Genomic DNA, 49920 nt, shown 5'->3' on the forward strand with positions numbered 1-49920 from the left:
GCCAGGATCAAACTCTCCATAATAGAAAAGCTTAATTGTACTCATTGACTTGCTAGCGAGATTTTGCAATCTCATTTATAGTCGATTGCTCGACTTTGCTTACTCACTCGTTGTTCAGTTTTCAAAGATCAATTTCTTTCGTTCACCGCCGCGTTACCGAAGCAGCGAAAAGTAATATACCATGTCGAAATTTGATTTGCAAGCATTTTTTAAAATTTCTTTTTTATGAATGTTTCATGCTGCAATTACCTGCGTTTGATCGACAGATTAGCAATATACCATGGTTCCAATAGGATTACAACCTCTAAAAAAAGAACAATGCTGTATTTCTACAGCGTTGTTCTTTTCCTTCAATAAAGCTCTATTCGTCTAGTGTTCGATAGTTCAATACCAGCTTGTAAAAACGGAAGAAGTCCCATAAGCTAACGGAATCGCGGCTCCGATCATCAGAATAGGTCCCCACCAGGTGAAGAAAGAGATACCCATAAATAGGCTTATTAAGATCAGCGCAGGCAGCACTAGAATAGGCGTTGTTAATTGGAGAGCTTGATGTTTCACTGTATCCTGGATAGGAAATAGGGTCAGAAAAGGTGCCGTTAATTCATCTTTGCAAAAGGATTTTCTCCAAAATGCCAACAGGCAAGCTGCAAGTATCCAGATCGTGATTTTAAGAACTCCCGGCAATATAAACATAGTCGCACTAATCAGAGCGGCAAATTGTATCGTTTGCTTCCATTGGGTGCCATTCCTAAAAAAGGATTTTACCAATAAATCAGCGATTCCGTTGCCAGCGCCTTTTCCCTTAAACAAGCGTTGTGAATTCTTGAATAAAAGAGGACGCTTCCGTTTCGGTTTTCTTTTCCGCTCCATCACACGAATTAACATTAAAGAGACTATCCGCATCCGCGAATCTCTTTCTCTGGCGACATCCGCCAAGAATGCCCCTTTCTCTTGCAACCGAATTTTGCTTAAGAACACAGCCAGTGCTAGAAGAAGAATCAGAATTGCCCAAATAAAGCTCGCGTTATGACTTACCGCCGCAACTAGCTTTTGATACGTGTAGAACAGCCCAACAAAAACCGCTATTCGCAACAGCCAAAGCAGTATTCCCTGTATACGTAGTGCAAGCAGTTGGCGAAGCAAGCCTAAATTTATTTTCAACAGATAGGTAAGCAACCAGAAGCAAATAATCTGAGGCATACCAAAAGAATACGTCTGAACCAGCAAAGGAAGAAACACAAGCGTCAATAGTAGCGTAGTGATCCCCTGCAGAACAAGAGAGTATCTGTAACCGAGAAACATGAGATGCTGAAACCAACGCTGGTTCTGCCTGAGAAAAAGCTGGTCCCCTTCCTCAACAAAATATCGAATAGTTCCAAGCCAAGTGAAAAGATAGAAGACCGTCCCAACCATAAACATCGATATCCAACTAAACCAAGAAGGCTGAGCCGCCCACCAAGAATAGTATTGATAGCCAGCCACAATCATCAGCGGAATAACAAAGTAGATGGCAATAACCCAATCCACCGCCATTCGTAACGCTTTATACTGAAAAAACCAATCCGATCGAACCCTTCGTGCAAAAAGCCGGAAGCTGCTTTTCAAGATGAGGTCCCCCCTCTCATAGTAAAGAATGGAAGCAGTCGAATAATGGCGCATCCGGCATGCCGCATTGCTGCCTAATGTCCTGCAGGGAGCCGTTTGCCACCAATCTGCCTCCTGAGAGAAGTACAAACGAACTGCAAATCCTCTCTGCTGTGTCTAAAACGTGTGTACTCATCAAAATGCCCGCGCCTCGCTTACGTTCCTCATCCAACATCCCCAAGAAATCTTTGATCGCCTTCGGGTCCAACCCAATGAAAGGCTCATCGACAATGTACACATCCGGTTTATTCAAAAAGCCCAGAATCAGCATGATTTTCTGCTGCATCCCTTTGGAAAACTTCCCTGGCAATTGATGCTTCTCATCCAGCAGCCGGAACCGGTGCAAGAGATCATCCGCACGCTCCAGAAATACGGTTCGATCAAGTTCATAAACGGAAGCGGCAAACTCCATATGCTCCCACAATGTCAGCTCATCATATAGAATCGGATGCTCCGGAATGTAGGCGTAGCTTTTGCGCTCCCCCATAAAAGAGATTTTTCCCTTGAACTCCTTCAGCAAGCCTAGGATGCTTTTCATCGTCGTGCTTTTGCCAGCCCCATTCGGACCTAACAGACCTACCAGTTCACCTTGCCGTACCTCAAAATGAATGTTTTTTATAATATCCGGAACCTCATCGTAACCAGCCTGATCAATATGTACTTCTAATACAGCTAATCGTTCTTCTGACATTTGCGGTCACTTTCCCTTCTAACCTCATCCTATAGTGCATCTTCACATTTCTACCGCCTTTTATCAAGTTCTGCTTCCCCATGTATATAAATCGACGATTTGGTCAAATCTAGTATCTATTACTCTATCAACACATCTATCAACAAAAGGAGGTTCTGCAAATGAAGGCTGACATGAAAAAAAATGTACTGCTTAATCGATACCATTTTCTGATGTGGGCAAAAACTGGCGACATTTTGTATCTTAAATTAATAGGAAATATGATTTCACAATAATTGAACTCATACATAACTGCCAAAGCCGTAAGGGATCCTGTCCCTTCGGCTTTTTGTATTGTCTGGTCTTAACCAGCTCCCGCCGTCATAAGATGTTAAGTGAACCACTGAACCATCCTTACGCGAGGGGGGGTACATCATGTCTGGTCAGAACGAGCATGGAGCGGCTTATTTTGAAAAAATGCTGAATATCATTGATGTAGGTGTTCATCTCATTGACCGTGAGGGAATTACCATTTTCTATAATGATAAGATGGCCGAAACCGATGGTTTGAAAAGGGAGCAGGTGGTTGGGAAGAATTTTTTTGAGCTTTTCCCCTCCTTAACCAATGAAACGAGCACTTTCATGAAGGTGCTGCAATCCGGCACAGAAATCCGCGAAAAAATCCAAACCTATGTCAGCGTGACAGGCAAAAGAATCACAACCATTAACAGCACGTACCCTATTCTTGAGCACGGTGAAATTATCGGCGCCTTAGAGGTGGCCAAAGATATTACAAGCATCGTTCATCTCCACGATCAAATTCTGGATCTTCGGCATCAAATCTATGAGTCCCCTGCCAAAGAAAAAAAAAGTGCAAGCTCCGCCCGCTACCATTTCAGTGATTTAATCGGCAAAAATGAAGCTTTCCTGCAAACGATCTCTTTTGCCAAAAAAGCATCGCGTACAAGCTCGCCCGTTCTGATCTGCGGTCCGACCGGCACGGGGAAGGAATTGGTTGCCCAAAGCATCCATAATGCAGGAGCTCGTAGAAATCGACTTTTTATCGCGCAAAATTGTGCGGCTGTCCCCAATGAACTGATGGAAGGCATCATGTTCGGAACGGCACGGGGAGCATTTACCGGTGCCATCGACCGAGCAGGCTTATTCGAACAAGCCAACGGCGGAACGCTTTTTCTCGATGAATTGAACAGCTTGGATTTATTTTTGCAGGCGAAATTATTGCGTGTGCTGCAGGACGGTCTTGTTCGCCGGGTTGGTGGCACGAATGAGCAGCAGGTGGATGTCCGCATCATTACTGCTATGAATATAGACCCTAAGGATGCCTTAGATAAGGGTATGCTGCGCAGCGATCTATTTTACAGATTGAATGTTGTAAATCTTACACTCCCTCCGCTCGCCGGGCGTAAAGAGGATATTCCGATTTTGACGAATCATTTTATAGATAAATTTAATGACCTGTTTGGTATGAAAATTACGAGCATAGCGCCATCCGCCATGCAGCGTTTGCTCGACTATCATTGGCCGGGAAATATTCGCGAGCTTAGCCATGCGATTGAATCGACCTATAATATGATGGAGCTGGAGTGCGAAATCATTGAAGAAACGCATCTTCCCGCTTCGATCACGGGGAATAATGCCCTCCGGTTTGAGCAGCGGCCTGAGTCGGCGAACCCAACCGGATTAACCGATAAGGTGAAACAGCTGGAAAGGGAAGCGATTGTGAGCGCGCTCGCCCATCATCAATACAATGTTACTCTGACCGCTCAAGCGCTCGGCATCAAGCGCCAAGCCCTGCAATATAAACTTCATCGCTACGGCATCGTGAGAAAACCTTAATCTGTCCACCGACTCCGCAAGGAGTCTTTTTCGTGTTATCCGATGCAGTGAGGAAATGTTGGCATGCTTTTTGCATCTTCTATTACTGAGCAATCATCATTACTGGAGGTGCCAATATGGAACGACGTCACTGGAAACAGGTTGCACTATGGAAAAACGTCACAGATGAGCAATGGAATGATTGGCTTTGGCAGCTGACACACACCATTCGTTCCTTGGATGATCTGAAGAAAGTCGTAAATTTGACCCCCGAGGAAGAAGAGGGCGTTCGCATCTCGACGCAAACGATCCCATTGAATATTACCCCTTACTACGCATCTTTGATGAATCCCGATGATCCGCGATGCCCGATTCGCATGCAGTCTGTCCCTGTTTCTGCCGAATTGTTGAAAACGAAATATGATCTGGAGGACCCTCTGCATGAGGATGAGGACTCCCCAACGCCAGGCTTAACGCACCGTTACCCGGACAGGGTGCTTTTCCTGGTTACTAATCAGTGTTCGATGTACTGCCGGTACTGCACGCGCCGCCGCTTCTCAGGTCAAGTGGGGATGGGCGTTCCCAAAAAACAATTGGATGACGCCATTGCGTATATTCGAAATACGCCTGAGGTGCGCGACGTTTTGCTTTCCGGTGGGGATGGGCTGCTGATTAACGACAACATTTTGGAGTATATATTGAAAAATTTGCGGGCGATTCCCCACGTCGAAATCATCCGGATCGGCACGCGGGCGCCGGTTGTTTTCCCGCAGCGAATTACAGAGCATTTGTGCTCCATCATTAAAAAATATCATCCGGTCTGGCTCAACACGCATTTCAACCACCCTTTGGAAATGACGGAAGAAGCAAAAAAATCATGCGCCATGCTCGCCGATGCAGGTGTTCCTCTGGGCAATCAGTCTGTCATACTGGCAGGCATCAACGACAGCACCTACATTATGAAAAAGCTCATGCATGACCTTGTAAAAATGCGCGTACGCCCTTATTACATTTACCAATGCGATTTGTCCGAGGGAATCGGCCATTTCAGGGCCCCCGTATCCAAAGGCCTCGAAATTATCGAGTCGCTGCGCGGCCACACGTCCGGGTATGCGGTCCCGACTTTCGTTGTGGATGCACCCGGCGGAGGAGGCAAAATTGCGCTTCAGCCAAACTATTTGATCTCGCAGAGCCAAGATAAAGTGATTTTGCGCAACTACGAGGGTGTCATCGTCGGGTACCCAGAGCCCAAAAACTATGTGCCAGGCCGGGCGGATGAGTATTTCAACGAATTCTACGGGGTTGAAAAGCAGCCTGAAAGCACGGGCATCATTGCGCTGATGAAAGATGAAAAATTCAACTTAGTGCCAGAAAATTTGCGCCGGATCGGCAGAAGGAAAGCATACTCGGATTCGCCGGAGCACGCCTCTTTGAAGGATCGCCGGACAAAGCGGGATGAAATGAAAGATAAGCTGATGAAGGCGCAGCAAAAAGAGAGCAAGGCGGCCGCTGCGGAAGGCGCCCCGTCCACGGGGGCGCCTAGTGAGGGCGAAGAGCCAAGCGCGGAAAGCTGAGCGGACTGGCCGAATGAGCGGCTAGTGCGGGGCGACCCTGCGAGGGTGCGGGCGAGTTTGCGCAGGGCGGACGGGCGAGGTGCGGAGTGAGTTAGCGCTGAGCGGACGAACGAGGTGCGGAGCGAGCTTGCGTGGAGCGTCAGTGCGGGGCGCGGACCGAGTTTGCGCGGGGCAGGCGCGTAGCGAGTTTACGCTGAGCGGCGGGCGGCGGTTAGCGTACAAGGGGCGCTAGAGGGAACAATGGTCCGCTATTTTGCAAAAGAGCGTCACTTTCCTTCGCCAAAGGAAACTACGATCCGCTATTTTGCCAATGTGGGCCCAATTGCAAGGATTCAGGGTAAATAAGGCCCTGTAGTTCCATTGGGACTCTCAATTCAGCGCATTTCGCTCAATATAGAGGACTGTAGTTCCTATACACACAAGAGTTGACGTGATGCCACCTATAAACATTAAAGGGGTATCCCTTAAGTAGACATTCTACCTAAGGGATACCCCTTCAATTTTCCTAGAAACGCACAGGCAGAGCAGGCCAGGAGCGCTACTTTTTAAAGCATATCAGCTTCAGCTCGGTCAGCTCCTCCACAGCGTATTTCACGCCTTCCCGTCCTGTTCCGCTTTCCTTAACGCCGCCATACGGCATTTGGTCGACGCGAAAGGTGGGGATATCATTAATCATGACGCCCCCCACCTCTAATGTTTCAGCAGCGGCGAATGCGGTCCGAATATTTTGCGTATATATCCCCGCTTGCAGGCCATACCTGGAATCGTTGACCAGGCGGATGCCTTCCTCAACGCTGGCGATTTTATTGATCATCACGATGGGAGCAAAAGCTTCCCGGCAGGAGACGCTGCTCGCGGCATCAACATGCAGCAGAACTGTCGGATGAACGACATTCCCCTCTTTCCTGTTGCCGGTTGCGACAACGGCGCCGGATTTCTCCGCATCCGCTATCCACTCCATAGCGCGCTTGGCATCGCGCGCACTGATAACAGCCGATAAATCCGTCTGGAGATCAAGCGGATCCCCTAATCGAAGCATCTCAGTCTGCTTGACGAACTTTCCGACAAATTCATCAAACAGCTGCTCATGCACGTAAATTCGTTGAATGGAAATACACACCTGGCCTGCATAGGAAAAAGCTCCCGTAACCGCTCGCGCAATCATGCCATCCACATCCGTCCCTTGATCGACAATGAGCGCAGAATTAGAGCCTAATTCTAAAACCACTTTTTTGAGGCCGGCCTTGCTGCGTATGGCTATCCCGACTTCCGGACTTCCAGTGAAGGTCACCGCTTTCACGCGTTCATCGGTCACCAGCAAGTCCCCAATGGCGCTCCCGCTGCCGGTTACAACGTTCAGCGCCCCTGCGGGAAGCCCCGCCTGCTGCAAAAGCTCTGCCAATAACAACGCAGACAGCGGCGTTTGGCCAGCAGGCTTCAAGACGAGCGTGTTGCCCGCAGCAAGCGCGGGACCCACCTTATGCGCAACCAAATTCATCGGAAAGTTAAACGGTGTTATCGCTGCTATGACGCCCAAAGGCTGGCGAATCGTGTATGCCACACGATCCTCTCCGCCCGGTGCTGCGTCCATCGGAATCGTTTCGCCGTGAATCCGCTTCGCCTCTTCAGCAGCAAACTTGTACGTTGCGATGGTTCGCTCCACCTCAAGCCTTGCCGTTTTTAGCGGCTTCGCTGCTTCAAGCGCAATAATTCCTGCGCATTCCTCCGCCCTTTCGCGGATTAGAGCCGCCAGCCTTTCTAAGATCGCAGCCCGTTCATGTGCCGGCATCCGCGCCATCAAGGGTCTGGCTCTTTCAGCCGCCACCAGTGCGCGCTGCACTTCGGCCGCTCCTGCGTAGGCAATCTCGGCAATCTGTTCACCGCTGTAGGGTGAGAATAAGGGCCGGTATTCGCCAGCCTCTACCCATTTCCCCTCTATGAATAAGTGCTTTCTCATGCTGTTTCCCCTTTCCTAGCTGCTGCAAGCCCTTAGCGCCGCCTCCAGCACATCCAAGCCCTCAGCAAGCTGCTCATCTGTAATCACTAGCGGGCTCAGAATACGAATCACATTCCCGTAAATGCCTGCGCTCATCACGATAACGCCGTGCTGATGCGCTTCCTGCAAAATCCGAGCCGTCAGCTCCTTATCCGGTGTCCGGCTCACAGGATCTTTCACGAACTCAATGGCGCTCATCGCGCCCAGTGTGCGCACGTCTCCGATACAGCTAAACTCCTGCTGCAGCCGCCCAAACCTTTCAGTGACGGCTGCCCCGATCCGGGCAGCCCGTTCGGAGAGCCGCTCCTCCTCCAGCATGGCAATGACTTGCAGCGCAGCAGCGCAGCCAAGCGGACTGCCGCCATATGTGCCCCCGATTTCCCCTATACCCGGGGCATCCATGATGTCCGCTCTGCCGGTCACCGCGCTGATAGGGAGACCGGCCGCAATCGATTTGGACATCGTCATGAGATCAGGCACAACGCCGTGGTGCTCCATGGCAAACATTTTACCCGTCCGCCCGAATCCTGTCTGAACTTCATCGGCGATCAGCAGAATACCATATTTCTCGCAGATCGCTTTGACCCCTTGAATGAACCGTGTGGAAGGGATGACAAAGCCCCCTTCGCCTTGAACTGGCTCAAGGATCACGGCAGCTACATCTTCGCCAGGGACCTCCGCCAAGAAAAAATCATCAAACTTCTGCAAGATGTGCTCATCCAGCTCATTCGCAGACATGCCGACGGGAGGACGGTAGTAGTACGGATAGGGCATTTTATACGTATCGGGTGCAAAAGGCCCGAACCCATTTTTATATGGCTTCACTTTACTTGTGAGCGACATGGCCATGTAGGTTCTACCATGAAAGCCTCGCTCGAAGGAAATGACGGCTTTGCGGCCCGTAAACTTGCGTGCGATTTTCACTGCATTCTCAACAGCCTCCGCCCCGCTGTTCAAAAAGAACGTTTTTTTCGGATGATCGCCCGGAGTCAATTCGTTTAATTTCTCAGCAAGAGCCACATACGGCTCATACATCATCACGTGAAAGCAGGGATGCAGATAACGCTCCAGCTGCGCTTTCAGCGCTTCCACCACTCTGGGCGGACAATGGCCGACATTCAAGGAGCCGATTGCACCCGCGAAATCGATAAAGGTGTTCCCGTCGACATCGGTGAGCAGCGCTCCCTCCCCTTTTGCCGCAAAAGTAGGTACGGTGTTGAATGGTCCCCGCGGAATGCTCGCCATACGGCGCTCCAGCAGCTTCTGAGCTTCCGGCCCCGGCAGAGAGGTCTTCATCTCAATGTAAGTCGCCTTGTTCTCCTTCACATCCATCCCCTATGCCTCCATTCTGTCAAAACCGCACCAATGAATCAAGGTCAGCGCGATGATCTCCGCAGCCACGAACACATCCTCCAGCACAATGTGCTCATTCGGATAATGCGCCACTTGCGTAATGCCGGGCCCAAAGACAAGGCAAGGCGTCTCCCCCAGCTGCGTCAGCAGACCGCCATCCGTGCCCCAAGGCGATGCTTCAACGACCGGCTCTTCTTGCTTAACCTTGCGATACTGCTGCATGAGCACCTCCATCAGAGGATGCCCCGGATTGACGCTGCCCGGAACCCATTGCGCCCCGAACCACGCCAGATCAGGCGGATGCTTTGCAAACCATGGATCAGCTTCCTTCAACCGATCCATCCACCTGAGCATTTCCTCTCTGGCCTCTTCCAGCTTCTCCTCAGGGGCGACGCCCATCCGACCCTCCAACTTTACCGTATCCGGAACAGACGAAGGCCAATTCCCGCCCTGAATGACACCTAGATTAATGGGAATCGGAATCGGATTGTTCGCGTACAACGGATCCTTAATCCGGGCATTCCTCCCCTTTTCAAGCTCCTGGATATGCTGAATGACAACCAGGCTTTTCTCAATCGCGCTAACGCCTTCATACCTTGTTCCACCATGAGCCGAGCGGCCTTTAACTTCAATTCGGAACCACATCGAGCCTTGCTGCTTGGGGAAAATGCGCAAATTCGTAGGCTCCGGAATCAAAGCTGCATCAGCCCTGTATCCTCTCAAGATGGCCGCCAGCGTCCCGGCCCCGCCGCTTTCTTCTTCAACAACGCTTTGAAAAATAACGTCGCCCTTCAGCTTCAGCCCTAACCCTTGAATAACCCCAAGAGCAAGCAGCAGAGCTGTATTGCCGCCCTTCATATCCGTCGATCCTCGTCCGTACAACTTGCCATTAACGACTTCGCCGCTGTAGGGATCATGCTCCCATTGATTGCGCTGGCCTTCCGGCACAACGTCCACATGGCCATTCAGCAGGATGGAACGCCCCCCTCCAGCCCCCTTCAAAACACCCACAACATTAGGACTGCCTGCAAAAAAACTTCGAGGTGAACAAAAATACGGATGATCCGCAAGGTGCTCTCCATCCGGCTCCCATATATCCACGGTCAATCCCAATTTAGATAGCTGATCGGCAACAAGGAGCTGAACTTCTTTCTCGTTGCCTTGCGTGCTTGGTATCCTGACCATTTGCTGCAGCAAGGCGGTCCCTGCGTCACGATGAAGCGTTATCCACTCACGAATTCTCCCTGACAGCTCGGGCAGCTCAGCCATCCCGGGCTGGTCAGCCTTATGATTCGGCAAAGGAATCCCTCCTTTTGGTTGGCTACATTATGGAATGTATGAAATATGTTCCGGAATGATCAAGGCTGCCTCCGTATGACGCACAACGTCATCAACCGTATAAGGCAGCATGATTTCTTTCAAAAGCAGCCCATGCTCCGTCACTTCCATCACTGCCATTTCCGTTATAATCAGCTTCACGCAAGCCCGTGCGGTCAACGGCAAGTCACATTGCTTCTTCACCTTGGATTCGCCCTGCCGGTTGACATGGTTCATGAGCACGATCACTTTCTTCGCTTTTTGGGCGAGCTCCATCGCGCCGCCTATACCGGCCACCCGCTTGCCAGGCACGATCCAATTCGCCAAATCGCCGCGTTCGCTGACCTCCAGCGCCCCAAGGATTGTAATATCAATGCAGCCTCTGCGAATCATGGCAAAAGCAATGGAGCTGTCGCAATAGGATGCTCCTTCTACAATCGTGACCGGATAGCCGCCCGCGTTGCAGAGGAACGCATCTTCCTCCCCCGGGTTCGGTGCTCCGCCTGCGTACAAGATGCCGTTTTCCGCGTGAAAAACAATCTGAACGCCCTCCGGCACATAGTCCGCAACTTGGGTTGGGATGCCGATTCCCAAATTAACGGCCATGCCGTTTTTCAATTCCTGAGCGGCCCGCATCGCTATTCGGTCACGGTTTTCTTTTCCCATACCCATTGCCAATTCACTCCTTTGCTGAGGATGACCATATCGACGAAAATGCCCGGCGTGACAATACTTTCGGGGTCCAGCGCGCCAAGCGGCACAATCTCATCGACTTCGGCAATCGTACATGTACCGGCCATCGCAACGAGCGGATTGTAATTTCTACCGCTTTTATCATAAACAAGATTGCCGTAGGGATCGGCTTTCAACGCATGAACGATCGCTACATCAGCCGTCAAAGCCGGCTCCACCAAATACGTTCGCTCGTCAATCGATACCGTCTCCCTGCCTTCTCCCATCATCGTTCCGACGCCGACGTCCACCAAAATGCCTCCGAGGCCGACGCCGCCTGCACGGATTTTTTCCGCCAGCGTCCCTTGTGGGTAAAAGACGACCTCCATGGAGCCATCCTCCATCATTTGGCCAGCGTTAGGATTGGAGCCGATATGGGAGGCAACCACCTTTTTCACCCGTCCGGCGGTCACTAAACGGCCAATCCCGATATGTGGAAAACCGGTATCGTTACCGATAATCGTTAAGTCTTTGACCCCTTTGTGCAAAATACCATCGATCAGCGTCGGAGGTGTGCCTATACCACCAAACCCGCCGTACATTAGTGTGCAACCGTCGTTAATAGCATGAAGCGCCTCTTCCAAGCTCTTCACTTTGCTCAGCTCAGATCTCGCCATCCTTGTCACCTCCTGCCGACTCCCTAGTCAATTCATCCGCGACTTCCCGAATCGCTTCCTCCAAAAGCTGTACAAGCTGATCGACTTCCGCTTCAGTAATGACCAGAGGCGGCGCCACAATAATGGCATCCCCAGCCCCATCCACGGCGCCCGATGCAGGATAAACGAGCAAGCCTTTATGAAAGGCTTTATCAATGATTCGGACAGTGATGCCTTCCCCAGGCGGAAACATCGCTTTATCATCCCGATTCCGAACGAACTCGATGGCCAGAAGCAGGCCTTTGCCCCTGACATCGCCAATGATTTCGATGCCCTCTGCCATTTCGCGCAGCTTAGTTAGCAAATAAGCTCCCATGCTTTGAGCAGCCTCAGCAAGTTGATGCCTCTCGACGTAGCCCAGAACCGCCAGCGAAACAGCCGCCGACTGCGGATTGGCGCTGTAGGTGTGGCCGGCCATGATGCTTTTGGAGCCTTGCAGAATAGGCGCCATCACATTGTCCTTGACCAGTGTGGCGGCCATCGGCGTGTAGCCGGCGCTCAAGCCTTTGCCCAGCGCCATCAGATCAGGTTCTACGCCATCATGCTGCATGCCAAACATTGTCCCCGTTCGGGCAATGCCGGTCATCACTTCGTCGGCGATAAATAAGATCTCATAGCGATATAAGATCTCTTTGATCTTCTTGTAGTAGCCTTCAGGCGGAACAATCGCCCCTCCGGCAGCTCCTACAATAGGCTCCGCTATGAATGCGGCGATATGCTCAGCACCGATTCGTTTGATTGCTGTTTCCAAGTCGTCTGCACACGCCAGCTTGCAAGAGGGAGCAGTCATCTGAAGCGGACAGCGGTAGCAGTAAGGGGGAGCGACGACCGGATAATCTTCTAATAGCGGTATGAACCGCCTTCTCCTTAGAACATGACCGGACATCGAAAGAGCGCCCATGGTGATGCCGTGATAACTCATTCTGCGCGATATGACCATGTTCTTCCCAAAACGGCCTTTCTCTTGCCAGTGCTGAATGGCAATCTTCATCGCCGTTTCCGTCGCTTCTGAGCCGCTGTTCACGAAGAAGGCCCAGTAGTCGCCGCCAGGCGCCATATCGCTCAGCTTCTTCGCCAGCTTCTCTGCCGGTTCGCTCGTAAATTGAGACCTGTATACAAAAGAAACCTTGCCCGCCTGCTCCATCATCGCATCGATGATTTCTTGCACGCCGTGTCCAATGCCGGCGGTCACAGCCCCTGAGGATGCGTCCAAATACGCTTTTCCTTGCTCATCGTAAAGGAACACCCCTTTTCCATATTGAACCGTGGGATAAGAATGGTCCAAAACCGGCTTGATTAAATGCTCCCGCTCCATAAGGCACCCCCGCTGATCAGCCATTACTATGGTTTATTTCAGAAACATATTCTTGACCCGAGGCGCTTTCATCAGCTCTTCATAGCGGAAAGAGCTCCCCAGCGCTGAGACGTCATGCCAATACAGCATCTCTTCGATCTGCTGTGCGGTACCTTCCAGCACATACGTACGGCAGTTGGCGCACTCGATCGCGGGAACGTCCAGAATCTGAACCGCCATCCTTCCGTCCGGCATGATCCAGTAGCAATCTTTGACACCTTCACGGACATCTTCCGTCTCACACCACATACACTGCATAAGCTTTCTGCCTCCTTCATGACCACCGGATATGTTTTGCGCAGCAGCTGCATCTGCCTAATAAAGAAGCAAAATGCATGCCAACTTTTGACGGGCACAGCAAAGTATTGCAAGGCTAATATTGCGAATCTAAGCATATAACCATGTTAAGAAGAAGGGGGAATGCGAAATGCCAAATGATCTGCCGGCATATAGCAATGAGGTTGAACACGGCAGCGATTATACGGTAAGCTTTTGCCTCGATTTCATGAACAAAAGGCTGCGGGTAGACGACTACCAAGGCAATGTCGATGCCATTTACAAGCGAATAACCGAAAGAGCCAAGACGCATGCGCTGACCAAAGTTTTTATCAAATCGCGGGAACAGGATTGGCAGACCTTTTTGGGAAAAGGCTGCATGCTGGAAGGCGTTTATAAAGGATATTTTCACGGCAAGGACGCCTACTGCATGGCTTTTTATTACGATCTGGAGCGGCGGAGCAGCGATTATTGGATGGAGGAGGATCACATCTTGCAGCAGGTGCTGGCACTTCCCCGCAAACCCGACCGGCCTGCCGTACCAGAGCCATTCACCCTGCGTATCGCCCGGGCCCAGGATTCGGGGCAGCTGTCGCATTTGTACAGCCGGATTTTTCAAACCTACCCCACACCGATGAACGATCCGCTTTATGTTGCAAAAACGATGCAGGAGGGAACGATTTATTATCTCGTCGAATCGCAAAGTGAGCTCGTTAGCGCCGCTTCCGCAGAAATCAATGCGCTGTATGCCAATGCGGAAATGACCGATTGCGCCACACTTCCCGCCTTCCGCAACCAAGGACTCATGAGACTCTTGATGCATGCTTTGGAGGATGAATTGATCGCTCGCCAAATTACTTGCGCTTACTCGCTATCCAGAGCTCTTTCCTTCGGCATGAATGCCGTTTTCTATCAGATGGGTTATGGGTATTACGGCAGGCTGACGAAAAACTGCGATATCTACGATAAATATGAGGATATGAATTTATGGGCCAAAGCCTTAAGCGTGCCATGACCCTTTATGGTAACTATATGCGTTTCCTTCTCTGGGAAGAAGAAATGCCCAGCTCTTCCCGATATTTCGTCACGGTGCGGCGCGAGATCTGAATGCCCTCCTGCATCAGCAGATCAGCGAGCTTTTGATCCGAATAAGGTTTGGCCTGGTTCTCGCTGCGAATCCATTCTTTCAATCTGGTTTTGACACGCTCGGAAGACGCCGCTTCTCCACATTGGTTTGGCAGGCCAGACGGGAAAAAATGCTTGAGCTCGAAGATACCCCACGGCGTTTGGGCATATTTGCCGGCCGTTGCGCGGCTGATTGTCGATTCATGCATGCCGAGCTTATCGGCAATATGCTTCAATGTCATCGGTTTGAGATAGGCCGTCCCCTTCCAAAAAAACTCGCTCTGCTCGTCTGCAATCGCTTGCGCCACACGAAAGATGGTCTTTCGCCGCTGCTCCAGGCACCGTAAGAAGAACATCGCCGATTGGAATTTGCCGGTTAGGAATCGGGCGGCTTCATTCTTCACTCTTTCCTCCTTCACCAGCCGCTCATAATAGCCATTCATCGATAAGCGAGGCAGCGCTGCCTGATGTGTGAACACTGCGAGCTGTTCGCCTGATTTTTCAATAACCACTTCCGGAATGATATAGTGAACGGCTTCTGTATGAAAAGCAGCCCCGGGTCTTGGATTTAGCCCCTTAATGACTTCCATGGCGGCCTGAATTTCTTGCGGCGATGCCTGCAGACGCTGTGATAATTTATGAACGTGATACTCGGCAACATCTTTCAGATGATGGCGAATGAGAACGGCGACCAGCGGAAAGCTTTCGGCCAAAGAATGGACTTGCAGAAGCAAGCATTCTTGCAAATTTCTCGCTCCCACACCGACAGGCTCAAAGCTTTGCAAAATCCGAAGCGCCTGCTCCACTAGCTCACGCTCCACCTTCAACACATCCGAGATTTCACTTAACGAAGGTCCAAGATAGCCATTGCTGTCCAAATTCCCGATCATAAAAATGACGATTCGGCGTAGTAGTTGCGGTACCTTTTGCATGAACATGAACTGCTCCTTCAAGTGCCTTTCCAAGGATACTTCGTTCGACGCGGCATGGTGAAGCGGATCATAGGAAGAATCGGTGACCCCCTTGCGGTTAGGACGAGACAGGATAGGATAATCCGCAGTCCGATCGTTAACGGAAGCAAATTCCAAGACCGGATTCTCATTCATCTCCTGCTGAACAACCTCCAGTAATTCCGGTATCGAGAGCTGCAGAATCGATATGGCTTTGCGCAGCTGCGGGGTCAACCGCATTTTCGCCGATTGTTGTTGGAACATTCCGTAGCCTTGGCGCATGAACATCATTCCTTTAGGTTGTTGCTATAGTGTATTCACGCAAGGACGATCGCTTGCCACTCCATTTGCAAACAACAAAAAAGCCTGCAAAAGGAGCCTTTTACGGGCTTAAATCTAGTAAATTTTCATAGATTATGTTTAGAAAAATAGAAATTGGACGAGTCTAGTAGCTGTAACTCTATTATTTTTCTTTGAGGAGGAGCTATGATGTTTCTAAGAATCTTGTTTACGACTCTGACAATTCCTTTATTGGTTAGTTTATGGCTAGCAGATAGAGCCTATTCCTATCCAAGCAGCGACGAGTACACGGACCTTCCGCAATCTTACAGTCTAGCAGTAAATGCTACAGCAGCTGAACCTGAAACAACCACTGCTCAGGCAGTCGTGCCGCCTACAACACAATATCAGATAAACCGTGGAGACACCCTGTTCCAAATCGCCCGTGATTTTGAAATCGATGTGAATGATCTGATGGCTGCCAACGATATTCAAGATCCACGCGGGCTCACGGTTGGACAAACCTTAAAGATTCCCTCCGCCGGTGCGGGGGCAGGAGCTTCAAAAACTCAGCCAAAAATCATAAAAAAAGTCATTAATACCACACTAACGGCCTATACGGCGGGCTTCGAATCTACTGGCAAAAAGGCCTCCCATCCGATGTACGGCATTACCTTCAGCGGGTTAAAGGCCAAAGAAGGACGGACGATCGCCGTCGATCCAAACGTCATTCCGCTGGGCTCAACCGTATTTATCGAGGGCATCGGCATTCGCAAAGCCGAAGATATCGGCTCGGCGATTCGCGGTTCGAGAATCGATGTGTTCATGAACGATTTGGGCCAAGCCAAGGAATTCGGCGTGAAGAAGAATGTGAAAGTCTATTTGCTGAATCGAGAGAATATTTAATATGGAGCGTCCTAGTGGCGCTAACTAAAATGGGCAGCGTAAACTTCATTGATTTTGGAGGCGTCAGCTATTAAGTTCATTTCCCTTAGGGCAGTGACGACAAGACTGATGGCTGTCTGGTTCAACTGCGTCCGGTCGCCAACCGCCTTCAGATCCCCTTCGTATTTCAGTCCGGCTTTACTGTCGATATCCACCTTCATCTCATTCTTCGTGAAAGTAGGGTTGGAGAGGATATGCAAGATTTTCGCGGTCTTCCCGCTCTCTTCCATCTTCGCTTTGTAGCCTGCCGCTTCTGATGTGCTTTTGGTGATGAACGTATGCCCCTTGCTCCATTTGTTATAGGTAGCGTTGGCTTCGGGATCGTCCCTGCCATGAGTGGAGACGCCCGATCCTTTCCCGCCTTTATTCGCTCTAATTCCACCTTCGGCAATAGCTTCCACGTTTTCCGTAAACGTCACGTGATAAAAAATGCACACATCGAGAACCTTTTTGATAGCTTGTTCAATCGTCCCATTCGGGTTTGCAATAGCATCTTCGCTTTGGGCTAATCTCGGCGTTAGAAACATTGCCTTAAACGGCTCTGTATTAATAATTTCCTCAGCCAGCGCACGCTCCGTAAGTTCCCGATCGACATACTGCGCCATATCGTCCCGCACTGTGCCATAGGACGGAAGATTATCCTTTCCTTCACTTCGGTTGCGCATCTTTACCCACAAAGCAGAGAGATCGCTGTCTTTCCATTTTTTCTTTGCGCTGTCGTCTAACGATCGCTGAATTACAGGGATAGATGCTGTCTGCTGGACAGCCATACGCTGAACCATCTGGGACACGGCTCGATTTCCTGCGGTGCGCTGCAGCATCATGATGTGGGAGAGGGACGAAACCGGACCCGCTTCTTTTCGTTCAGAAGGTTTCTCCGGATAGGAAGTTTGCTGCTGGGCTTGCAACTGATTGTTTCCGTTGCGGTTTGGTACGACTGCTTTACTCATAGTAGGAGCTCCTATTCGAGGTTTTAGGTAGAATCCGCTCATCGTTCTTGCTTCATTTTACCCTATTTTTATCGGTTGACACGGGAGAAATGTGAAGTCTAATGCGGCTTGAACCCTCGTTGGATCAGAGCGCTTCTCATCAAAAAGTCAGCATGGAGATTAGTGCGGGTGGCAACCTTTGCGGCAAAATAGCGCCCTGTTGTTCCCCTACAAACATAGAATTTCCTATATGTAAAAAAGGAGCCAACCGGCTCCTTTTTTTCGTTTCGTCTATGTGAGAGGGACAGTGCTTCTTACATCCGTGGGGCATGGGAAGTAAGTGCTTTCACGAACATTCAACCATAGATTATAATGAAGTCAAAATGGAGAATGTCGAGGTGTCGTCGATGCTGCAGACCGTAACCGGACTTATCAATGAAAAAGAAGCTGGAACCCTACTTGTCCACGAGCATATCCTCGTTGGATTTATCGAAGATGGAAAGTTATCTCCGAAGGATTATGACCGAGACGAGGTTGTGGCGATGATCTTGCCGCTCCTGCTGCAGCTGAAGGAGGCAGGCTGCTCCACGTTTGTTGATTGCGCGCCGGAATACTTGGGGCGTGACCCCTACCTGTTGAAGGAGCTGGCTGCAAAATCCGGCCTGCACCTCGTGACGAATACAGGATTCTATAAAGCTCCTTATTTGCCGCCCTTCGTCTATCAAGCCACAGAACAGGATCTTGCCGACCTATGGATTCGTGAGGCAAGGAATGGCATCGGAGATAGCGGCGTATTTCCTGGCTATATCAAAATTGCGTTGAACGACGGAACATCGATCAATGAGACACAGCAAAAAATTTTGCGGGCGGCTATCCGCACCTCGCTTGAAACCGGACTGCCGATTCAATGCCACACCATCGGTGGGGACACCGCTCTGCATGCTGGCGAAATCATGAAACAAGCCGGTTTTGACCGGGAGCGGTTTATCTGGGTGCATGCCCAAACCGGCAAGGATTTGGCTGTCCATCAGCAGCTTGCGGCTGACGGCATGTGGATTTCGATTGATTCTATCCTGCCAGGCACATATGACAAGCATGTGGATTTGCTGCAGCAATTACTGGCTCATGGCGTTAGCGGCGATCGCATCCTGCTTTCTCAGGATACGGGGTGGTACACGGTCGGTGAAGAAAGAGGCGGCAACCTCCGCCCCTACCACCACCTGCTGACCGATTTTCTCCCTTATGCGGCTGAGAAAGGATTGGATGAGCACTGGCTGCAGCAGTGCGTTACCCGCAACCCTTATCAGGCAATGCGTATACGGAGTTAAAACGGCGAAAAACCAGCAGCTCTCGGGCATCTCCCTATCGGCCACGGGGAGCTTGAAGGGAACTTGAGTCCGCTATTTGGGCAGCATCAGCCCGAATCTTTATTTAAGCGGAACTACTGGGGCACAAGAACCCAAAGATTCAAGGATTCAAATACCAAACATCCAAGCTCGCAAGATGAGCTTCGCCCTTCTTGGCAAAAAGCTTGATACCCAAGCTGTCCGCCGCAGGGTAAATACGGTTCGTGACGGTCTTCATGCCGTCATTCGCGAAGAGTTCAACCGAAGAGCGGTCGAGAAAGATGTGCAGCTTCACGAGACCATCCTCCAACGGCGCCAGCTGCACTTCGCTCACGCCCGCTTCACCTGCGCCGGAGTGCGTACGATCGACGCTGAGCTTACGGTCAGCTGCCGAATAGCTCACTTGCGTATATTCGGCGCCATCTTCCGAGCAGCGAAGCAGCAAGCCGAAATCCACGTCCCCAGCGGATTTGCCCGTATCAAAAACGGCGATGAGCTCAAGCGTATCGCCATTCACACCCGGCAGCGTCAACTCCGCATCCGCGCTAATGGAAAGATCGCTCACGCGGTGATGCGCCCCGCGCAATGCTTTCAGCTCAGCGACAGGCCCCATCCGCAGCGTACCGTCTGTATGGAGCTTCAGCTCTCGCGGCAGGGTAAACGCCCCCATCCAGCCTCGATCCTGCTCTGGCATTTGTGCGCCCCAAATGTTCATCCAACCCAAGAGGATGCGACGGCCCTGCCCGTCCACGAACGTTTGCGGCGCGTAAAAATCGAACCCATAATCTAGCCGCTCCGCATAGCTGCAGTCGAATTTCCCCGTTGCGTAATTCAGCTTGCCGGTTAAGTACATCGTCTTCGTCGTTCCCATATTCATCGGGGACACAACAAGCACGTGGTCATCCCCGTTCCCTAACGGGAAGAGATCCGGGCACTCCCACATATCTCCCATCGTGCCGTCGCTTTCGGCGGCAACTCCCAGATAACGCCACTCCTGCAAATCCGGAGACGTATACAGCAGCGCTTTGCCTAAGCCATCTTTCCCGTATCCGATCACCATGTACCACGCTCCGTCATGCTGCCAAACCTTCGGGTCCCGGAACCCGAAACCGCCCTCCTCCGGCGCTCCGGCAATGACTGGGTTGCACACTGCTTTGCGGAAGTTCACCCCATCGATGCTAGTCGCGAGACACTGCACTTCCACCGGTGCGCGCCCGTCGACATGCCCCGTGTAAATTAACGAGAGCACGCCGTTATTGTCCACTGCACTGCCCGACCAGCAGCCATAGCCTCCGGCTTCTCCAGCGTCGTATTCTTCCGAAGGCGCCAAGGCGACTGGAAGGTGCTCCCAGTTGACCAAGTCTTTGCTTTTGGCATGACCCCAGTGCATCGGTCCCCACTTAGGTTCATACGGATAGTGTTGATAAAAAGCATGGTACTCATCTTTATAATAAATGAGGCCGTTCGGGTCATTCATCCAACCGGCCGGGGGCATCAAATGATACCGCAGCCTGTAACTGTCATCCGCAAACTCTGCCGTTTGGTGCTTCAATACATTATTCGCTTGCGCTATTCGTTCCTCATGCACCTTATGCAATCCCGTGTTCACTTGCTGATTCATCGTTTCTCCCCCTTTGACTGCGTGCCTGCATCAAAACATCAATTTCTGCTATCGTCCCCAGTGACGGGATGGCGCCTTTTCGCGTTGCGGCAAAAGCTCCAGCGGCATTAGCGAACCTCAACGCAATACGCAGCTCCTCCTCGCTCCAAGCATGCAAAGGCTTCCCAGCCCGCAGCACCTGATAGAGAAAAGCTCCGAGAAAACCATCACCCGCTCCCGTTGTGTCCACCGCTTGAACGGAATAACTGTCAACCATTCCCCACTTCTCATTTATCCGGTAAAAAGAGCCTTCACGCCCGGCCGTTACTAGCAATAGTTCAATCGCATACCGCTCCGCCAATTGCCGAGATGCAAGCTCGATATCAGGTTCCCCTGTAAGAAAAAGAAGCTCTTCCTCGGACACTTTGACAAGATCGGCAAGTTTTAATCCCGCCTGTATCGCCTCTCTCGCCTGCAGCTCGCTCTTCCACAAAGAAGGCCGCCAATTAGGATCGTATGAAATGAAAGCACCACACTCTTTAGCCCGCTGCACGGACTTGATCGTCGCATTGTAAGCCGGTTCCCCTGTCATTGAGATGGAGCCGAAGTGAAAAATCCGTGTTCCTTCCACCATAGCAGCATTTACTTCTTCCTCCCTTAGCAGTTGATCCGCACCGGGCTGGCGGGCGAAATGAAAGGATCGTTCTCCCTGCGCATCCAAATGAATGAAAGCCATCGTCGTATGGGCCTCATCCGACACGACAAGTCCCTCATCCGAGATCCCCTGCTGCTGCAAGGCTTGCCTTAAATACAAGCCGAAAGGATCCATCCCCACTTTCCCGATAAAACCTGTCCTCCCACCAAGCCTCGCAACAGCCGCAGCAACATTGACGGGAGCCCCTCCCGGGTTGCGTTCATAAACCGGCTCTCCGGCAGGGGACAAGCCATGCGGCGCAAAATCAATTAAGTATTCGCCTATTGCAACTACATCATAGTTCATCTTAAGCTCCCTTTCTTCCTGTTATACCAGTTCTCTTCAACTCTCTCCAACCCTAGCCTTTAATGCCTGACATCGTAATCCCCTGAATATAGTAGCGTTGCAAAAATAAAAACAGGAATAAGATCGGCACGGTAGACAAGGTGTTGGCGGCGAGCACTTTGGACCAATCCGTTCCTTCATTGGAGGAGAACGTAGAAATCCCTACTTGGATCATCTGCATCTTCTGATCGTTAATAACAATGAGCGGCCAGAGATAGGAGTCCCAATTGCCAAGGAACGTCATTAATCCCAGTGTAATTAAAGCCGGCACTGCCGCCGGAAGCACGATCGATACGAAAGTGCGCGGTAAGCTGGCTCCGTCCATACGTGCCGCCTCCATCATTTCGCTGGGTACCTCCGCGAAAAATTGCCGCAACATAAAAATTCCGAACACAGACAAAAGGGAGGGGACGATCAGCGCTTTGTACGAATTCAGCCAACCCAGATCATGCATGAGCAGGTAATTGGGCACGAGCGTCACTTCACCCGGGATAATCATTGCAGACATAAACAGAGCGAAAACGACTTTTTTGAACCGAAATTTGAGCTTCGCAAACGCAAAAGCCGCCATAGCATTAATGATAAGTACAAGCGCGGTGACAATCGTAGCTACAAAGAGCGTATTCCAGATATAGCGAAGAAAAGGGTTGCGCACATTGAAAATGACATTATGAAAATTACGCCACGTCCATTCCACCGGAACCAGCAGGTGAATATTCAAGGACGTGTATTTAAAAAGCTCCTGATACGGACGAAATGCCCCGGCAACCATCCATAGGATCGGAGCGACAGAAATCAGAGCGATCCCGATCATGATGATCATTCTTACGGTGTTGGTTATCCTCTTCATAGCGTTTCTCCTCCTTTTTTAATCCGTGTCCTTGCTAAACAGCTTCATCTGAATCAGTGAAATGGTCAATACGATGGCAAAGAGGACAAAAGCCGCTGCTGTGGCATACCCCATTCGCATCTGCGTAAAAGCCTGCTTGTAAATGTAGAACACGACAGTCTCCGTCGAGCTGTTCGGCCCTCCATTTGTCAATACGAAGACAAGTCCTGATAGTTTAATCGCGTCAATCGTCGTCATAATTACAACGAAAGCCATCGTCCGGTTCAACAGCGGAAGTGTAATTTTGAAAAACTGCTGCATCCGAGATGCGCCGTCCACTCTGGCAGCCTCGTACAAGTCAGGAGAGATATTGTTCAAGCCTGCTAGGAAAATGATCATGAAAAACCCTGCGCCTTTCCAAATCCCCAGCACAATAATGCCGTTCATCGCTGTGGACGGATCGGAGAGAAAGCTCGTCACCGGCAGGTGCAAAGCCTTCAGCACACTGTTCAGCAGCCCAAACTCCTTATTGTAAATGAGCTTAAACACCGTTGCAGCCACAGCCGTCGAAATGATAACCGGAATAAAATATAGCGTTCGAAACAGCCCGGACGTTGCCGTTTTCTTCTGAATCAACAGCGCAAGCCCCAGCGCGATGCTCGTTTGTATCGGAATGACGATGATGGCAAAATAAAATGAATGCTTCAGGGAATTAAAGAATGCACGGTCTTTCATCAGATGCACATAATTGTCCATGCCGACAAAGACATCTCCCGCACCTACTAAGGAGTAATTTTTAAAGCTGATGATAAGGGCTTGCAGCATAGGGTAAAACACGAAGACAAGCAATAAAGCAATCGCAGGTAAAATAAACCAGAATGCGGTTGTCTGCTCATGCCTTCGAAAGCTTTGCGATTTCTTCTTGGTTGCAATCGCTGTTTGTATCACCGTATCCATGGTTCGTCTCTCCGTTCTGCATAAAAGTTAGTTATCGCCGTAAACAAAAACCTGGAGGCCGGCAATCACGCTGCCATCTGCGCTAACCGCTTTGATTTCCGTCTGCCCTGCCCTTAGGCCCCTCACAACAGCCCCATCAGGAGTCGCAGAAACGACAGCTACCGCATCGTTGGCGGACTCCCATTTCAATTCCTGCGGAGCGCTGAATGGTACTACGGAGGCATCAACCTGCTGACTGCCATTAACAGGTACATCTAGCGTGCTCTTGCTCACCACAATCCGCTGCGGCTTGCCGGCATTCACATCCTCCTTGCGCCATACCGTCTGCATCGGAAAGTAATGCGCGCTGTCCAGCATGACGCCGCCTTCTACAGCCATTAGCTCCATACGGTTGCTCGTTGGGTCCGGGAAGATCAGAGAGGAAACGACGGCCTCGCCATCGTTAGCAAACACCTCAAGGCTGGATTCATCCACATAAAAGCGAAGCTTAAGCTTGCCGTCCTTTAGCTGCAGCGGCGCTTTTACTGTCTCGGCGAAGCCTTTCTCAAATGAAGTGATACCTGAGTGCGTCCGGTCTACGGCAAGCTCTGCGGATAGCGCATCATAGCTGACGACCGTTTCCTGGCCGCTGCCTTTCCTAAGCTTGAACGCCACCTTGGCATTCGGCTGGACGGACAGCTCCGTAACCAGCTCATACGATGTTCCTTTGATCCCCTCAAAAGGATTATGCCCTTGAGCCAATTCTTGTTTAGTCAACGCTGTCTCTTTGCCACGCAATCTGTCTAGCTCCTTAATTGGCAGCTGAACGAGCCGCAAGCCTTGGTCAGGCATATTCCGCAACTTCAGCTCGCGTGGAATGGACATGTTGCCCTTCCAGGCGCCCGTCGGCATCGCGAATGGATACCGCCAATTAGACATCCAGCCTAGCCATATCCGGCGCCCGTCTTTGGCGGGAATGTCCGAGTAGGAGACAGCGGCATAGAAATCTTTGCCGTAATCCGTCCAGAGCACATCGGATGGCTTGTTGTCATTCTTGAACGTTTTCCCATCGAACGAGCCGACAAAGTATTGTGCCGTCGAGCCCTTTGTCGCTGTATTGCTGCCGATACTCACGGTCAGCACCCACTTTTTCGCCTTGGAGTCTTCAACCGGCAGCTCAAACAAGTCCGGACACTCCCAAACAGCGGCATGCGAGCCTTGATCGCTTCCGAACTCGCTCGTCATCGTCCATGACTTCAAGTCCGGCGATGTATAGAAACGGACACGGTTATCCACAGATACTACCATTACCCAAGACTTAGTTGGCCCGTGCCAGATGACTTTGGGGTCGCGAAAGTCCTTCAAGCCCGGATTCGGAATGACCGGATTCCCCGCGTATTTCGTCCACGTTCTGCCTTTGTCGGAGCTGTAGGCAATGCTTTGCGATTGAACCCCGCCTTTGAAATGGGTAAAAATCGCAACCAGCCCCGCTTTGCCTCCAAAAAATCCGCTCGTATCCTTCTCATCGACCACCGCGCTGCCGGACCAAATCTCGCCGAGAGAATCACGTACCAATGCAGCGGGAAGATGCTCCCAGTGGATTAGATCTTTGCTAACCGCGTGTCCCCATTGACCGCTATTTTGGTAAAACTGGTGATATTCTCCTTCGTAATAAACCATCCCGTTCGGATCGCTCATATTGCCGGATTCCGGCGATAGGTGATACTGTGGACGAAATGTTTCTGTATAATAATTAGGCTCACTCGAATACGTAAAAGCTGCGCTTTCCTCTGAGCCAACCAAATCTTTGTCACCTTGAACCAATACCGCTCCCCCCCAACTCAGAAGTGAGACCGCGGCAGCACCGATTGCCCATACTCCTACTATTTTTCGCATACGTCCTCCTTCTGCAGATCGTCGAATTTTTCCGTATGGTCATTGTACCGAGGGCGAGGGGAGAAAGATTTCAAAATCATTGGGAGTTGCCTTTTAATTTGATTTGCCTGTGCCTGAATGTGACGCTATACACAAAAAAACTCCCAGTCCCTCACTCCACCAGATCGTGGTATTAAGGGCTGGAAGCAGCTTTGTTACCGATTTTCGCTTAGTAGTTCTTCACGATACTCCTTTGGACCTTTGCCATAATATTTCTTAAAAGCTGTACTAAAGTAGCTTGAGCTAGAGTAACCGACCAGCGTAGCAATATCTGTCAGCTTCAGTTCATTTTCCTTTAAGAGCACCGTCGCTTTGCTTAGGCGCAGCTTTGTAACGTAGTCGCTAAAAGTGACACCTATACTTTGCTTAAAAAGTCCCGACAAATACGTTTCGTTGAGATGAAACATATCGGCTAGCGAAGCCAGCGTGAGCTCATAGGAAAAGTTTTCGTCCACATAATTGCGAATCGCTTCCATCATTTGTTGACCGCTGGAAAACCTTGTTTTCCTTACTTCGTTCATCACGAGCTGGGCCATTTCATGCAGCTGTTCCAGCACTTGCTCCCTTGAAGAGTAGTCTCTTACTGTCATCTGACAGTTCCATAGATAGCTCTGCAATGAGGCGTCGCCGAGCTCGAACTTTTTGGCGATTGCATTAAACAGCATAATGATCCGCAATGTCAGGAAGGTGAAAACAAACATCGGCGTGTCTCGCTCCGCTAAGAAAATAGCGTGCAGCTGCTTGGTGAAAGCCGGCATATCCAGATTCTCGATTGTCTGCATCAGCTTGCGCTCCACTTCCGGAGAGAACGCATGCGTCATAGCCAGCATATTCCGATTCGGCTCCGCTTTATCGGACTGGATCGTGCCCTGACTCCAAGCCAGCATGCTTGACGCATAACCGTCCTTAAGCTGCCTGAGCCCGCTGATCGGCTCGCCGATGCCGAGTACGCTCTCTACTCGCAAATAGCTTTTAATATTTCGCTTCAGCTTGCGCGCAAAATCATCCATGAATCGTGCGTGGGACTCTGAGTCTCCGATTAAAATCAAGAAATGCATCATGGCAGGATGACTTATGGCATAAAAGGGATACACCTGCTCCCAGCGCTGCACAGATTCCCGGCAAAGCATCTGGAAGGCGAGGTATAACAGATCTTTCCGCTCGCTCCAATCGTCCAGCCTCCCCTTCGGAATCCTCATCTCCACCGTTACAAACTGTGCGTGCACGTCCTCGACTGCCAAAGAAGACAGCTGCAGCTGCTCCATCCGGTCTTTCATGGTTGCTATGCTAAACCACTCATCCTTCACAAGCTGCCAAATCAATTGCTCCTGCAGCAGCTGGAGCTGCTGGTTATTTATCATCTCCTCCCGATCCTGTTCACGGAGCCGGTTGCGGTCCTCTTCCAATTCTGCGGACAACTTGGCCAGAAGAGCCGTCACCTCGCTGCGCACGACAGGCTTCAGCAAGTAATCTTTTACCCCCAGCTGGATGGCTGCCTTCATATATTCAAAATCCGAGTAGCCTGAAAGTACGATAATCCGGAGGTCTGGATAAGCCCCCTTACATGCTTTGACGAAAGCGATTCCGTCCATTTGGGGCATGCGAACATCCGTAATCACCACGTCGGGCAGCGGCTGCTCGCTTAGAAGCTGCAGGGCTTCCAAACCGTTAGCTGCCTCGAGACCAATGACGAACCCGGCAGATTCCCAATCAATCTTGGCTTTAATGCTGTTGCGTACACCGACCTCATCGTCAATCAGCATAATTCTGTACATCTTGTTGTCAGCTCCTTAAAAGCGGAAGGTACATCATCAATTCCGTCCCTTCGCCCAATTGGGAATGTAGGTCTAAGTGAAACCGCTCGCCATAATTCAAACGGCAGCGAGACAGCACATTGCGAAGCCCAATGCTCTGCCCCTCGCTGCTAAGAATGGCAACAGAATCACCGGCCTCCAGCTCTGCCTGCAAATCTTGGACCAATTCGGGCGACATCCCGATGCCATTGTCCTTGACACAGATCAGCAGTCTGTCGCCATCCACCTGGGTCCGAAGGCTCACTTGGGCGACTCCTTCCTTCTCCAGACTATACTTCACGGCATTTTCCACCAGCGGCTGAATGATGAATTTGGCAATCATGTAATCCTTGGCCGCGGGGTCTTCCTCGATCACAACATGCAGCCTTTCTTCATGTCTCAAATGAAGGATGAACAGATAGTCGCGAATATAGGCCATTTCCTCGGCGACTCGAACCAAATCGCTGTTCAGGTTCAGCGAGTACCGCATCATTTTGCCCAACGCCTCGGTTGCGTCCATGACCAAATCTTCCCGCTTCATGGCGGCCAATCCGCTAATGATTTCAAGCGTATTATTATAAAAATGCGGATTGATTTGCAGCAGCAGCGCTTTATATTCGGCATTTTTCCGGCGTAAGTTCGTTTCAAATTCCGTTTCGATCAAATATCTCAGCCTATGCGTCATCTGCTCGAAAACACCCGTCACATAGCCCACTTCACTATGTCCTTCCCTGACTTTCGGCATCACATGCAGAGCTTGATTAAATTCACCGCGCTGAACATACTTCATTGCCCTTCCCATACTGCTTAGCGGCTTCGTAATGCCGGCAGACAGCCAGAAGGCAGCCACCATGGCAAGTAAAAGCAATATAACCGTAACTACCAGCATGGTTTGCCGGATCTGTGTAATTTTCTCGTACAACTCCCCTTCGGGAACGGTGCCGGCAATGATCCAATTTTGAGCAGGCAGCTTGCGGAAAAAGAGAAGGTTCGTCCCTTCCGTATCCTTGACCGGGAAAACGCCGCTGGACGCCTCCTGAAACCGGTCATCGATTTGCGCAAGACCACGCTGCAGAATGTTCTGCTCCTCCGCAATATTTTGATCCAGCACACTCTTTCCTTCTCGCGTCAACAGCATGACTTTGCCTGTCCTTCCAACCCGAATTTTCTCAATGGCGTTCCGCAGCAGCGTAGTAGGGTAATTCACCTTAATGAACCCGACGTTTCTAAGAGATTGCAGCTGAACAAGCGGAAAAAGGAAAGAATTCACCGATCTCGCTTTCATGAACTCATCCGACTGATCGATATCCTTATGCGCCGTCGTCCAGCGCTGGCCTACGGTCATGAATGCCTCGAACCATTCGCTCTTCAGATAGGTTCTGTCTTGGGTCCACAGCCCTCCGGCGTCCTCGGCAAAAGCGCTGATCGAAATGCCGCTTGCATTATTCACCCCATACGAGGAGAAATATTCCCGCAATCTCATCTTGGCCAGCACCCGCTCCTGAATCGTATTGTCCGGATTCAAGTGCACATTCAGCCACTCCTGGGTGATTCGGGAGCTGACCACCTGGTTGCCTGTATCTTCAACTTGCGTCAGCAGCGTCACGACGTGGGAAGCGAACTGCTCGATCGTTTGGGCGGTCGAAGATTCGATTGACGCCTTAATCGTTTGAGTCGCTTCCTCGCTTAATATATATGCAAGCGCCGCAAAAGGAAGGATGAGCAGTATCGAGAACACAGCCATCAGACGGCTTCTCAAAGAAAAAAACATACAATCCCCCGTTTCCTAACTCCATTTGTCTATCATACATGTCAATCTTCTTAGGAAACAACGACAAAGAGACGATCATTGAAATGATTCGTCTCTATTATCTTCATACGCCTTACTTTTTCTGCTGCGCTTTCACATCCGCGTTAGCCTTATCGATCGTCGTAATGGCTTCTGCAATGGACGCGTCTATATTACGCTTGCCGATGGTGACATCCTCGAACATTTTGTTCACGGCATCCGACATTTGCGGGAAGATCGGCGTGATTGGGCGCGGTCTGCCGTACTTCTGATTTTGAATGACGAAGATGTTCTTCGGATACTCATTCAGTTCCGGGAAATCTTTTGCCGCCGAGTAACGGGACGGGATATCTTTGGTCATGCCGGCATATGTCTTCTGACCGTCATGTCCAGTCACCCAATTGACGAACTTCCAAGCTTCGTCCGGATTTTTACTTTTGGAGGAAATGCCCAGCGCCCAGCTTCCATTCGCAACCGCTTGCGCTGTCCCCTTAGGCAGTGGTGCAATATCATAGTCCTCACCTAATTTGAAATTCGGGAATTTCTCTTTCAGATTCGTGAGTGACCAAGAACCGTCAATGGTGATGCCTAATTTTCCGTTCGGGAACGGATCTGGCGGATACTCTAGAGCGGATACTTTATCCTTGTTGTAAAGATCCGAGAAGAATTGAATAGCTTTCTTCGTTTGCGCGGAATCCAAATACCCTTTCGACGTTGTGCCGTCGGGACTCATAATTTCCCCGCCAAACTGCCAAATAATCGGATACTTGAAGTACGCCGTACCTCCAGCGCTGCCAAAGCCCTGTGCAGGATCGATCCCGAAGATCCCATTCGCCGGATCATTGATTTTCTTCGCGGCATCGAGCACTTGATCCCATGTCCATGGCTCATCCGGATTTTTGGAAGGCAGTGGAATGCCCTTCGCTTGGAACATCTTTTTGTTATAAAACATGGCAATGGAGGATTCCGTGAGAGGCGCCATGTAGATTTCATTTTGATACGTATACGTGGCTAGCGTTGATTTCGGAACATCCTCCATATTGCCGTCTGCCTTGAAGTAGGCTGTTAGCGGTTTAAGCGCGCCTGCATTCGCATAGGACCCTACAGTAGGAGCGTCGAGCGCCATAATGTCCGGTGGACTGCCTGACGCGATGGATACGCGTAATTTCGTGTCGTAATCCGAGTATGGAATCGGTGTCATTTCCACGGAAATATTCGGGTACTTCTCCATGAAGGACGCCACGAGCTTATCGTAGGCTGCGTTTTCCGTATCGTTGCCCGAGTTTCTCCAGAACGTCAGCTTGACTTTATCTTCTTTTTTCACCGTGCTATCAGCTTGCTTTGGTGCGGATGAGGACGTAGCGGAAGTACCGTTATCGCTTTGTGTGGAACATCCCGCTAGTAATCCGCCGACTACGATAGCGCTTACTACAGTTTGGCTTAGCTTTTTCAACATGTTATGCCCCTTTCATTTGTCTGTTGTTGTTGTTCTTGCCATCATCATATCAAAGGGGCTTTTATAATAAATTCAATATGCTCTGATCCGAACTTATAAAATTATCATGCACAATAGCATGTGTGAAGGCTGTTAAAATATCATTGTACACGTAATTCGACAATTCGTATCAAATTCCACCCGTTTACAACTCGACAGGGTTTGTTCATAATTACTTATGGGTTACCATCTATTTCCAAGGAGTGATACGATGTCAAAGAGAATCTTAATTCTAACCGGTGATGCTGCAGAAGTCTTGGAAGTTTATTATCCCTATTTTCGAGTGTTAGAGGAAGGGTATGAGGCTATTATCGCTTCGCCGACGAAGAAAGTACTTCGTACAGTCGTCCATGACTTTATCGAAGGCTGGGAAACCTACACAGAGAAGCCAGGGCATCTTCTGCCGTCTCACATCGCTTTTGCTGATGTAGATCCAAGCCAATATGATGGACTTATCATTCCCGGAGGCAGAGCACCCGAATACATTCGTTCCAACGAACATGTTCCGCGCATTATTCGCCATTTCCTTGAAACTGACAAACCCGTGGGCGCAATTTGCCATGCTGCGCAAGTATTTTCCGCTTTGAAAGACAATCATTACTTTGAAGGGCGCACCATGACTGCATATACGGCTTGCCGCCTGGATATCGAGCAGCTCGGAGCTAAGTATGCAGCGGATACGCTTCATGTGGATGGGAACTTAGTCTCTGGTCACGCTTGGCCGGATTTACCGGGCTTCATGCGCGAGTTTATGAAACTGCTCGCAAACTAACTACATAAATGGAGGATCCTAAACTGTGAGGTTTGGGACTCCTCCTCCATAGTGAAATCCTTAAGAAGCATTTTGCAATAAAAAACTATTGTATCTCCGTAACCTTCCAATCATATTCCATTAATTGAGCCGTCCTCAATGCTCGTTCACTTCCAAGTAACCTTCCCACAACATACAAGGACATGTCTATGCCCGCGGATATGCCCGCAGAGAGAACGATTTTCCCATTGTCCAAATACCTGGCATGCTCCACAATCTGTGCGGAAGCTGGGGCAACTTCTCTAAGTTCATCGACAGCCAAACGATTTGTAGTAAGCTTCAATCCATTCAATACATTCGCTTTGGCTAGAATTAAGGCCCCTGTACAAACGGACAGAAGCAGCTCTACTTCATTCGCTACTTGGTAAATCCAATTTGTAATGACTTCGTTATGCATTTCTTGTCTTGAGCCCCACCCTCCGGGGATAATCACAATGTCCGGTTTTGGACAGTTATCCAGGGTGTAAGAAGGATTGACGCTAAGATTCCCCATCGCCTTAACAGGACGGTCATGTTCGGCCACCGTATACACTTGAAAGTCTTTTCCCCGATTACTAGCGGCAATAAAAACCTCGAAGGGTCCAACAAAATCCATAGGCTCTACATTGTCGAAAATCAAAATCGCTACCCGCCGTGCCTGATCCATTCCATCATCTCCTCCGAAAATAATAAAAAAGCATTTGGTCTCAGACCAAACACTTTGCCCAGGCGTACGGCATATGAGATATGTGCTCCCTCGTGGTACTCCACGTTTACGCGCCAGTTGCACATACCAAATCATTCCTATTACCTTTTTATCAGAATTTTCTGATAAGTACAATATAAAGTTTTGTCTCAGAGACATTCTCCCCTCACAGATCCAACCCAAATCTTTTCAACTCAATGAATACGCCTTCCAAACGTTTGCCTTTATCCTCAGAAGATTGTCATTATCGGCGGTAGCTCCGGCATCGGTCTGGAAACTGCCCAAAAAGCCATTGCGCTTGGTGCCCAGGTCATCATTGCCAGCCGTTCGGAAGAAAAGCTTAACAAAGCCAAGGAGCTGCTTGGATCTCAGGCTCAGGTGTATGTGCTCGACACGACAAATGAGAGTGAAGTTCAATCCTTTTTTGAAAAGCTCGGCAGCTGCGATCATCTGGTCATAAGTGCGGCCGAAACATCCGGCGGTTCTTTTCTCCAATCGGAAACGAAGCAAGCCCGCGCTTTATTCGAAAACAAGTTCTGGGGCCAATACCATGCTTCCAAATATGGAGCCCCTGCCCTCTCTCCGAATGGTTCTATCACGCTATTCTCTGGGGTAGTCGCCTATAAACCGATGGTCGGATCAGCCCTGCTTGGCGCAGTAAATGCAGCGATTTCGAACCTAGGTCAAACGTTAGCGCTTGAGCTTGCGCCACTCCGTGTGAATGTCGTCTCCCCCGGCATAATCGATACGCCTGCCCGCAGCAAAATGGCGGAAGCTGCACGCAAACAATTTTATGAAACAGTGGGAGAGAAGCTCCCTGTGAAACGGGTTGGATTTGCCGAGGAGGTTGCACAAAGCGTGCTTTATTTGATTCAAAATCCGTTCGTCACAGGAACCGTTCTCCATGTGGATGGCGGGCATCGATTAACATAAATAGCGTTTTGTTTCCTCTCATTAGCGACTCAAATCCACCATATTCTCAGCTCGGCAGGCTCTTACGTGCCGGAATACGTGTTTTTAGTGATTGGATAATGATAAATCTCGATATCCGAATCAATAAAACCCCTTCTTTGGGCGGCAAGTAAGGTTTCGTACATATTTTTTCGGCCAACAGGATTGTCCGTATGTAGGTAGATTTTATTCGCTCTTAATCCGTGTTCACAAAAGTATTTTACTAGTTCATACCCGTTTGGAAGTTCTTTTCCTTGTTCATCTTCCCCAAGATCGTGATCAAGCGTTAGAATATGGATGCTATTATTCTTCAAAATTTCAATTGCCTGTTCAAAATTTCTCGCCAGTGTAAAGCCATCCGGGCAGTCTCTTAAATCGTCAACAAATAGATTGATTGATTCTACCCTTGAAACAGCTGCTTTAACTTCCAAATGAAACCCTCCTCCAAATGGCATTACGCTTAAAATTAGTTTCCCGCTCACGCGCCTGACGGATAACTTACGTACGACAGTTATGCGAAATCTCAACGAGTGGGAACTATGTTCCGCTATTTTCCAATAAATTAACATGATGACAAGTAAAAGGGAACCATGATCATCTATTTCACCGAATTCAGCTCGAAAATTGCCTCTTGGGGCAAATAAGGCCCTGTGGTTCCGTTCAGATGCCGAAATCGGCCTATGATGCGTAAATAACGCCCTGTAGTTCCCACAAGCTATTTAAAGAGCGCACCTTCATGCGAACAAAGAAAAAGGAGCTATCCCCACAGATGTTGGAGATAGCCCCCTTCTTACTCCTATTACTCAATCAGGATTTGGCATTGATAATCGCCGATCGACACGTCCTCCATATTCGCTACTTGCGCATATCTGACCTCAGAAAGCAGCACATTCTCTTGCAAAACATGATTGAATCGCTCAAGCGCCGCTTTCAAAGAAGCATCAACATGAAGCGTCAGAATAACCCGTTTATCGATCGGTAAATCGAGTTTCTTGCGATAATCCTGAACGCCTCGTATCACCTCGCGAACGAGCCCTTCCTGTTCCAGCTCCTCCGTTATAGCCGTATTCAAAGCCACATTGATCTGGTATCCCGCCGCGGAAGCAAACCCTTCTTTCCCCTGCTTTTCCACAAGCAGCTCATCCAATGTAAGATGAATGGATTCGCCGGCAAGGGTGATATCCAAATGCCCGCTATCTAACACTTGTTTCGTTTCGGACGCCGTCAACTGCTTCAAATGACTCTGAACGGGACCGACGAACTTTCCATATTTTTTGCCGGCGACCTTCAAGTTCAATTTTAAATGATAGTCCACGAAAGTACTTTCGTTTTGTTCCATGCGAATATGTTTGACGTTAATTTCATCTTTGATAATGTCTTCAAAGCACGCCAGATTAAAATCACGGTCCAGCGTGAAAATGAGCTCAGACAGAGGCTGGCGAGTTTTGATTCCAGTCTCGTTCCGAATGTTGCGTGCCAGCTCAACGATTTGGCGTGCGGTTGCCATATCATTTTCGAGCGTCTCGTCGATAACAGCTTCATTCACCTTCGGGTAGTCGCTCAAATGTACGCTTCCTTCACCGCCAAGGTTGCTGAACATATCTTCGGCAATGAGCGGGATATAAGGTGCGATCATCTGTGCGAGTGTGATTAGAACTTCGCGCAGCGTTTGGTACGCAGCAACTTTATCCTCGGTCATTTGACTGCCCCAGAATCGATCGCGCGAACGGCGAATGTACCAATTGCTTAGCTCGTCGACAAAGGCTTCCATATGTTTTGCCGGGTTCAGGAAATCGTACTCCTCCAGCCCCTTCAAGACGTTCCTCAGCGTTGTGTTTAATCTGGACAGCACCCACCGGTCTAATTCGTTCTTTGACGCTTGCTGCGGGTAGTCTTCGGCTTTATATTGATCTATCATGGCATACAACGAATAAAAGGCGTGCGTATTGTTAATCGTATCCACCACTTTGGACTTCGCTTCGGCTACGATTTGTTTGGAAAACCGCTTGCTGTTCCACGGTGCGCTATCAGCCAGCAGAGACCAGCGGAAGGCATCTGCTCCGAATTCTTCAATGATCTCCCAAGGGTCAATGACATTGCCTTTGCTTTTGGACATCTTCAGACCGTTTTCATCCAAAACATGCCCGGTTGAAATAACCCCTTTATAAGGCAGCTCTCCGTTATACAAGGTCGATACCGCCATCAAACTGAAAAACCAGCCTCTTGTTTGGTCAATGCCCTCGCAGATCATATCGGCAGGGTACTGCTCCTGGAAAAACTTCTGGTCACCGAAAGGGTAATGATACTGGGCGAACGGCATCGAGCCGCTGTCGAACCATACGTCGATCACTTCCGGCGTTCTTTCCATGACTCCGCCGCAGGAGCAGCGCAGCTTCACAGCATCCACATAAGGCTTGTGCAGCTCGAGTTTGTCATCGATGGGCGCTATAGATTTATCGTACAGGTCTTTCCTGCTTCCTGGCGCGTACTCTGCCCCGCAATCCTGACAAAGCCAAAGATTCAGCGGAGTCCCCCAATAGCGATTTCGACTGATATTCCAATCAACAAGTTCTTCTAGAAACTTCCCGAAGCGTCCTTCCCGGATATGAGCCGGGTACCAATTTACTTGGCTGTTGTTCGCAATGAGCTGGTCCTTCACGGCCGTCGTTTTGATAAACCAGCTTTCCATCGCATAGTAGAGGAGCGGAGATTTACAGCGCCAGCAGAATGGATAGCTGTGCTCGTATCGTTCCTTGGCAAACAACAGGTCGCGTTCCGATAAGCTTTTTACAATATCAATGTCGCAATCCTTCACAAAACGTCCAGCAAAATCAACAACCTGATCGGTATAACGGCCGGCCTGATTCACCACATTAACAAAATCCAAACCATGTTGACGGCTCGTACGATAGTCATCTTCCCCGTGTGCTGGCGCGATATGAACGATTCCGGTACCGCTTGTATCACTCACATAGTCCGCATCTACAACCAGATGCCCCCGGTTCACGGAGATGTAGTTGAAGGGCGGCTCATATGAGGTTCCTACGAATTCCTCCCCTTTATGAGTAGAGAGGATCTCATAATCCTCTTTCAATACTTTATCTACAAGATTTTTTGCAATCACGTAGACTTTACCGTTATGTTTGGCTTTCACGTAGTCAATGTCTTTGTTTACCGCAAGCGCAACGTTCGCCGGAAGTGTCCAAGGTGTTGTCGTCCAGGCCAGGAAAATTTCTTGGCCGTTCCGGCTGCGGAATTCCACCGTCGCGCTCAAATCTTTGACATCCTCATAGCCTTGAGCCACTTCATGAGAGCTGAGCGTCGTTTGGCAGTCAGGACAATAAGGGCTGACACGATGGCCTTTGTAGAGGAGTTCTTTTTTATGAATCTCGGACAAAATGTGCCAAACGCTCTCGATATAGTCATTCGTTAATGTCACATAAGGATTATCCATATCCGTCCAATACGCGATTGCTTCCGTCAGTTCCCGCCATTGCCTTTCGTATTCGAACACGCTGTCTTTGCATTTTTCAACGAATTCGGCTATTCCGTATTTTTCAATTTCCTGTTTTCCCGAAATGCCCAATTGCTTCTCCACACCAAGCTCGACAGGAAGGCCATGCGTATCCCATCCGGCTTTTCGTACGACACGGTAACCTGACATCGTTTTGTATCGGCCGATAAAATCCTTAATTACGCGCCCGAGTACGTGCCCAATATGCGGCTTGCCATTAGCTGTAGGAGGCCCCTCATAAAAAACAAAGTTCGGTTTGTCGCTCCGGTGATCGATCGATGCGCGAAACGTATCGTTTTGTTGCCAGTGATTCAGGATACGCAGCTCGCGGGTCCTAGCTTTTTCTTTCACATCCACTTTTCTCATGCAGGACATCCTCTCTCTTTTTAAAATAACAAACAAAAAAATCTCGTCCCATAAGGGACGAGATTCAACTCGCTATACCACCCTTGTTCCGAATGATCCATAACTCGATCCCCGGCACCTCTGCCTACGTACCATCATACGCGCCCCATGTAACGGCAGGATCCCGGGTCAGCTTACTCCAAATTCTTCAGCTTTCCTTCTCGGAGAGGATTTTCGGCTAAGTCTTGAACGTTGGCTTTCAGCGCATGGCCAACTCTCTGGGGGACAAGGGATTAGCTTACTCGATCTCGTCAATGAATTTACTCAGAACATTCAGTTAGTTCTGTTCTACACCTTTTTCTGTGAATTGTCAAATGAATTTGAGAAAAAGGCTGTAACAAGAGGAGGACAGTATTCCCCCGGGCAAGCTGCATTACAATGAAGAGGGCCAGTTGATGGGATGGGACCGTCCCAGATGGGTGGCGGAAAACGCATGGGGACTATATGAGGGAAACTGACGAGAGATCGCTAGCTTTTGCCAAACGTCGAGGCTACATAAAGGAACGCCACACTTTCGAATCCGGTTTTCGAGCGGAGCCTGGCAATTACAAAATGGTGTGCGAGCTCACCCATGAACCCTTAACTTCTTTTTAATTCTTGCTGCGAGCAGCTCAAGCGCAATGGCAAACGCAAGGATGAGATACGTGATAGCTCCAATTTCTCTCACATCGTAATAATAGGAACTGGCCATAAACATATCATACCCAATGCCTCCGGCTCCCGCTGCCGCCCCCATAGCCACCGCGACTGCAAAGTTGATCTCAAATCTCATAAACGTCCATGAGATTAAATAGGAGACAGACGATGGCAGAACAGCCTGAAACACGATTTGCCACCAATTGGCGCCACTTGCTTTCAAGGCTTCGATAACGCCTTTGTCCAGCTCCTCGAATGATTCCGAGTACGCTTTAACGAGGTAGCTGATGGAGTGGAACGTCATTCCGATCACTGCTGCGACGCTGCCTAATCCTGCTGCAACTGCAAATATCAAAACCCACAGAACAGTTGGAACTGCTCTAATAAAAGCTACTGCGCCTTTAATGACAATAGAGAGCTTAGGATTGGAAAGGTTCTGGGCAGCCAATAAACTGAGGAACAAGGCGATAACTGAGCCGAACAGCGTCGTCAGAAAAGCCAGTCCCAGCGTAATGGTTAACTGTTGAACCGCTTCGATGAAGGTAAGGTGTTTGAAAAGCGGCTGGAAGAACATCGTTTTAATCGTAAGAGCTGTTGAATAAATGGCATTTAACAGCTCAATGTCCTTATAGTCAAACGTAGCGAACGCATACACCGTCAGTACAGCCAACGCAGCCAAAGTGAGCCGGATCACCATCACTTGTTTGTTGAACGGCTTTTTCTTGAAGTGCTCATCTTTCATCGTCCAACCCGTGTCTTTGTTAGCGACAGATTTCAAGGCTTCTTGAAGTTCCATTTTACAAAATCACCTTCCTAACATAGGTAGAAATCGTTTCAATGAGAAAAATCGCGAGGACGATGACGAGGACAACCAAGGAGGCAGCGCTGTAATTTAGGCTTTTGTAGTATAAGCTGAAAAGAAAGCCAATACCGGTGCCGGTCAAAATGCCAATCAATGTCGCCTGACGGATGTTCGTTTCCACCATAAACAAGATCCAGCTGAGCAGTTGCGGAATGCTGGCAGGAATCACCGATTGAAAAATGATGGGAAAATAACCCGCCCCCGTCGACCTCAATGCCTCAACAGAACTGCTGCTTACTTCGTCAATCGACTCCATGAAAGCACGAGTCAAGAAACCGAAGGAGCCGAAGAAGAGCGCGAAGTAGCCCGTCAGCACATTTTGTCCGAAAGAAATCAGTAAAATCATCGACCATGCTGCGACATCAATGTTGCGGAATATGGTTGCAATCGATCGGCTTACAAAACTGAACACACCGCCCACGCCTGTCGTATGGGAGCCTGCAATCGCAAACAGCATGGCAAATACGGCTGCAACCGCCGTTGATGCTATGGATACAAGTACTGTCTCGGTTAGGCTGCTGATAATAGCCGGAAGCCGCTTCATCGCTTTTTCATTTGGATAAAAGTTGCTGACCGCCCATTCCGCCGCTTTCGGTATAGAGGTGAAGCCTTTGACGACATTATAGTCCGTAATGATTATAGCGATTAGCGTCAGCGCCAACAACAGGGTACAGAAGAGCAGCGTGTTCATCCGCTTTCTGGCAAAGAAGTTATCCCGCATACTGGCCTCCCAGCTCCTCTGAATGGTCTTCTAGCTCTGCGCCGTAAATCACAGAAAGCTGATCGCGCTTGATCTCCGTCGGAGGACCGTCGTAGACAATCGTTCCCTTGTTCACCCCAAGGATACGGTCCGAATATTTAAGCGCTGCATCCACTTGATGCAGGTTAACGATAACCGTGATGCCCATGTTGGTAGAGATCGTGCGCAAGTAGTCCATGATCACTTTGGAGGCATTCGGATCCAGAGAAGCGATCGGCTCGTCGCACAGCAGCATTTTGGGATTCTGCACCAGGGCGCGGGCAATGCCTACCCTCTGCTTCTGGCCTCCGCTCAGCTGGTCGCAGCGTTTGTAAACTTGCTCTTCCAACCCGAGAATTTTCAAAATCGCGTAGGCCTGGCGCTTCTCCTCTTTGGAATAAAGCCCAAGTACCCCCTCCAGTGTGGACTTATAGCCAAGCCGTCCGTGTAAGACATTCTCAATGACGGTCAGCCTGTTCACCAAATTGTAATGCTGAAAAACCATGCCCATCCGGGTTCTCAGCCGTTTCAATTCGCTCTTCCTAAAGTCCATAATGTTCATGCCGTCAAAGATGATTTCCCCGCTGCTAGCGTCGATCATCCGGTTGATGCAGCGAAGGAGCGTCGACTTGCCCGCTCCGGAGGGTCCGATGATGGACACGAACTCCCCTTCCCTCACCGTGAAATTAACATCAGATAACGCTCTTGTATCCGCACCGTACTGCTTTGAGACCTGCTTGAATTCCAATAACGTTGTCATAGCTGCTCCCTTAATCGGTTTTATCATTCATGATGAGATGGCTTAGTTGGACAGCATTCTGACTGGATTGAAAAATGCGTCTTCTACAGGCAGAAATTTTTCTTTGCCAGTCTTTTGCTTGAATAAACCGGAGTCTTTTGAATCTTTAGGCAGGAAAATATTCGTGTTCTTCGTGACAGCATCGGAAATAAAGGCATCACGCAGTTTTTTCTGATCATCTGCACTAATTGTGCCTGTGTTAATGGCAAACGGGGAGTTCAATACAGGCGTAACAGAAATGAGGCTAAATTCCTTGCCGACTTGCGTGTTGAACGGTTCAGCTGCGCCCTGCTTCACTTTATATACTGCTCCAGCCGTGTTGGCCGTCCCAGAGCTTAGATCGACATAGTTGGTAACACAAGTATCACAGAAAGCCGCCACGTCCGCTTTCCCCGTCAATAGATTGACAGCCGCACCTTGGTGTGAGCCTCCAAACAGAACTTCACCAAAAAACTTATCCTTGCCGCCTTGAAGCAGATCATCAGCAGTCAAGCTCTTAAACTTGTCTTTTTTGCTAAAAAAGTTAACGATATTGGCAGACGGTACTTTAAATCCGGATGTAGAGGAGTTAGACACGAAAGAGAATTTTTTACCGGCAATATTGTCTATCGAAAATCCATTACCGCTCTTATACGCTGCTTCATCGCCTTTACGTACGCTTAACCAGCTGTAGTAAACCGCATCTTCCAATGTGCCCGACTCTCCGCTCGATACGACCAACGGCTGAACCTTATTATTCTTGGCATTGGCTTCAACATAGCCTTGCGGTCCCATATAAGCTAAATCCGCGCTGCCGTTTGCAATAGCTTCAATGGCGATAATGTAGTCTGTCGTCGTTTTGTGTTCTACTTTTTTACCGGTTGCAGTTTCAATAACTTTCCCCAGTTCTTCCCGCGCATTTTTCAACTCGGCACCGGATTCGTTCGGATACCAAGCAACGGTGATCGTGTCCTTTGTCTTAACGGGAGCTGCGGCTTTCTGTGCTTCCCCTGCTTTCGTACCGCAACCTGCTGCTACAGCAACCAGAGATAAACTGATCAAAAGCGTTAACATCTTTTTCATAAATAGAATCTCTCCCTAGTATTCCTATTTTATATGAATCATTTCTAGTTTAACGCCCAATTATTTTTAGAATATTCCGTCAATATTAAGTGATTGTAAACTTGCTTTTCTTTTCTGCCGTATAAAATTTCCCTTCCCTTATTTGATACTCCCGGTTGCACAGATGCTCCATAAATTCCAGGTCATGAAAAATGCCAAGCATGGTCGTGCCTTGCTTGATCAGCTGTTCAATCAATTGCTTCACTTTCAACTTTGACCCGTGATCAAGGCTTGCCGTAGGCTCATCCAGCAGCAGAAGTCTCGGGCGCTTGACCATAGCTCGCGCAATATTTAAACGCAGCTTCTCACCTCCCGAAAAAGTAGCCGGATAGCTGTCCCACAAGCTGCGGTCGAGCTCGAAGTGCTCCAGCATCTTGATCGTCTCCGCCTCCGCATACTGCGCATCTTCGCCCATTTCCACGATGGCATTGTGGACCAGTTCTCTCGCTGTTGTGCGCGGCATAACGCTAAGAAATTGGGATACATACCCAATTTCATGCTTGCGCAGCTCGATGATGGTCCGCTCGGGAGCGGTAGCCAGATCGATGCGGCCGAATCTCTCCGAGTTGTACCAGATATGCCCCGAATGAGGCAGGTAAGTGCGGTAGATGCATTTGAGAACGGTGGATTTACCGCTGCCGCTCTTCCCGGTAATCCCAACAAATTCCCCTTCTTTCAGGTACAAGCTAACATCTTCAACCGCAGAAATTTGTTTATTCAAATTATGCAGAGTGAAAGATTTGGCCAAACATTCTATCGACAGCAAATTATCCACGCCATTCCCTCCTGTTAGATCCTGTAGTTCGTTTTCTGAATCAGCTTCCCGTCTACGATGACGGCGGTCACTACCGGAAAATCGTCTGGCTCCAATCTCTCAATGATGAGCAAGTCCGCCTTCTTCCCTACTCGGATCGAGCCGTGTTCCTCGTCGATGTTAACGGCTTGCGCCGGGTGCAGCGTGACCAGCTTGAACATTTCCACCAAATTATGACGGTGCGGGCCTGCCAGCTGGAATACCGCGTGGAGCATCGCTGCCGGATAATAATCGCTGCACAAAATATCGATGCATCCATCGGCAATCGCTTCAGCTGCAGATAGGTTCCCGCTGTGCGACCCGCCCAGAATGACATTCGGTGCGCCGGCTACCGTGAATAAGCCCTTCGCTTTCGCTTTCCGTGCGATATCGAGCGTGATCGGAAATTCGCTAATGGCGGTGCCGAAGCTCTGCACCAAGTCCAGCTTCTCCACCGAATCGTCGTCATGCGAAGCGATAGCGATATTTCGCTCCCTAGCCATTTCGGCGATTTCGCGAATCGCATCTACCGTCAATTTCTCTTTCGTCTGGTGGTTGGCGATCAACACGGCAATGTTCTCCTCGGAGATAGAATCGTAGCCGAGAACCGTCTTTTTATACACTTCCAAATCTCTGTATTGTCCTTGCCCAGGGGTATGATCCATAAATGAAACTAAGTGAACCTTCTCTTCCGTAATATAGCTCTTTAAGTTATCTATCTGATCGAGGTTATCAATTTCAAATCTCGCATGAAAACGATGGCGAATTAAATGCTTGCTGCTGTGCGTTCGGTCAATCAAATCAATGAGCTTCCGCACATTTTCGGGCTCCCGGATAGGACGGTATTTGTAATCGACAGATTTGAAAATGGACAAGGAGTGATACATCGTCGTAATGCCATGTGAGATAAGTTCTTTCTCTGTCTCACGCAGGCCAATTTGAAAGTCGATGAGCGAAGTCGGCCTAGGGGCCGTCATGTGCTCAATGTAATCCGAATGGATATCAATCATCCCAGGAGTCACATAACCGCCACCTGCATCGATAACTTCCACGCCATTCTCTGCTGCAATCTCACCTTTGGGAGCGATTCTGGCGATGCGGCCGTCTTGCACCAACAGATCATATCCCTCCAAAAGCTCTTCTTCCGTAATAATGATGCCGTTCGTTAATAAATACATCCTAAGACCTCCACTCGGGGATTCGTTATAACAGGGAATGAACCAACTGCTGGGTATACGCATGCTGCGGATCTTCAAGGATTTGGTCCGTCAAGCCCTGCTCAACGACACGGCCGTCCAGCATCACCATTGTCCGGTCGGCAAGCATCCTAATCACACCGAGATCATGAGAGACAAGCAGCATGCTGATCTTCAATTCTCTTTGCAGGTGCTTAATCAGATCGAGCACATTCGCTTGTACGGATAGATCAAGTCCAGTCGTGACTTCGTCCAGCAATAAAATAGGCGGATTATTGGACAACGCTTTGGCAATTTGAACCCGCTGCTGCATGCCTCCGGAGAAATTTTTGGGCGCTTCCTTCATCCGGTAAACCGGAATATGAACCCTCTCCAACAGTTCGCTTCCCCGTGACTCCATAGCGCTGACATTGCGATTTCCGGCAGCAATCATCTTTTCGGCAATATTACCGATGGAGGAAAAGTTCATCCTTAAACCCATAACCGGATTCTGGTACACCTTGCCCATCAAATGATTGCGGATATGCTTCTTTTGCTGGGACGATTCCTGAAACAAGTTGCTTTCGCCTTCTTTATAGGGCTGAAGGTAAGCCTCGCCTCCGCTCACATCCTGATCGAAATAAAGGCATCTCATCAGAGTCGATTTTCCGCTTCCGCTCTCGCCTACGATGCCTAGAACCTCCCCGGGATACAGATCGAAGGTGATATCTTGACACGAGTACACGGTGCCGCAAGCCCGGCAGTAATTTCTCTCCAAATGCCTATGCTTCGGGTCGCTGCACACTTCACAGCCGGAGCCGAATTGTTTATTTAAATGGTTAACACTCAAAATAGGGGATGCAGATTGTCCCATCCTTACGTCACCTCTTCCTGTTAAGAACGATTACGGATTCATTCGCTCCAAGCAATAACTCGTGTCATTGCATTGGTAATGCGTTTCGTCTGAATCAGCATCATACAGCTCATCCATAAATACATCCTGCGCTCCGCATTGCCGGCAGCTTTTACCTGGGAATGATTCCGGTTCAAAAGGAACGTCATCAAATGCCAACGAAACCACTTGCGTATAGGGTGGAACGGCGTAGATTTTTTTCTCACGTCCTGCTCCGAGTAAAATCAAAGCTTCAGAGTAGTTCATCTTCGGATTGTCGAACTTCGGAATCGGGCTTGGCGCCATGACGTAGCGGTCATGCACCATAACCGGATGGTCCGCACCCGTGGATACACTGCGATATTTCATAATTTGCTCGAACAGCATCAGCCATGCGCCGCTGTAATCTTTCTCCCCATGCAGGCGCTTGGTCTCAAGTTCGCTTGATTCGTACATCCGCAGCGGTTCCGGCATCGGAACCTGTAAGACCAGGATTTGCCCCTGCTCTAAGGGGACTTCCGGAATGCGGTGTCGGGATTGGATGAGCGTTGCATCCTTGGTTGCATCTACGGTAGGAACGCCCGTTGTTTTATCGATTAGCTTCTTAATGCTGACCGCATTAACCGATTCATCAGAGCCTTGGTCAATTACTTTCAGCACATCGCGCTTTCCAATTAATGACAACGTAAGCTGCAGTCCCCCTGTTCCCCAGCCGCGTCCAATAGGCAATTCTCGGGAGGCGAAGGGAACTTGATATCCCGGAATAGCAATCGCTTTAAGCGTGGCCCGGCGGATCTCTCTTTTGGACCCCTCATCCAGAAATGCAAAGTTGTATTGAATTCTCATCAGCACTCCACCTCCTGGCCTTTGCCAGCCGGATGATTTCTCGTTTTGCGAACATCGTTAAGCTTCGCTTGGAACGTAACGTAGTGCGGCATTTTCAAGTGGGAGATAAACCCTGTTGATTCCACGGAATCGATATGGAAAAGGACAAATTCCTCGTTTTGCGTCGGAATCGATTTGTCGCCTCTTTCGAGGCTTTTGTCCAGAATGCTCATGGCTATTGCTTTCGTTTCATTTTGTCCGTAGCAAAGTCCGTAACCGAAATCCAGCTGCAGTTCTTTTCGGCCGTTCTCCTTTTCCACCGTCACTGGAACGAGCATTTCAACCTCTGTTACTTTGATATCACCGACAAAATAAGAATCATCCTCTTCACCGGAGTTTGCGAGCGGGCTGTCGATATAAACAGGAAGCTCTCCGACGCGCAGCTCTCCGACCGTGGGGTGAACCATCCCGTACCCGCGGATAACCGCATAGGCAAGTGAAGTAACGGCTCCTGTTTGTCCTCTTGTCAAAATTTGCAGTTTCTCGCTCCGTGTAGCCGGAAAAGTCAGACTCGTCCGTGTGACATCATCCGGCTCGGCCCAGTCGATTGGACATTCGGCAATAAGTCCTTCTTTTCTCAAATAATCCAGCACTTTAGGAAGCCGGCTGTCCTGAACACCGGCCATCTCGACAGCTGTGCTTTCTTCCGCTCTGCGATAATCTTTCAACCATTCAGCTGCGGTTTCTTCTGTTTCATCCATCAGGTCGAAATCCAGGAGCCGATGGGAGTAATCCATGGAGGCACCTAAAATTTGCCCGCCTGGGATATCCTTGAACGAAGCGGAAATCCGTCTCTCCACCCGCATCTCCTCAGCGTTTACAGTTCTGGAATAGTGCTTCCGAGGCAGCGTCGAACGGTAAGCCCTAAGCAGGAATACCGCTTCCTCCGGATTGCCTTCCGCCTGCTTAATGGCAAGTGCCGCAAGCTGTTCGCTGTACAGGCTGCTTTCCGACATTACTTGATCAACGAGCCCTCTCATACCGGCTTCAATCGCAGGGACGTCCAACACCTTGCCCTTCCTCAACCGTTCATACTGGATTCGTTTTAAAGATTGTTCAATTGCGCGTGTTCCGCCTTTGACCGCTACGTAACCCATCGTTAAATTTCCTCCTTCACGACCTGCGTTGTCCTAGGCAATGCAAGAATACGGTGGGAGGTATCTGTAAATATCAGGTCCAGCCCTAGTGGAAACTCCGCATTTCGTTCAGCACGAATGTCGATCCAATCTTCGGCCGCCTGTATTTCGACTTTGGCAGTTGTTTGAATACCTGGCCCGCTAAGCTCCAGCTTCGTTCCGCAGGATAATCCCTCTGCTTCGATAATGAGGGTCGCGGAGCAGTGCGGGTCCATTAGCTCTCCGATTTTGGCTGCTTCCAGTGCGCTATACACATAGCCGGGCGCAGCATCGCGGAGTACGAAGATGAAGTCCGCTTCCTCCAATGCCGCCTCTTTGGCATACGTAGACTGGCTCAGCAAATGAGTCACCTCGCCTTCCCGCTCAGACACCACCTTGAAGGTGACTTCCGTATCGAGCAGCATTTGAGCAGCTATATATGTTGCTGGCAGACAGCCTTGAAACTGCTCAAGCTTCCCTGCTTCTTCAGATAAGTCCGAAATTGTCCCTGGCTTTGACATGGAGTCAATTAACTTTCTATACGCGGCTTGGATGTCGTGAACCATATCCAGCTTCATCGGCTACACTCCTTTCAATCTATATCCATCGTTTCAAAATCAACTTTCGTTCGTAATACACTCGATTGGTGATCTTGCCGCTTCGCCGCTAATCGTTCACTTTCCGACTGCAGCAAAGTCGTCCAAGCCTCCGTCTCTTCCAAGCGGGCTGCATAAGCCGCATCAATGACAGCCAAGTCATAGGCCTTCTCCGGCTCGTCGCCTTTCACGATACCGATCCCAACGGCACCTTCTACCTGAACCTTACATTCGGTTACCAGCACCTCACCTAAGTAAAACAAGCTTTTCTGCGCGGTTTCTCTTACTTTTACCATGACCAGTCCATAGTTTGGCTCTTCCATCACAGCAACAGAGTAACGGCCTTTAATCTCATTAGCTAAATCTGCAGCGAGCTGAGGCGAACCGTTAATCAGCATTTCCGTTCTTTGCTTCCTTTTCATGTTCTAAAGCCTCCTTTCTCCCTATGAAGTCCAACTAACTTCCCCTCACTCACATTATCTTGTTGCCAGGTCAGCAGCTGTTAAGTTTGTGTAAATGGTATTCTAAATGACGTAAGTGAACATATCCCCGCGATACATCGTTTTGCTGTATTCCAAAATTCGTCCCGTTTCGCTATCCTTGCATTCGGACTCCAGAACCAACAAAGGGATAAGGCTGGAACAAGCCAGTAGCTCCCTTTCATATTTGGATGGATGCGTTAATCGAAGAGTAGTCTCTGAAGATTGAATGTGACGGTAGCCGTGATTCAGGTAATACTTAAACATCGAAGTAATTTCTTTGCCTTCGCGTTCGATGTTGGGAAATACAGACTCGGATACGTAGGAAATGTGCATCGCGATCGGCCTTCCGTCAATGATGCGAAGCCGGCCGATTTTATAAGCACGGTCAGCTTCATCTATTCCAAGCGACTCGTAAATTTTGTGATTGAATTCTATAGGCTCACAAAAAATGTTTTTGGACTCATAGTCATACCCGAGCTCCAACATTTTCTGGCTAAAGCTTTTATTGGCCGAAAGCACTAAGGGAATTCGCAAGTTTCTGTCCTGCACAAAGCTGCCTTTTCCCTGCTTGGAGTAAATGTAACCGAGCTCCTGAAGCCGTTCGTAAGCTTTGCGCGCTGTTATACGGGGAACCTTGAACCAGTCCGCGATCTCATTCTCGGACGGCAGCTTATCCTCTGGCTCATACTTGCCGGACTGAATCATCGCGATCAGATGATCCATAATATCCATTTCTTCAGACATCCCTCTCGCCTCCCTCAAAAATCAGCCGTATTTCTTGATGAAGCCCGTTATATCGTTCAAGTCATGGAATCTTTCCTCTAACAGTTCGCGCGGCCAGTCCCACCAGGCGATCTTGAATAAAGCATCTATGATTTCCTGAGGGAATCTTTGTTTGATCGGTTTAGCTGGAACTCCCACTACAACGGTATAGGGGGCGACATCCTTGGTTACGATAGCTCCGGAACCGATGACAGCACCAGTACCGATATGGACTCCTTTCATGACAATCGCGCCATGTCCGATCCAAACATCGTGCCCGATAGTAACACGGTTGCCTCTGCGCCAGTTAAAAATATCCTCGTCGTTCGTCTCCGCGAAGCCAAAAGCTGCTCTCCGGTAAGTCATATGATGCTGTGTCACCCTATCCATTGGATGATCGACAGGATTAATGCATACGTGAGAAGCTATGGAAGTAAATTTGCCCACCTCGGCATAATTAATCGTCACATCGTCCATTGTGTAGGTGTAATCCCCAATACGTGACTCGAGTATGTGATTGTTGGGCCCGATCGAGGACCACTCTCCGGCAAAGCTGTGGGAAATATGACTGCTTGCGTGAACAGCAGGCTTGGACGATAATGGAAGGCTAGCATGGGTTTGATGGATAGGCTTCATTTTAATTCATCTCCTGTTGGGTTGATTACTAAGTTGACTATTGGATTAACTACTTGCTGGATAACGCATGTTTCCGTTCCCGAAGCTCGTTCACGACGCTCAGTCCGGGAGATTTGCTTCCCAGCTTTACATCTCTTTCGCCATAAAATCCATGAAAATCCGAACCACCGGTCATCATTAAGCTGAACTCTGCCGCATGCTCACGGGCTCTAAGCTCATCCTCCTGGGTGTGCAGCGGATGCCAAACTTCAATACCTTGAAGACCGGCCTCCACTAGCTGTGGAACAATCTCGAAGTTCCTGTATTGTCCCGGATGCGCCAACACAGGAATACCACCCGCCTGTAAAATCACCTGAACGGCTTCACACGCATCGACATATTCTGTCGGGATATAAGCGATACCCGGCTGCTCGTCGTTTTGACCGCGAGAGAACAGCTTTTTATATAAATCGCCATAAATTGTTGTCGTATAGCCTTTATCAATCAAGGCGTGCATAATATGCTGCTTATAGACCCCGGTTCCGCCTTCCGCATATTTCAACACATCTTCCCAAGTGATGGAGTATCCGGCTTTGATCAATCTCTCTACTGCTGTAATACAGCCTTGGTGACGTCTTTCCAGCAGCGGGCTGCACAACGACTCAATCGCTGCGCTCCCAGGCTCAATATAGTAGCCGAGAATATGAACTCTTCGCCGTCTCTTAAAGTCATACCCGGAGATTTCGATGCCCGGAATGATCTCAACGCCTCGCTCCCGCCCGATATGCATCATTTGATGAAGTTCACGGGTTGTATCATGATTCGTGATAGCCAAATGGCTGACACCTTCTTGGATCGCCAAATCTACGATTTCACCAAATGTGAATGAGCCATCCGACAACCTGGTATGACAATGCAGTTCTACTTTCATAGAAGCCTCCTTGAAGGATGAGTGTGGAAAAACTTGTAATGGATGTGTATTTCCTTGGATTTCTTTTGTTCTATATTCTAAGTTTAACTTGATGCCAAGTTCTTAGGGTTAATGCTGTGTAATGCCCACGTTAAGAAATTGTAAGGAACATCAAATAGACCTAACGGGAGGGATTTATCCGCTAGATCTTTATGAATCAGTGCGTACGCTCTGTGGAGCGGCGGGAATTGTGAAGGATTATGAAGCCATCTATGCCCTATGATGGCTTGAGCGAGTGGGAATGAGAGCGCGCTTAGCGTGCTGGGCGAGTGGGAGCTGAGAGAGCGCTTACCGAGCTTGGGCGAGTGGGGATGAGAGAGCGCTTAGCGAGTTTGGGCGTGTGGGAGTTGAGAGTGTGCTTAGCGTGCTTGGGCGAGTGGGAACGATGATCCGCTATTTTCCAGAATAGCGATACTTCCGGCAGTTTGAGGATTCTACGATCCGCTATTTTGCTTGTTTCGGCTAAAAATCATGCCTTTTAAGGGAAATAAGATCCTGTAGTTCCGCTAAAACTAGGATAGTGTCAAATCAGCTCAAATAGCGGCCTGTAGTTCCCCTTTTGTAAAAAGAGACCTCACTTTGCGAAAACTTCACCGTAAAATTGCCGTAAAAAAAAGCAAAAAAGCCTTTCTGAGATTTCTCTCAAAAAGGCTTTTTGTTCTGTGCTTGGCAACGTTCTACTCTCCCAGAACCCTGCGGTTCAAGTACCATCGACGCTGGAGGGCTTAACGGTC

The 49920-nt window shown here is 49.4% G+C and carries 43 protein-coding genes, 1 riboswitch and 1 other annotated feature; of the genes, 7 read left to right on the forward strand and 36 right to left on the reverse strand.

Annotated features, from left to right (window positions below):
- Window positions 1-384 precede the first annotated feature (384 nt).
- Window positions 385-1605, reverse strand: coding sequence for an ABC transporter permease (locus J2Z65_RS32820; RefSeq protein WP_167056045.1), 1221 nt, complete (start codon window positions 1603-1605; stop codon window positions 385-387).
- A gap of 16 nt (window positions 1606-1621) precedes the next feature.
- Window positions 1622-2335, reverse strand: coding sequence for an ABC transporter ATP-binding protein (locus J2Z65_RS32825; protein WP_167056043.1), 714 nt, complete (start codon window positions 2333-2335; stop codon window positions 1622-1624).
- A 414-nt stretch (window positions 2336-2749) separates the two neighbouring features.
- Between J2Z65_RS32825 and J2Z65_RS32830 the strand changes: the two genes are divergently transcribed.
- The gene (locus tag J2Z65_RS32830; protein ID WP_167056041.1) at window positions 2750-4171 is read left to right on the forward strand and encodes a sigma-54 interaction domain-containing protein; all 1422 of its coding nucleotides are present in this window, start codon (window positions 2750-2752) and stop codon (window positions 4169-4171) included.
- A gap of 116 nt (window positions 4172-4287) precedes the next feature.
- Window positions 4288-5724, forward strand: coding sequence for a lysine 2,3-aminomutase (gene kamA / locus J2Z65_RS32835; protein ID WP_167056039.1), 1437 nt, complete (start codon window positions 4288-4290; stop codon window positions 5722-5724).
- 538 nt (window positions 5725-6262) lie between these two features.
- On the opposite strand, the gene J2Z65_RS32840 is transcribed toward kamA, so the two are convergent.
- From J2Z65_RS32840 to J2Z65_RS32870, 7 genes are read right to left on the reverse strand one after another with little or no spacing between them, the layout of a single operon-like run.
- Complete coding sequence (locus J2Z65_RS32840; RefSeq protein WP_167056036.1) at window positions 6263-7681, reverse strand: aldehyde dehydrogenase family protein; 1419 nt, start codon at window positions 7679-7681, stop codon at window positions 6263-6265.
- Between the two features lie 15 nt (window positions 7682-7696).
- Entirely contained in the window at window positions 7697-9052 is a 1356-nt protein-coding gene (gene gabT, locus J2Z65_RS32845) for a 4-aminobutyrate--2-oxoglutarate transaminase (RefSeq protein WP_167056034.1), read from the reverse strand.
- A 3-nt stretch (window positions 9053-9055) separates the two neighbouring features.
- Window positions 9056-10342, reverse strand: coding sequence for a peptidase (locus J2Z65_RS32850; RefSeq protein WP_167056051.1), 1287 nt, complete (start codon window positions 10340-10342; stop codon window positions 9056-9058).
- Between the two features lie 57 nt (window positions 10343-10399).
- A complete protein-coding gene (locus tag J2Z65_RS32855) occupies window positions 10400-11062 on the reverse strand; it encodes a 3-oxoacid CoA-transferase subunit B (protein WP_167056032.1) in 663 nt (220 codons plus the stop codon).
- Window positions 11029-11739 carry a CoA transferase subunit A gene (locus tag J2Z65_RS32860; protein WP_167056030.1) on the reverse strand — a complete coding sequence of 237 codons (711 nt, stop codon included), beginning with the start codon at window positions 11737-11739 and terminating at the stop codon, window positions 11029-11031. The genes J2Z65_RS32855 and J2Z65_RS32860 overlap by 34 nt, the downstream gene beginning before the upstream one ends.
- Entirely contained in the window at window positions 11726-13093 is a 1368-nt protein-coding gene (locus J2Z65_RS32865) for an aspartate aminotransferase family protein (RefSeq protein WP_167056027.1), read from the reverse strand. Before J2Z65_RS32865 ends, J2Z65_RS32860 begins: the two co-directional genes overlap by 14 nt.
- A 33-nt stretch (window positions 13094-13126) precedes the next feature.
- Window positions 13127-13390 carry a YokU family protein gene (locus J2Z65_RS32870; RefSeq protein WP_167056024.1) on the reverse strand — a complete coding sequence of 88 codons (264 nt, stop codon included), beginning with the start codon at window positions 13388-13390 and terminating at the stop codon, window positions 13127-13129.
- Window positions 13391-13559: 169 nt separating this feature from the next.
- On the opposite strand from J2Z65_RS32870, the gene ablB reads away from it, so the two are divergent.
- The gene (ablB, locus tag J2Z65_RS32875) at window positions 13560-14423 is read left to right on the forward strand and encodes a putative beta-lysine N-acetyltransferase (protein WP_167056021.1); all 864 of its coding nucleotides are present in this window, start codon (window positions 13560-13562) and stop codon (window positions 14421-14423) included.
- 13 nt (window positions 14424-14436) lie between these two features.
- Here the strand turns inward: ablB and rpoN are convergent, their stop codons facing one another.
- Window positions 14437-15765, reverse strand: a complete 1329-nt coding sequence (rpoN, locus tag J2Z65_RS32880; RefSeq protein ID WP_167056018.1) for an RNA polymerase factor sigma-54 — start codon at window positions 15763-15765, stop codon at window positions 14437-14439.
- Between the two features lie 204 nt (window positions 15766-15969).
- Here rpoN and J2Z65_RS32885 point away from each other — a divergent pair, with 204 nt between their 5' ends.
- Window positions 15970-16668, forward strand: coding sequence for a 3D domain-containing protein (locus J2Z65_RS32885; RefSeq protein WP_167056015.1), 699 nt, complete (start codon window positions 15970-15972; stop codon window positions 16666-16668).
- Window positions 16669-16688: 20 nt separating this feature from the next.
- Here the strand turns inward: J2Z65_RS32885 and J2Z65_RS32890 are convergent, their stop codons facing one another.
- Window positions 16689-17657: a hypothetical protein gene (locus tag J2Z65_RS32890; RefSeq protein ID WP_167056012.1), complete on the reverse strand. Its 969-nt coding sequence runs from the start codon at window positions 17655-17657 to the stop codon at window positions 16689-16691.
- A 362-nt stretch (window positions 17658-18019) separates the two neighbouring features.
- Between J2Z65_RS32890 and J2Z65_RS32895 the strand changes: the two genes are divergently transcribed.
- Window positions 18020-18964 (forward strand): phosphotriesterase family protein, encoded by a 945-nt coding sequence (locus tag J2Z65_RS32895; RefSeq protein WP_205300931.1) that lies wholly within the window; start codon window positions 18020-18022, stop codon window positions 18962-18964.
- Window positions 18965-19103: 139 nt separating this feature from the next.
- On the opposite strand, the gene J2Z65_RS32900 is transcribed toward J2Z65_RS32895, so the two are convergent.
- The 8 genes from J2Z65_RS32900 to J2Z65_RS32935 form a co-directional block, all read right to left on the reverse strand.
- Window positions 19104-20603: a glycoside hydrolase family 32 protein gene (locus J2Z65_RS32900; RefSeq protein ID WP_167056006.1), complete on the reverse strand. Its 1500-nt coding sequence runs from the start codon at window positions 20601-20603 to the stop codon at window positions 19104-19106.
- Window positions 20572-21582, reverse strand: coding sequence for a carbohydrate kinase family protein (locus J2Z65_RS32905; RefSeq protein ID WP_167056003.1), 1011 nt, complete (start codon window positions 21580-21582; stop codon window positions 20572-20574). The genes J2Z65_RS32900 and J2Z65_RS32905 overlap by 32 nt, the downstream gene beginning before the upstream one ends.
- A 52-nt stretch (window positions 21583-21634) precedes the next feature.
- The gene (locus J2Z65_RS32910) at window positions 21635-22471 is read right to left on the reverse strand and encodes a carbohydrate ABC transporter permease (RefSeq protein ID WP_167056000.1); all 837 of its coding nucleotides are present in this window, start codon (window positions 22469-22471) and stop codon (window positions 21635-21637) included.
- A gap of 18 nt (window positions 22472-22489) precedes the next feature.
- Window positions 22490-23407 carry a carbohydrate ABC transporter permease gene (locus tag J2Z65_RS32915; RefSeq protein ID WP_167055997.1) on the reverse strand — a complete coding sequence of 306 codons (918 nt, stop codon included), beginning with the start codon at window positions 23405-23407 and terminating at the stop codon, window positions 22490-22492.
- Window positions 23408-23434: 27 nt separating this feature from the next.
- Window positions 23435-25282, reverse strand: coding sequence for a GH32 C-terminal domain-containing protein (locus J2Z65_RS32920; protein WP_167055994.1), 1848 nt, complete (start codon window positions 25280-25282; stop codon window positions 23435-23437).
- A 194-nt stretch (window positions 25283-25476) separates the two neighbouring features.
- Window positions 25477-27096, reverse strand: coding sequence for a response regulator transcription factor (locus J2Z65_RS32925; RefSeq protein ID WP_167055991.1), 1620 nt, complete (start codon window positions 27094-27096; stop codon window positions 25477-25479).
- A 7-nt stretch (window positions 27097-27103) separates the two neighbouring features.
- The gene (locus J2Z65_RS32930; RefSeq protein ID WP_167055988.1) at window positions 27104-28885 is read right to left on the reverse strand and encodes a cache domain-containing sensor histidine kinase; all 1782 of its coding nucleotides are present in this window, start codon (window positions 28883-28885) and stop codon (window positions 27104-27106) included.
- Window positions 28886-28997: 112 nt separating this feature from the next.
- Window positions 28998-30359 carry an ABC transporter substrate-binding protein gene (locus J2Z65_RS32935; protein ID WP_167055985.1) on the reverse strand — a complete coding sequence of 454 codons (1362 nt, stop codon included), beginning with the start codon at window positions 30357-30359 and terminating at the stop codon, window positions 28998-29000.
- 250 nt (window positions 30360-30609) lie between these two features.
- Here J2Z65_RS32935 and J2Z65_RS32940 point away from each other — a divergent pair, with 250 nt between their 5' ends.
- Window positions 30610-31170 (forward strand): DJ-1/PfpI family protein, encoded by a 561-nt coding sequence (locus tag J2Z65_RS32940; protein ID WP_167055982.1) that lies wholly within the window; start codon window positions 30610-30612, stop codon window positions 31168-31170.
- An 85-nt stretch (window positions 31171-31255) separates the two neighbouring features.
- On the opposite strand, the gene J2Z65_RS32945 is transcribed toward J2Z65_RS32940, so the two are convergent.
- The gene (locus tag J2Z65_RS32945) at window positions 31256-31855 is read right to left on the reverse strand and encodes a DJ-1/PfpI family protein (RefSeq protein WP_167055980.1); all 600 of its coding nucleotides are present in this window, start codon (window positions 31853-31855) and stop codon (window positions 31256-31258) included.
- 49 nt (window positions 31856-31904) lie between these two features.
- Window positions 31905-31986, reverse strand: a riboswitch (ZMP/ZTP riboswitch).
- Between the two features lie 109 nt (window positions 31987-32095).
- Here J2Z65_RS32945 and J2Z65_RS32950 point away from each other — a divergent pair.
- Entirely contained in the window at window positions 32096-32827 is a 732-nt protein-coding gene (locus tag J2Z65_RS32950; RefSeq protein WP_167056049.1) for an SDR family oxidoreductase, read from the forward strand.
- A 62-nt stretch (window positions 32828-32889) separates the two neighbouring features.
- On the opposite strand, the gene J2Z65_RS32955 is transcribed toward J2Z65_RS32950, so the two are convergent.
- The 16 genes from J2Z65_RS32955 to J2Z65_RS33030 all read right to left on the reverse strand — a co-directional run bounded on the left by J2Z65_RS32955 (window position 32890) and on the right by J2Z65_RS33030 (window position 49147).
- Complete coding sequence (locus J2Z65_RS32955; RefSeq protein ID WP_240159613.1) at window positions 32890-33276, reverse strand: cyclic-phosphate processing receiver domain-containing protein; 387 nt, start codon at window positions 33274-33276, stop codon at window positions 32890-32892.
- Between the two features lie 368 nt (window positions 33277-33644).
- Complete coding sequence (ileS, locus tag J2Z65_RS32960) at window positions 33645-36725, reverse strand: isoleucine--tRNA ligase (RefSeq protein ID WP_167055977.1); 3081 nt, start codon at window positions 36723-36725, stop codon at window positions 33645-33647.
- Between the two features lie 50 nt (window positions 36726-36775).
- Window positions 36776-37028 (reverse strand) — a binding site (T-box leader).
- Between the two features lie 301 nt (window positions 37029-37329).
- Entirely contained in the window at window positions 37330-38196 is an 867-nt protein-coding gene (locus J2Z65_RS32965; RefSeq protein ID WP_167055974.1) for a PhnE/PtxC family ABC transporter permease, read from the reverse strand.
- Between the two features lies 1 nt (window position 38197).
- Window positions 38198-38983, reverse strand: a complete 786-nt coding sequence (locus J2Z65_RS32970) for a PhnE/PtxC family ABC transporter permease (protein WP_167055971.1) — start codon at window positions 38981-38983, stop codon at window positions 38198-38200.
- Window positions 38973-39761: a phosphonate ABC transporter ATP-binding protein gene (gene phnC, locus J2Z65_RS32975; RefSeq protein WP_167055968.1), complete on the reverse strand. Its 789-nt coding sequence runs from the start codon at window positions 39759-39761 to the stop codon at window positions 38973-38975. Before phnC ends, J2Z65_RS32970 begins: the two co-directional genes overlap by 11 nt.
- A gap of 42 nt (window positions 39762-39803) precedes the next feature.
- Window positions 39804-40862, reverse strand: coding sequence for a PhnD/SsuA/transferrin family substrate-binding protein (locus J2Z65_RS32980; RefSeq protein WP_167055965.1), 1059 nt, complete (start codon window positions 40860-40862; stop codon window positions 39804-39806).
- An 85-nt stretch (window positions 40863-40947) separates the two neighbouring features.
- Window positions 40948-41676, reverse strand: a complete 729-nt coding sequence (locus J2Z65_RS32985) for an ATP-binding cassette domain-containing protein (RefSeq protein ID WP_167055962.1) — start codon at window positions 41674-41676, stop codon at window positions 40948-40950.
- A gap of 14 nt (window positions 41677-41690) precedes the next feature.
- The gene (gene phnM, locus J2Z65_RS32990) at window positions 41691-42872 is read right to left on the reverse strand and encodes a phosphonate metabolism protein PhnM (protein ID WP_167055960.1); all 1182 of its coding nucleotides are present in this window, start codon (window positions 42870-42872) and stop codon (window positions 41691-41693) included.
- A gap of 25 nt (window positions 42873-42897) precedes the next feature.
- Window positions 42898-43743 carry an ATP-binding cassette domain-containing protein gene (locus tag J2Z65_RS32995; RefSeq protein ID WP_167055957.1) on the reverse strand — a complete coding sequence of 282 codons (846 nt, stop codon included), beginning with the start codon at window positions 43741-43743 and terminating at the stop codon, window positions 42898-42900.
- Window positions 43744-43773: 30 nt separating this feature from the next.
- Window positions 43774-44607, reverse strand: a complete 834-nt coding sequence (locus J2Z65_RS33000) for an alpha-D-ribose 1-methylphosphonate 5-phosphate C-P-lyase PhnJ (RefSeq protein ID WP_167055954.1) — start codon at window positions 44605-44607, stop codon at window positions 43774-43776.
- Complete coding sequence (locus J2Z65_RS33005; protein ID WP_167055951.1) at window positions 44607-45743, reverse strand: carbon-phosphorus lyase complex subunit PhnI; 1137 nt, start codon at window positions 45741-45743, stop codon at window positions 44607-44609. Before J2Z65_RS33005 ends, J2Z65_RS33000 begins: the two co-directional genes overlap by 1 nt.
- Before the next feature lie 2 nt (window positions 45744-45745).
- Window positions 45746-46339, reverse strand: coding sequence for a phosphonate C-P lyase system protein PhnH (phnH, locus tag J2Z65_RS33010; protein WP_167055948.1), 594 nt, complete (start codon window positions 46337-46339; stop codon window positions 45746-45748).
- Window positions 46340-46353: 14 nt separating this feature from the next.
- Complete coding sequence (gene phnG / locus J2Z65_RS33015) at window positions 46354-46779, reverse strand: phosphonate C-P lyase system protein PhnG (RefSeq protein WP_167055946.1); 426 nt, start codon at window positions 46777-46779, stop codon at window positions 46354-46356.
- 102 nt (window positions 46780-46881) lie between these two features.
- Entirely contained in the window at window positions 46882-47583 is a 702-nt protein-coding gene (locus J2Z65_RS33020; RefSeq protein WP_167055943.1) for a GntR family transcriptional regulator, read from the reverse strand.
- Window positions 47584-47604: 21 nt separating this feature from the next.
- Window positions 47605-48237 carry a DapH/DapD/GlmU-related protein gene (locus J2Z65_RS33025; protein ID WP_167055941.1) on the reverse strand — a complete coding sequence of 211 codons (633 nt, stop codon included), beginning with the start codon at window positions 48235-48237 and terminating at the stop codon, window positions 47605-47607.
- 49 nt (window positions 48238-48286) lie between these two features.
- Window positions 48287-49147: a PHP domain-containing protein gene (locus J2Z65_RS33030; RefSeq protein WP_167055938.1), complete on the reverse strand. Its 861-nt coding sequence runs from the start codon at window positions 49145-49147 to the stop codon at window positions 48287-48289.
- Between the last annotated feature and the right edge of the window lie 773 nt (window positions 49148-49920).

The organism is Paenibacillus aceris, assembly GCF_017874035.1.
Taxonomy (GTDB): domain Bacteria; phylum Bacillota; class Bacilli; order Paenibacillales; family NBRC-103111; genus Paenibacillus_E; species Paenibacillus_E aceris.

What these genes read in the sequence shown, in the direction of transcription:
- J2Z65_RS32825 (WP_167056043.1), bottom strand. Translation starts at nt 2,335, where the DNA reads ATGTCAGAAGAACGATTAGCTGTATTAGAAGTACATATTGATCAGGCT.
- J2Z65_RS32830 (WP_167056041.1), top strand. Translation starts at nt 2,750, where the DNA reads ATGTCTGGTCAGAACGAGCATGGAGCGGCTTATTTTGAAAAAATGCTG.
- kamA (WP_167056039.1), top strand. Translation starts at nt 4,288, where the DNA reads ATGGAACGACGTCACTGGAAACAGGTTGCACTATGGAAAAACGTCACA.
- J2Z65_RS32840 (WP_167056036.1), bottom strand. Translation starts at nt 7,681, where the DNA reads ATGAGAAAGCACTTATTCATAGAGGGGAAATGGGTAGAGGCTGGCGAA.
- gabT (WP_167056034.1), bottom strand. Translation starts at nt 9,052, where the DNA reads ATGGATGTGAAGGAGAACAAGGCGACTTACATTGAGATGAAGACCTCT.
- J2Z65_RS32850 (WP_167056051.1), bottom strand. Translation starts at nt 10,342, where the DNA reads ATGGCTGAGCTGCCCGAGCTGTCAGGGAGAATTCGTGAGTGGATAACG.
- J2Z65_RS32855 (WP_167056032.1), bottom strand. Translation starts at nt 11,062, where the DNA reads ATGGGTATGGGAAAAGAAAACCGTGACCGAATAGCGATGCGGGCCGCT.
- J2Z65_RS32860 (WP_167056030.1), bottom strand. Translation starts at nt 11,739, where the DNA reads ATGGCGAGATCTGAGCTGAGCAAAGTGAAGAGCTTGGAAGAGGCGCTT.
- J2Z65_RS32865 (WP_167056027.1), bottom strand. Translation starts at nt 13,093, where the DNA reads ATGGAGCGGGAGCATTTAATCAAGCCGGTTTTGGACCATTCTTATCCC.
- J2Z65_RS32870 (WP_167056024.1), bottom strand. Translation starts at nt 13,390, where the DNA reads ATGCAGTGTATGTGGTGTGAGACGGAAGATGTCCGTGAAGGTGTCAAA.
- ablB (WP_167056021.1), top strand. Translation starts at nt 13,560, where the DNA reads ATGCCAAATGATCTGCCGGCATATAGCAATGAGGTTGAACACGGCAGC.
- rpoN (WP_167056018.1), bottom strand. Translation starts at nt 15,765, where the DNA reads ATGCGCCAAGGCTACGGAATGTTCCAACAACAATCGGCGAAAATGCGG.
- J2Z65_RS32885 (WP_167056015.1), top strand. Translation starts at nt 15,970, where the DNA reads ATGATGTTTCTAAGAATCTTGTTTACGACTCTGACAATTCCTTTATTG.
- J2Z65_RS32890 (WP_167056012.1), bottom strand. Translation starts at nt 17,657, where the DNA reads ATGAGTAAAGCAGTCGTACCAAACCGCAACGGAAACAATCAGTTGCAA.
- J2Z65_RS32895 (WP_205300931.1), top strand. Translation starts at nt 18,020, where the DNA reads ATGGAGAATGTCGAGGTGTCGTCGATGCTGCAGACCGTAACCGGACTT.
- J2Z65_RS32900 (WP_167056006.1), bottom strand. Translation starts at nt 20,603, where the DNA reads ATGAATCAGCAAGTGAACACGGGATTGCATAAGGTGCATGAGGAACGA.
- J2Z65_RS32905 (WP_167056003.1), bottom strand. Translation starts at nt 21,582, where the DNA reads ATGAACTATGATGTAGTTGCAATAGGCGAATACTTAATTGATTTTGCG.
- J2Z65_RS32910 (WP_167056000.1), bottom strand. Translation starts at nt 22,471, where the DNA reads ATGAAGAGGATAACCAACACCGTAAGAATGATCATCATGATCGGGATC.
- J2Z65_RS32915 (WP_167055997.1), bottom strand. Translation starts at nt 23,407, where the DNA reads ATGGATACGGTGATACAAACAGCGATTGCAACCAAGAAGAAATCGCAA.
- J2Z65_RS32920 (WP_167055994.1), bottom strand. Translation starts at nt 25,282, where the DNA reads ATGCGAAAAATAGTAGGAGTATGGGCAATCGGTGCTGCCGCGGTCTCA.
- J2Z65_RS32925 (WP_167055991.1), bottom strand. Translation starts at nt 27,096, where the DNA reads ATGTACAGAATTATGCTGATTGACGATGAGGTCGGTGTACGCAACAGC.
- J2Z65_RS32930 (WP_167055988.1), bottom strand. Translation starts at nt 28,885, where the DNA reads ATGTTTTTTTCTTTGAGAAGCCGTCTGATGGCTGTGTTCTCGATACTG.
- J2Z65_RS32935 (WP_167055985.1), bottom strand. Translation starts at nt 30,359, where the DNA reads ATGTTGAAAAAGCTAAGCCAAACTGTAGTAAGCGCTATCGTAGTCGGC.
- J2Z65_RS32940 (WP_167055982.1), top strand. Translation starts at nt 30,610, where the DNA reads ATGTCAAAGAGAATCTTAATTCTAACCGGTGATGCTGCAGAAGTCTTG.
- J2Z65_RS32945 (WP_167055980.1), bottom strand. Translation starts at nt 31,855, where the DNA reads ATGGATCAGGCACGGCGGGTAGCGATTTTGATTTTCGACAATGTAGAG.
- ileS (WP_167055977.1), bottom strand. Translation starts at nt 36,725, where the DNA reads ATGAGAAAAGTGGATGTGAAAGAAAAAGCTAGGACCCGCGAGCTGCGT.
- J2Z65_RS32965 (WP_167055974.1), bottom strand. Translation starts at nt 38,196, where the DNA reads ATGGAACTTCAAGAAGCCTTGAAATCTGTCGCTAACAAAGACACGGGT.
- J2Z65_RS32970 (WP_167055971.1), bottom strand. Translation starts at nt 38,983, where the DNA reads ATGCGGGATAACTTCTTTGCCAGAAAGCGGATGAACACGCTGCTCTTC.
- phnC (WP_167055968.1), bottom strand. Translation starts at nt 39,761, where the DNA reads ATGACAACGTTATTGGAATTCAAGCAGGTCTCAAAGCAGTACGGTGCG.
- J2Z65_RS32980 (WP_167055965.1), bottom strand. Translation starts at nt 40,862, where the DNA reads ATGAAAAAGATGTTAACGCTTTTGATCAGTTTATCTCTGGTTGCTGTA.
- phnM (WP_167055960.1), bottom strand. Translation starts at nt 42,872, where the DNA reads ATGTATTTATTAACGAACGGCATCATTATTACGGAAGAAGAGCTTTTG.
- J2Z65_RS32995 (WP_167055957.1), bottom strand. Translation starts at nt 43,743, where the DNA reads ATGGGACAATCTGCATCCCCTATTTTGAGTGTTAACCATTTAAATAAA.
- J2Z65_RS33000 (WP_167055954.1), bottom strand. Translation starts at nt 44,607, where the DNA reads ATGAGAATTCAATACAACTTTGCATTTCTGGATGAGGGGTCCAAAAGA.
- J2Z65_RS33005 (WP_167055951.1), bottom strand. Translation starts at nt 45,743, where the DNA reads ATGGGTTACGTAGCGGTCAAAGGCGGAACACGCGCAATTGAACAATCT.
- phnH (WP_167055948.1), bottom strand. Translation starts at nt 46,339, where the DNA reads ATGAAGCTGGATATGGTTCACGACATCCAAGCCGCGTATAGAAAGTTA.
- phnG (WP_167055946.1), bottom strand. Translation starts at nt 46,779, where the DNA reads ATGAAAAGGAAGCAAAGAACGGAAATGCTGATTAACGGTTCGCCTCAG.
- J2Z65_RS33020 (WP_167055943.1), bottom strand. Translation starts at nt 47,583, where the DNA reads ATGTCTGAAGAAATGGATATTATGGATCATCTGATCGCGATGATTCAG.
- J2Z65_RS33025 (WP_167055941.1), bottom strand. Translation starts at nt 48,237, where the DNA reads ATGAAGCCTATCCATCAAACCCATGCTAGCCTTCCATTATCGTCCAAG.
- J2Z65_RS33030 (WP_167055938.1), bottom strand. Translation starts at nt 49,147, where the DNA reads ATGAAAGTAGAACTGCATTGTCATACCAGGTTGTCGGATGGCTCATTC.